This window comes from Microbacterium lacus, from assembly GCF_002812805.1.
In the GTDB taxonomy this organism is placed as follows: Bacteria; Actinomycetota; Actinomycetes; order Actinomycetales; family Microbacteriaceae; genus Microbacterium; species Microbacterium lacus_A.
In genome coordinates this window covers 1-57,197 of sequence record NZ_NMUM01000004.1, presented here as the reverse complement: position 1 = coordinate 57,197, position 57,197 = coordinate 1, and the positions used below count along the sequence as shown (strand labels likewise).

52 protein-coding genes (1 of these 52 running past the window's edge) are annotated in these 57,197 nt (G+C 67.4%); 37 read left to right on the top strand and 15 right to left on the bottom strand.

Annotated elements, in window-relative coordinates:
* From CGU34_RS00415 to CGU34_RS00395, 5 genes are all read right to left on the bottom strand, one after another.
* Window positions 1-1,394, bottom strand: the 5' portion of a protein-coding gene (locus tag CGU34_RS00415; RefSeq protein WP_100812902.1) for a DNA polymerase Y family protein. Its footprint begins 166 nt before the window's first position; only the first 1,394 of its 1,560 coding nucleotides appear in the window; it begins with the start codon at window positions 1,392-1,394; the stop codon falls past the left edge of the window.
* Complete coding sequence (locus tag CGU34_RS00410; protein WP_100812901.1) at window positions 1,391-2,101, bottom strand: hypothetical protein; 711 nt, start codon at window positions 2,099-2,101, stop codon at window positions 1,391-1,393. Before CGU34_RS00410 ends, CGU34_RS00415 begins: the two co-directional genes overlap by 4 nt.
* Window positions 2,102-2,164: 63 nt before the next feature.
* Window positions 2,165-2,551 carry a DUF1304 domain-containing protein gene (locus CGU34_RS00405; RefSeq protein WP_100812908.1) on the bottom strand — a complete coding sequence of 129 codons (387 nt, stop codon included), beginning with the start codon at window positions 2,549-2,551 and terminating at the stop codon, window positions 2,165-2,167.
* A 170-nt stretch (window positions 2,552-2,721) separates the two neighbouring features.
* Window positions 2,722-3,231: a hypothetical protein gene (locus tag CGU34_RS00400; RefSeq protein ID WP_051513119.1), complete on the bottom strand. Its 510-nt coding sequence runs from the start codon at window positions 3,229-3,231 to the stop codon at window positions 2,722-2,724.
* A 2-nt stretch (window positions 3,232-3,233) separates the two neighbouring features.
* Window positions 3,234-3,647 (bottom strand): DUF4383 domain-containing protein, encoded by a 414-nt coding sequence (locus CGU34_RS00395; RefSeq protein ID WP_036296508.1) that lies wholly within the window; start codon window positions 3,645-3,647, stop codon window positions 3,234-3,236.
* A gap of 156 nt (window positions 3,648-3,803) precedes the next feature.
* On the opposite strand from CGU34_RS00395, the gene CGU34_RS00390 reads away from it, so the two are divergent.
* The 11 genes from CGU34_RS00390 to CGU34_RS00340 all read left to right on the top strand — a co-directional run bounded on the left by CGU34_RS00390 (window position 3,804) and on the right by CGU34_RS00340 (window position 14,545).
* The gene (locus CGU34_RS00390; protein WP_100812900.1) at window positions 3,804-4,616 is read left to right on the top strand and encodes a glycosyltransferase; all 813 of its coding nucleotides are present in this window, start codon (window positions 3,804-3,806) and stop codon (window positions 4,614-4,616) included.
* Window positions 4,617-5,126: 510 nt separating this feature from the next.
* Window positions 5,127-5,558, top strand: coding sequence for a type IV pilus modification PilV family protein (locus CGU34_RS00385; protein WP_100812899.1), 432 nt, complete (start codon window positions 5,127-5,129; stop codon window positions 5,556-5,558).
* A gap of 68 nt (window positions 5,559-5,626) precedes the next feature.
* Entirely contained in the window at window positions 5,627-6,127 is a 501-nt protein-coding gene (locus CGU34_RS00380; protein ID WP_157811170.1) for a hypothetical protein, read from the top strand.
* Window positions 6,118-7,626: a hypothetical protein gene (locus tag CGU34_RS00375; RefSeq protein WP_100812897.1), complete on the top strand. Its 1,509-nt coding sequence runs from the start codon at window positions 6,118-6,120 to the stop codon at window positions 7,624-7,626. Before CGU34_RS00380 ends, CGU34_RS00375 begins: the two co-directional genes overlap by 10 nt.
* 77 nt (window positions 7,627-7,703) lie before the next feature.
* On the top strand, window positions 7,704-8,738 hold the full coding sequence (gene pilM / locus CGU34_RS00370) for a type IV pilus biogenesis protein PilM (RefSeq protein ID WP_051513117.1): 1,035 nt from the start codon (window positions 7,704-7,706) through the stop codon (window positions 8,736-8,738).
* Between the two features lie 647 nt (window positions 8,739-9,385).
* Window positions 9,386-9,751: a type IV pilin protein gene (locus CGU34_RS17480; protein ID WP_100812896.1), complete on the top strand. Its 366-nt coding sequence runs from the start codon at window positions 9,386-9,388 to the stop codon at window positions 9,749-9,751.
* A gap of 123 nt (window positions 9,752-9,874) precedes the next feature.
* On the top strand, window positions 9,875-10,738 hold the full coding sequence (locus CGU34_RS00360; protein ID WP_100812895.1) for a prepilin peptidase: 864 nt from the start codon (window positions 9,875-9,877) through the stop codon (window positions 10,736-10,738).
* A gap of 37 nt (window positions 10,739-10,775) precedes the next feature.
* A complete protein-coding gene (locus CGU34_RS00355; RefSeq protein ID WP_157811168.1) occupies window positions 10,776-11,462 on the top strand; it encodes a PilN domain-containing protein in 687 nt (228 codons plus the stop codon).
* On the top strand, window positions 11,459-12,154 hold the full coding sequence (locus tag CGU34_RS00350) for a hypothetical protein (RefSeq protein ID WP_100812893.1): 696 nt from the start codon (window positions 11,459-11,461) through the stop codon (window positions 12,152-12,154). Before CGU34_RS00355 ends, CGU34_RS00350 begins: the two co-directional genes overlap by 4 nt.
* Window positions 12,155-12,162: 8 nt before the next feature.
* Window positions 12,163-13,305 carry a type IV pilus twitching motility protein PilT gene (locus tag CGU34_RS00345; RefSeq protein ID WP_100812892.1) on the top strand — a complete coding sequence of 381 codons (1,143 nt, stop codon included), beginning with the start codon at window positions 12,163-12,165 and terminating at the stop codon, window positions 13,303-13,305.
* Between the two features lies 1 nt (window position 13,306).
* A complete protein-coding gene (locus tag CGU34_RS00340) occupies window positions 13,307-14,545 on the top strand; it encodes a type II secretion system F family protein (protein WP_036296471.1) in 1,239 nt (412 codons plus the stop codon).
* Window positions 14,546-14,626: 81 nt separating this feature from the next.
* On the opposite strand, the gene CGU34_RS00335 is transcribed toward CGU34_RS00340, so the two are convergent.
* The gene (locus tag CGU34_RS00335; protein WP_232711477.1) at window positions 14,627-16,255 is read right to left on the bottom strand and encodes a GspE/PulE family protein; all 1,629 of its coding nucleotides are present in this window, start codon (window positions 16,253-16,255) and stop codon (window positions 14,627-14,629) included.
* 212 nt (window positions 16,256-16,467) lie between these two features.
* Between CGU34_RS00335 and CGU34_RS00330 the strand changes: the two genes are divergently transcribed.
* Both CGU34_RS00330 and CGU34_RS00325 read left to right on the top strand, forming a co-directional pair.
* Window positions 16,468-17,523 carry a YihY/virulence factor BrkB family protein gene (locus CGU34_RS00330; RefSeq protein WP_100812891.1) on the top strand — a complete coding sequence of 352 codons (1,056 nt, stop codon included), beginning with the start codon at window positions 16,468-16,470 and terminating at the stop codon, window positions 17,521-17,523.
* On the top strand, window positions 17,520-18,239 hold the full coding sequence (locus CGU34_RS00325) for an NAD(P)H-hydrate epimerase (RefSeq protein ID WP_100812890.1): 720 nt from the start codon (window positions 17,520-17,522) through the stop codon (window positions 18,237-18,239). The genes CGU34_RS00330 and CGU34_RS00325 overlap by 4 nt, the downstream gene beginning before the upstream one ends.
* Window positions 18,240-18,292: 53 nt before the next feature.
* Here the strand turns inward: CGU34_RS00325 and CGU34_RS00320 are convergent, their stop codons facing one another.
* Both CGU34_RS00320 and glgP read right to left on the bottom strand, forming a co-directional pair.
* On the bottom strand, window positions 18,293-19,027 hold the full coding sequence (locus tag CGU34_RS00320) for a glutamine amidotransferase (protein ID WP_100812889.1): 735 nt from the start codon (window positions 19,025-19,027) through the stop codon (window positions 18,293-18,295).
* 3 nt (window positions 19,028-19,030) lie between these two features.
* The gene (glgP, locus tag CGU34_RS00315; RefSeq protein ID WP_100812907.1) at window positions 19,031-21,550 is read right to left on the bottom strand and encodes an alpha-glucan family phosphorylase; all 2,520 of its coding nucleotides are present in this window, start codon (window positions 21,548-21,550) and stop codon (window positions 19,031-19,033) included.
* A 93-nt stretch (window positions 21,551-21,643) separates the two neighbouring features.
* Here glgP and CGU34_RS00310 point away from each other — a divergent pair, with 93 nt between their 5' ends.
* Window positions 21,644-21,859, top strand: a complete 216-nt coding sequence (locus tag CGU34_RS00310) for a hypothetical protein (RefSeq protein ID WP_036296464.1) — start codon at window positions 21,644-21,646, stop codon at window positions 21,857-21,859.
* Window positions 21,792-22,490, top strand: a complete 699-nt coding sequence (locus CGU34_RS00305) for a CYTH domain-containing protein (protein ID WP_100812888.1) — start codon at window positions 21,792-21,794, stop codon at window positions 22,488-22,490. Before CGU34_RS00310 ends, CGU34_RS00305 begins: the two co-directional genes overlap by 68 nt.
* A 160-nt stretch (window positions 22,491-22,650) precedes the next feature.
* Here CGU34_RS00305 and lpdA read toward each other — a convergent pair whose 3' ends face one another.
* Window positions 22,651-24,051: a dihydrolipoyl dehydrogenase gene (gene lpdA, locus CGU34_RS00300; protein WP_100812887.1), complete on the bottom strand. Its 1,401-nt coding sequence runs from the start codon at window positions 24,049-24,051 to the stop codon at window positions 22,651-22,653.
* 63 nt (window positions 24,052-24,114) lie between these two features.
* On the bottom strand, window positions 24,115-24,699 hold the full coding sequence (locus CGU34_RS00295) for a copper resistance CopC family protein (RefSeq protein ID WP_081766172.1): 585 nt from the start codon (window positions 24,697-24,699) through the stop codon (window positions 24,115-24,117).
* Window positions 24,700-24,852: 153 nt separating this feature from the next.
* Here CGU34_RS00295 and CGU34_RS00290 point away from each other — a divergent pair, with 153 nt between their 5' ends.
* From CGU34_RS00290 to CGU34_RS00280, 3 genes are all read left to right on the top strand, one after another.
* The gene (locus CGU34_RS00290; protein WP_036296485.1) at window positions 24,853-25,311 is read left to right on the top strand and encodes an FHA domain-containing protein; all 459 of its coding nucleotides are present in this window, start codon (window positions 24,853-24,855) and stop codon (window positions 25,309-25,311) included.
* On the top strand, window positions 25,311-26,003 hold the full coding sequence (gene ftsR / locus CGU34_RS00285; RefSeq protein WP_036296462.1) for a transcriptional regulator FtsR: 693 nt from the start codon (window positions 25,311-25,313) through the stop codon (window positions 26,001-26,003). Before CGU34_RS00290 ends, ftsR begins: the two co-directional genes overlap by 1 nt.
* A 127-nt stretch (window positions 26,004-26,130) precedes the next feature.
* On the top strand, window positions 26,131-26,676 hold the full coding sequence (locus CGU34_RS00280) for a MerR family transcriptional regulator (RefSeq protein ID WP_036296483.1): 546 nt from the start codon (window positions 26,131-26,133) through the stop codon (window positions 26,674-26,676).
* Window positions 26,677-26,888: 212 nt separating this feature from the next.
* Here CGU34_RS00280 and CGU34_RS00275 read toward each other — a convergent pair whose 3' ends face one another.
* On the bottom strand, window positions 26,889-27,698 hold the full coding sequence (locus CGU34_RS00275) for a ParA family protein (RefSeq protein ID WP_036296460.1): 810 nt from the start codon (window positions 27,696-27,698) through the stop codon (window positions 26,889-26,891).
* 70 nt (window positions 27,699-27,768) lie between these two features.
* Here CGU34_RS00275 and CGU34_RS00270 point away from each other — a divergent pair, with 70 nt between their 5' ends.
* From CGU34_RS00270 to CGU34_RS00260, 3 genes are read left to right on the top strand one after another with little or no spacing between them, the layout of a single operon-like run.
* On the top strand, window positions 27,769-31,176 hold the full coding sequence (locus CGU34_RS00270; protein ID WP_100812886.1) for a pyruvate carboxylase: 3,408 nt from the start codon (window positions 27,769-27,771) through the stop codon (window positions 31,174-31,176).
* 44 nt (window positions 31,177-31,220) lie between these two features.
* Window positions 31,221-32,960 (top strand): MinD/ParA family ATP-binding protein, encoded by a 1,740-nt coding sequence (locus tag CGU34_RS00265; protein WP_036296457.1) that lies wholly within the window; start codon window positions 31,221-31,223, stop codon window positions 32,958-32,960.
* A 6-nt stretch (window positions 32,961-32,966) separates the two neighbouring features.
* A complete protein-coding gene (locus tag CGU34_RS00260) occupies window positions 32,967-33,458 on the top strand; it encodes a peptide deformylase (RefSeq protein ID WP_036296455.1) in 492 nt (163 codons plus the stop codon).
* Window positions 33,459-33,568: 110 nt separating this feature from the next.
* Here the strand turns inward: CGU34_RS00260 and CGU34_RS00255 are convergent, their stop codons facing one another.
* Entirely contained in the window at window positions 33,569-35,398 is a 1,830-nt protein-coding gene (locus CGU34_RS00255) for an AMP-dependent synthetase/ligase (RefSeq protein ID WP_036296454.1), read from the bottom strand.
* A 162-nt stretch (window positions 35,399-35,560) separates the two neighbouring features.
* Between CGU34_RS00255 and CGU34_RS00250 the strand changes: the two genes are divergently transcribed.
* The 4 genes from CGU34_RS00250 to CGU34_RS00235 all read left to right on the top strand — a co-directional run bounded on the left by CGU34_RS00250 (window position 35,561) and on the right by CGU34_RS00235 (window position 39,738).
* Complete coding sequence (locus CGU34_RS00250; RefSeq protein ID WP_036296452.1) at window positions 35,561-36,517, top strand: ROK family glucokinase; 957 nt, start codon at window positions 35,561-35,563, stop codon at window positions 36,515-36,517.
* A gap of 3 nt (window positions 36,518-36,520) precedes the next feature.
* The gene (locus CGU34_RS00245; RefSeq protein WP_036296450.1) at window positions 36,521-37,207 is read left to right on the top strand and encodes a lysophospholipid acyltransferase family protein; all 687 of its coding nucleotides are present in this window, start codon (window positions 36,521-36,523) and stop codon (window positions 37,205-37,207) included.
* Window positions 37,208-37,302: 95 nt separating this feature from the next.
* On the top strand, window positions 37,303-38,640 hold the full coding sequence (locus CGU34_RS00240) for a class II 3-deoxy-7-phosphoheptulonate synthase (protein WP_036296448.1): 1,338 nt from the start codon (window positions 37,303-37,305) through the stop codon (window positions 38,638-38,640).
* Window positions 38,641-38,940: 300 nt separating this feature from the next.
* Window positions 38,941-39,738 carry a hypothetical protein gene (locus CGU34_RS00235; RefSeq protein WP_051513104.1) on the top strand — a complete coding sequence of 266 codons (798 nt, stop codon included), beginning with the start codon at window positions 38,941-38,943 and terminating at the stop codon, window positions 39,736-39,738.
* A gap of 88 nt (window positions 39,739-39,826) precedes the next feature.
* Here the strand turns inward: CGU34_RS00235 and pknB are convergent, their stop codons facing one another.
* Window positions 39,827-41,764 carry a Stk1 family PASTA domain-containing Ser/Thr kinase gene (gene pknB, locus CGU34_RS00230; RefSeq protein ID WP_036296447.1) on the bottom strand — a complete coding sequence of 646 codons (1,938 nt, stop codon included), beginning with the start codon at window positions 41,762-41,764 and terminating at the stop codon, window positions 39,827-39,829.
* A 70-nt stretch (window positions 41,765-41,834) separates the two neighbouring features.
* On the bottom strand, window positions 41,835-42,968 hold the full coding sequence (locus CGU34_RS00225) for a LysM peptidoglycan-binding domain-containing protein (protein WP_051513114.1): 1,134 nt from the start codon (window positions 42,966-42,968) through the stop codon (window positions 41,835-41,837).
* Between the two features lie 248 nt (window positions 42,969-43,216).
* Here CGU34_RS00225 and CGU34_RS00220 point away from each other — a divergent pair, with 248 nt between their 5' ends.
* Window positions 43,217-43,567 carry an Rv2175c family DNA-binding protein gene (locus tag CGU34_RS00220; protein WP_036296443.1) on the top strand — a complete coding sequence of 117 codons (351 nt, stop codon included), beginning with the start codon at window positions 43,217-43,219 and terminating at the stop codon, window positions 43,565-43,567.
* An 85-nt stretch (window positions 43,568-43,652) separates the two neighbouring features.
* On the opposite strand, the gene CGU34_RS00215 is transcribed toward CGU34_RS00220, so the two are convergent.
* On the bottom strand, window positions 43,653-44,726 hold the full coding sequence (locus CGU34_RS00215; RefSeq protein ID WP_051513102.1) for a polyprenyl synthetase family protein: 1,074 nt from the start codon (window positions 44,724-44,726) through the stop codon (window positions 43,653-43,655).
* A gap of 68 nt (window positions 44,727-44,794) precedes the next feature.
* Here CGU34_RS00215 and CGU34_RS00210 point away from each other — a divergent pair, with 68 nt between their 5' ends.
* From CGU34_RS00210 to CGU34_RS00160, 11 genes are all read left to right on the top strand, one after another.
* A complete protein-coding gene (locus tag CGU34_RS00210; protein WP_036296441.1) occupies window positions 44,795-45,166 on the top strand; it encodes a DUF3040 domain-containing protein in 372 nt (123 codons plus the stop codon).
* A 300-nt stretch (window positions 45,167-45,466) separates the two neighbouring features.
* The gene (mraZ, locus tag CGU34_RS00205; RefSeq protein WP_036296439.1) at window positions 45,467-45,898 is read left to right on the top strand and encodes a division/cell wall cluster transcriptional repressor MraZ; all 432 of its coding nucleotides are present in this window, start codon (window positions 45,467-45,469) and stop codon (window positions 45,896-45,898) included.
* Window positions 45,899-45,999: 101 nt separating this feature from the next.
* Window positions 46,000-46,950 carry a 16S rRNA (cytosine(1402)-N(4))-methyltransferase RsmH gene (gene rsmH / locus CGU34_RS00200; RefSeq protein ID WP_051513100.1) on the top strand — a complete coding sequence of 317 codons (951 nt, stop codon included), beginning with the start codon at window positions 46,000-46,002 and terminating at the stop codon, window positions 46,948-46,950.
* Entirely contained in the window at window positions 46,947-47,531 is a 585-nt protein-coding gene (locus tag CGU34_RS00195; RefSeq protein ID WP_100812885.1) for a hypothetical protein, read from the top strand. Before rsmH ends, CGU34_RS00195 begins: the two co-directional genes overlap by 4 nt.
* Before the next feature lie 57 nt (window positions 47,532-47,588).
* A complete protein-coding gene (locus CGU34_RS00190; RefSeq protein ID WP_100812884.1) occupies window positions 47,589-49,373 on the top strand; it encodes a peptidoglycan D,D-transpeptidase FtsI family protein in 1,785 nt (594 codons plus the stop codon).
* A gap of 66 nt (window positions 49,374-49,439) precedes the next feature.
* Window positions 49,440-50,852 (top strand): UDP-N-acetylmuramoyl-tripeptide--D-alanyl-D-alanine ligase, encoded by a 1,413-nt coding sequence (locus CGU34_RS00185; protein ID WP_100812883.1) that lies wholly within the window; start codon window positions 49,440-49,442, stop codon window positions 50,850-50,852.
* The gene (gene mraY / locus CGU34_RS00180) at window positions 50,849-51,958 is read left to right on the top strand and encodes a phospho-N-acetylmuramoyl-pentapeptide-transferase (protein WP_036296431.1); all 1,110 of its coding nucleotides are present in this window, start codon (window positions 50,849-50,851) and stop codon (window positions 51,956-51,958) included. Before CGU34_RS00185 ends, mraY begins: the two co-directional genes overlap by 4 nt.
* The gene (murD, locus tag CGU34_RS00175; RefSeq protein WP_081766171.1) at window positions 51,955-53,577 is read left to right on the top strand and encodes a UDP-N-acetylmuramoyl-L-alanine--D-glutamate ligase; all 1,623 of its coding nucleotides are present in this window, start codon (window positions 51,955-51,957) and stop codon (window positions 53,575-53,577) included. Before mraY ends, murD begins: the two co-directional genes overlap by 4 nt.
* Window positions 53,528-54,796: a putative lipid II flippase FtsW gene (gene ftsW / locus CGU34_RS00170; RefSeq protein WP_081766170.1), complete on the top strand. Its 1,269-nt coding sequence runs from the start codon at window positions 53,528-53,530 to the stop codon at window positions 54,794-54,796. The genes murD and ftsW overlap by 50 nt, the downstream gene beginning before the upstream one ends.
* Window positions 54,793-55,866 carry a UDP-N-acetylglucosamine--N-acetylmuramyl-(pentapeptide) pyrophosphoryl-undecaprenol N-acetylglucosamine transferase gene (locus CGU34_RS00165; RefSeq protein ID WP_036296429.1) on the top strand — a complete coding sequence of 358 codons (1,074 nt, stop codon included), beginning with the start codon at window positions 54,793-54,795 and terminating at the stop codon, window positions 55,864-55,866. The genes ftsW and CGU34_RS00165 overlap by 4 nt, the downstream gene beginning before the upstream one ends.
* Window positions 55,867-55,983: 117 nt before the next feature.
* Window positions 55,984-57,189 (top strand): IS30 family transposase, encoded by a 1,206-nt coding sequence (locus CGU34_RS00160; protein WP_440344722.1) that lies wholly within the window; start codon window positions 55,984-55,986, stop codon window positions 57,187-57,189.
* Window positions 57,190-57,197 lie beyond the last annotated feature (8 nt).

The following is a 57,197-nucleotide window of genomic DNA, read 5'->3' as shown; positions in this document are numbered from 1 at the left end:
TGCCGCCCGTCGAGCCCCAACTGCGCCGGTGGCGCACTGAGCAGACCACGCCCGTCGATACTCACCGACCGCCCCTCTCGGTCGGTCACCGCGGCGCCCTGTCCCGCAGGGAACACGGTCGAGGGCAGGGGTGCGGGCAGATGCCCGGGCCACGGTTGCGCACGCGAACGGGGGACGGTTGCCCGATCGCCCCACGGCACGAGCGTCTGGCGCTCCGACAGCCAGCGGCCCCCGCCGAGTGTGGGCGTCGTGACACCGCGATGCCCGAGCATCGCCTGCACACGCGACAGGGCATGATGCACGCGCTCTTCGGCGCCCTGACCGAACAGTCCGGGTTCGTGATGGGACGCGGCATCCACAGCCTGCGGAATCAGCCGCACCAGCGCGACCCCGCTTTTCAGGTCGTTGCCGATGGCCGATTCGAGTTGCCAGCGCACCCGGTCGACGACATCGGGGGCGTCGAAGCACGTCGGATGCAGCCACACCCGCTCCGAGAACCCACCGCGCTCGTCGGTCAGCTCGACCCGCAGCTCGGTGCAGACGAGGGAGACCTGTGTCAGGTTGTCGATGAATTCGTCGGCGGTTGTGCGCACCCCGAAGCCGATCTGATCGACGAGCTCGAGGGGCGGCTCGAATGCGATCTGCCGCTCGAGCTCGGGGGGAGGGGTGCGCGCGATGACCGCGCGCGGATCACGCCCCCCGGCGAGGGCGTGCAGACGGATGCCTCGTTCCCCGAACCGTCCGCGTACCTTCTCGACGTCCAGCTCGGCGAATTCACCGAGCGTCCGTACGCCCAGTCGGGCGAGCAGACCGATCAGTTCCTCGTCCTCGAGCGTCGTGATCGACTGGCCCGACAGGAACGCCGCGGTATCACCCGACGGGACCACGAGGATGCCCCCGGGGCCCGTGCGCCGAGCCGCCTGTTCGGCGGTGAAGGGGCCGTCCGCGACGCCGGCACGCGTGTCGGGGATGCCGAGGTCGTCGAGAGACTCGCGCAGCACCCGAGCCGCGTCTTCTTCGCCCCCGTAGTACCGCGCCGGACCCCGCGCCCGCAGCGCACAGAGCCCGGGTCGGATGATCTGCACGCCGGGGGCCCGGGCCTCGATCGCCTCGACAATCGGCAGGAACCCGCGGTGATCGCGCGCGGCGTCGTCTGCGACGACCTGCAAAGCGGGGCAGCGTGCCTGGGCATCACGTCTTCGCTGACCCCGTCGCACACCCTCGGCCCGCGCGGCGGCGGAGCACGCGATCACCCTATTTGCGCGCATGATCGCGACCGGCTCGCCCGCGAGGGTGCCCGTTCCTCCCGCGAGGGTGCCCGTTTCCCGGGCGAGCGCAACGATCGGCCAATCGGGGATCCACAGCACCAGGCTGCGCACGACGTCCACGCTCACCCCGCCGCTCGGATGCGGATGGGCGGGGCAAGGGTCGTGTCGCGCGCCGGGGTGCGAACATCGAGCGAGCCATCGGGACCGGGCAGCAGCATCCGTACGCTCCGTGGCACGGGCGAGCGGCGACTGCTCGCGGTGACGGTGACCTCGCGGCCCTCGAGGTATCCGTGTCCCGCGTCCAGCCCGCTCCAGTGTGGGTCGCTGACGCTCAGCAGGGCATCGGCCCCGGGCCAGTCGCCCATGACGAGCAAAACGGTGCCGCGGTCGCGCAGCCGGGCACTCAACCGCGCGACATCGCCGTCGCGTGCGCGGCCCTGTGGGCGCACGGCCACGATCGGCAGCACCTCAGCCACGGCCGCGGCGACCGCCAACCATCGCGGCCCCGGTTCGGGGATGAGCACGAGACGCTCGAGATCCACACCGAACGACGCCGCGGCCTCGGCGCCCAGGGTGGGCATGCCGATCGCCGCGCACCACGATCCCGCTTGCGACGCGGAGGCGATGAGGGCCAGCAGCAGGCTGGGGGAGGCCGAAACCGCATACGAGGACCCCGGACGGAGCCCGCCCTCGGGCAGCAGGGGCGCCAGCAACGGATGCACCGGCAACGGCGGAGCCTCGACCCGCGGGGCTTGTGCGCGGTCGAGCTGCGCCCGCAGGCGTCTCAGTTCGTCCGCGGGTGAAGCCGCAGTGTGGGGGAGTGGCGTGGCCATCCCGTCATGCTAGAACAAAGGTTCGACACTGGCCAGGCCGGCTGTTGGATAAGTGTACGAAACTCAGAGAAACAGTCCCGCGATCATCAGCACGACCGCGATCAGGGGCGCCGCGCCCTGCACGGCGGCGGCGCGTGCCTTCGCGGGCGACGACAGCACCAACACCAGGCTTGCGGCGAGCATCGATCCCGTGCCGACGAGCACGAGGGTTGCCCCGACGGGCAGGTTTCCCGCAGCGACAAGGACGATTCCGACCCCGGTCGCGATCGCGAGGAACAGATTGTAGAAGCCCTGGTTGAACGCCAACTCACGCGTCTGCCGTGCCTGCTCGGGGGTCGTGCCGAACGTCGCCCGTGCCCGGGGTGTCGTCCAGATGATCGACTCGAGCACGAAGATGTAGACGTGGATGAGGGCTGCGAGGCCCGCGAAGACCAATCCGGCAATGACCAGTCCGGCAATGACCATGGTGCGCTCCTTTGGTGGCCGGCGTCCTGCGCCAACACCCCATCATCGCGCTCGGGTAGGCCCCGTGTCTCGCCGCGAACGGTCGCGACTCACCGTGTCCGCAAGAGGCACGCGGTGAGTCGCGACCGTTCGCGAAGATCGACGAGAGGACAGGCTCAGTGCCCGTGGTGGCCCGTCATCTCGCCGTGTGGCACGGCGTAGTCGCCGGCGTTGGTCTGCGCGAGCGCCGGAGTCGTCAATCCCGACACCAGTAGTGCTCCCGCCACGACGCCGATCAGTGCGCGTCCCGCGGGGACGGCAGAGCGGGCGGATGCCTCGGCATCCGTGCTCCCCTCACCCAGCCCCCGTGCAGCCCGGCGCAACGTCACGGCGGCCGCGCCAGCGATCGCCACGAGCATGATGCTCGAGCTCACGAGCGGCATCCACGCCATCAGGTCGAACAGGGCGAGGACAAGTCCACCGAGGGTCGCAATGACCCCCACGGCGAGGGTCGTGCGCACCAGAGGCATCCGTCCGAGGCGCAACGCGACGATTCCCCACACCAGCTCGGCGACACCCAGCGCCGTGAGCGGCAGAAGCACACCGAGCGGTGAGCCCGCCGCCACGGCGATGTGGATGAGGCCCGCCCCCCAGGCAAAGAGGGCGGGCCACATGCGAATCGACATGATCAGGCGAGCGCCGAACGGTTCGACACGCCGCGCTCTGCACCGAGCCCGACACCGAGGAGCACGATCGCGCTCGCGAGGTGGAGGAAGTGATCGGCGGTGTTCAGCGCGAGGATGTTCGCGGCCGTGCCGACCAGGAAGAAGCCGACGATTCCGAGCAGCAGGTAGACCGCACCGATCGTGGTGTTGACGCCCTTGGCCGCGCGGACCGAGGACAGCCCGGCGATCAGCAGGGCGGCACCGATCAGAAGGTGTGCGATGTTGTGGAGCGGGTTTACCTCGAAGATGCCGAGGAGCAGTCCGCCGTCGGTCGCGATGAATCCGACGCCGCCGGTCACGGCGAAGCCGAGCAGGCCGACCAGGACATAGACGGCGCCGAAGATGATGGCGACCAGGCGGTTGGGTGATGTGCGCATGAGCGCCTCCGTTCTGCACGGTGATTCCGTGTCGTTGGGTGTTTCGGAGGCTAACGCTCATTGGATTGAAAGCTGAGGGGATTGCGTTCGACCGTGAGACCCGACAATATGTGCGCCCTGACGGCCCGATTCCACCCCGCGGAGTAGGTTGACATCGTGTCGCTCGCTCCCCGTGTCGCCGTTGTGATCCCGTGTCGCGACGACGCGGAGTTTCTCGAGGCGTGCCTGGTGGCCCTCGCCGCGCAGGATCGTCCCGCCGATCGTGTGATCGTGATCGACAACGGATCGACGGATGCTTCCGCGGCTGTCGCCCGCGCGCACGGTGCCGAGGTGTTCGTGGAAGATGTCGTGGGCATCTGGCCGACGGCGGCGCGCGGCTATGACGAAGCCGTGCTGGATTGCGACATCATCGCCCGGGTGGACGCGGATTCGCGGCCGCACCCGGACTGGATCTCACGGATCGTCCGGGCGTTCGTGGCCGATCCTGCGCTCGGTGCCCTGACGGGTTCGGCGGAGTTTTACGGGGCGGGTCCGGTCGTGCGGTATCTCGGGGCGAAGTGGTACATCGGCGGCATGTACTTCTGGGTTACGCCGTGGCTCGGGCATCCGCCGGTCTTCGGCTCGAACTTCGCGATGCGCAGTGCGCTGTGGGTGCGGGTGCGCGACGAGGTCGACCGTGCAAACGCCGCCATTCACGATGATCTGGACCTGTCGATCCACCTGCGCCGTGCGGACGGCGTTCGATACGACCCGACGCTGCGGATGCCTGTCTCCGCGCGCCCGTTCGCGACGCACGGTGCCCTGTGGCGACGTGTCGGGCGCGTGATTCCGACGTTCGCCGCGAGTTGGCCCGTTGGTGCGGCCTGGCGACGCGAGCGTCCGACCCTCGAGCGGCAGGACACCCGGGGCGAGAATCGGGCCGAGGTTCTCGACGAGGGTGACGAGTGGGCTCCGGGCTTCGGTCGTTGAGCTCCCGCGAACCTCAGGTTCGGCTCAGGATCGCGCTATTCCTGAAGACTTTCTCGGCCAAGCGGCGAAGAGGATATCGAGCATGAACAGGGATTTCTTTTCTCCTCCCGCACACATCTTCTCCACAGTCGCACAATCCTGGCTTGACTTGAACATGAGAACTGTCTCATGATCTTGAACGGGGAAGGGATCGCTTGACGGTCCCACACACCTGGCTTTGGGGGCCGGGGGTATCTGGGGATTTTTCTGGAGCTCCTTCCGTCGTTGAAGTCGAGTCGTAGGAAATTCCACTGGGGGAAACGGGCATGCGTGCATCCATTGATCGCGCCGTCGGCTGGGGCCAACGGGGTGCGGTCGTCGTGACGGCGGGGAGCCGTTTCGACACGCACGTCGGCTCGCGTACCGCAGTCGGATAAGACCGATCCGCGCGCTGCGCGGGTTGGACAAGACGTCTGGCGAAAGCCGGACGGCTGGGGAAATGCAAGCTCGCACTGGGGAGGGTGAGCGCACATGGGGATGATGCGAGATGGCTGGTGGGGACCGGCCAAGACTGAAGCGGGCTTTAGCCTCGTCGAGGTCGTCATCGCGATGTTGCTGCTGATGGTGATCTCCTTGGCGGTTCTTCCGCTGATGATCACCGCCACGCAGTCGAGCGTGAGTAACCGGGAGATGGCGAAGGCGAATGCCTACGCCAGCTCCACCGTCGCGGCGCTGCGGGCGCAGTTCCCCGATTCCACGACGGCGACGTCGTGCGGATCGGTGAGAGCTGTCACCGGGGAAGCTGACGCCGAGACCGGCCTCACCTCGACGATCACCTTTCCGGGTGGGTGTCCGGCGCAGTACCCGGGAACGGTGACCGTTCAGGTCTCCGTCGCCCGTACCACTGCGCCGGGCACACCGCTCGGAACGGTCTCCACGCGAATCCTGGTGGGCAAAGCATGACGCCCCGGGGAACGAGACTTTTCGGCACGACGGGGCAGAGCTCCGGTGTCCGGGGCGATGAGGCGGGAATGTCTCTCGTTGAACTCATCATCTACGGCGCGATCACCGCGCTCCTGCTCAGTGTCCTCGCGACACTCTTCGCCTCGAGCCTGAGCGCCGAGGCCCAGACGCGTGACCGCGATACCGCGACGGGACGTGCGCAGGTGGTGATGAGTTCGCTGCAGTCGAGCATCCGCAACGCCAGCGACATGCGGGTGGATGGCAATGTCGTCCGTGCCGTTGTCGCGACCGGCACGAGCGGATGGTCGTGTGAGGCGTGGGCGCTGCAGGGCGACCGTTTGCTGTACCGCACGTCGAGCTCGGCGATCGGGTTGCCCGACGCATCCGGTGCCGGTTGGTCGACCCTCGCGAGCGGGGTGTCCGCGGCGAAGGCCGGCTCGTCGTTCTCGATGTCGGGACGCACGCTCGGCGTGTCGCTCACCGTGAAGGCGGGCGCGACGACCGTGCCCGCGGCAGGCAAGGTGCTGGCGCAGGCGAAGCAGAGCGGAACGGCGAAAAAATGCTGGTGAATCGTTCGCGCTCCGCCGGCGAGCAGCGCCGAGCCGCCGACGACACCGGATCCGCAATCGTCTCGGTGTTGATCGTCATGATTCTGCTGAGCCTGATGGGCTTGACCGCCGCCGCGATCGTCACGAACACGACCGGCTCGGTCGTGCAGACGCGCGGCAGCGTACAGGCGAAGGCCGCAGCGGATGCCGGCATCACCGCGGCACTCGCGCAAGCACGTCGTACGAGCGAATTCTGCTCGCTGTCGCTTTCCGGCTCGCAGCCCAGCTACACGGTGACGAGTTCGTGCGCGTCCAACCAGGTCACCTTCACATCGACCGGCCGCGGTACGGACGGCGGCACGACGAAGACGCAGGCCGTCTACGCCTATACGCCCGCGAAGGACGTGGGCATGGGCGCCGATCTCACGTTCTTCAACAGCGCCACCTTCACGTATGAGGTGAAGACGGTCAGCCCGGGCAACGCGCTCACCATCAACATCCCGAAGGGCGACTTCACCTGCCAGGTACCGATCGCGGCATCCATTCGTGTGCAGGGTTCGTTCATCACGAAGGGCTCGTGTGACGTCGCGGGATCGGTGACGGCCGGCGGTTCGGTCGAGATGACGAACGGCAGCGACACGGTCCGCGGCAATCTGAGCGCCGCCGGAACCGACAAGAGTCTTGTGCGCGGTTCGGTCGGCGGGGCGCTGACGGTCGGCGGATCGCTCGAATTCGGCTGGGAACAGAAGATCATCGGCGGCAATGTGCAGGCCACGGGCGACGTCAAGCTCGGCAGCCAGCGGCTTTCGAAGGCACTGACGTTTCCCGCGGGAAAGAAGTTCGAGCAAGACCAGGGGGTCGTCAGTGGCACGATCTCGCGTCCCGCCGCGGTGGCAGCTCCGGCGGCCCCGTCGTTCGACGCCTGGTTCGACTATGCATATAAGTCCTCAGACTGGCCGGGCTACTCGATCATCACGCTGACCGCTTCCGGCACAGGTCCGGGCACGTGCAATTATTTCAACGCACACCCGGCAACGGGATGGACGAGCCTGTCGTCGCTCACGACACCCACCGTGTTGGATGCGCGCGCCTGCTCGAACCTCAGCGCGAACAGCGGCACCGATCCCGTGGTCACGCTGAAGACCGACCTGGTGATGCTGGCGAAGAGCTACGACCTGACGATGCTCACGATGACCGCCTCGTCGGGCACGAAACCGAAGGTGCGGGTCATCGTCGAAGACACGACGAAGGACGCCAAGCCCTCGTGCACGAACGGCGCGGGCAGCATCAACATCAACGGCACCTCGATGGCGTCGGGCATCACGGCGCTCGCCTACACACCCTGCACGGTCGACGTGCACGGCATCGGCGGTCGCGACAAGTGGAACGGCAGCCTCTACTCGGGCGCGTTCTCGTACGGCGGCCTGGTCACGTTCTCGAGTGCACCGATCTCGCTGCCCGGAATCACGGGTGGTCTGCCGGTGCTCGGCGATCTGGATTCACAGCGAGACATCCGTTAGCGGATGAGAACGGCGCCACACGGCGCACCGGCGATGGGGGTCGTCGGACGAAGAGAAAGTGATCTGGGGGAGTAATCATGGCGAAGACAGTCATCGGGTTGGAAATCACGGAAGAGAGCGTTCGCGCGGTCGAGGTGACCGCGGGGCGCCGTCCGGTGCTCGTCGCGAGCGGCGAGGTCGCGCTGCCCGCGGGCGCCGCGAAGGATTCCGAAGTGCTCGATCCGGATGCGGTGGCCCTGGCCTTGCGCCAACTGTGGACGCGCGCGGGCTTCCAGAGCCGCCGCGTGGTGCTGGGTATCGGCAGCCGGCGCGTGCTCGTGCGCGAGTTCACGACGCAGGCCCTGCGCCCGGATCTGCTGAAGCAGTCCTTGCCGTTCCAGGTGCAGGATCTGTTGCCCGTTCCGGCCGAGCAGGCCGTGCTCGACTTCCTGCCCATCGCCGAGGTGGACGGACAGGTCAGCGGGTTGCTCGTCGCCGCCGTCTCCGAGACGGTCGAGGTTCTTCTGAAGACGCTCGAAAAGGCGAAGCTGCGTGCGGATGCTGTCGATTTCGCGCCGTTCGGATTGGCTCGAGCCGCGGGATCCTTCGCGGCGCCGGGTGAGACCGTCGCCATGGTCCACGTCGGTGACCACACGAGCTACGTCGTGATCGTCCGCGACGGAGTACCGCTGTTCGTCCGCATCCTGCCCATCGACCTGCCGACCGCGGCCAGCATGAGCCGCGAAGAGGGCGCCGATGTGGACGCCGCTCTCGCCGAGATGCTCGAGACGGTTCCCGCGGGCGCACGCGTGCGCCTGGGTGCCGGATCGGATGGGCACCCGCACCCTCCGATTCCCCTCGCCGCCGCGGACCTTGCCGCTCGTGTGCGCAGCACCCTGTCTTTTCACGCGGGTCGTGCCGATGCGCCCGCCGTCGACCGTGTGCTGCTCAGCGGCGCCGGTGCGGCGTCTGAGGGCGTCATCGACGCGCTCGACACCGCGCTCGACGTCGATGTCGTGCTCGTCTCGGCTGGAGACGTGATCACCTCCGAGCTCGTGCATCTGCCGGAGGGTGACGCGGGTCGCGACTTCGTGAGCACGCTCGGCCTCGTCCTCGGCGCGGAGGCTGCATGAGGACGTTCCCCCATAAGTTCACGCGGCGCGCGGGGATCATCATGATCGTCGCCGTTGCGCTCGCCGCCGGCATCACGGTGGTTGTTCCGCTCGTCGTTCGCGCGATGGGCTGAGAGAAAAGAATTCGGTCGCCCGGACATCCCCCCACCCCCCTTGTCTGCAAGTGACCGAATGGCCGCCCCCGGGTTTCGATACGTCGATTCCCGGGGGCGGATTCCTGCATGAGATGAGCGCGTTCTCATTTTAAGAATGAGATGAGTCTCATTTGGCGGTGTTCGCGTGAGTGAGTCTGCGGATTCTCATGTTCATTTCGGGTGGCGCCGAAGCCATATTCTCGTGAATATGATGAATTGCTTGGCGCACTGATTAGTGGCATTTATCAGGTATTTAGCGGTGTTGGGTATGGCTTTTCGTGTGCGTACTTGAGCGGATCTTGAGGGTGTTGAGCCGTTCTTGAGCCAATGCTTATCCACAGATCGACGCTCTTCGCTTGACACGCATATGAGAGTTCCCTCATGATTCTGAACGGGGGATGGATGCATTCAGTTGCATTCGCCAAATGAGGCCGGGGCGGGCAGGGACCTGACGGAGGGACCGCCCGCCTCGACCGGGCCCATCACAAATCACATTCATTGGGGAGAATCAACATGCGTGCAACCGTCCAGAACTACATTCGTGCCGAGCGTGAGCGTCGCGAAGAGAACGGCGAGAAGGGGTTCTCGCTCATCGAACTCATCATCGTCGTCGTGATCCTCGGCATCCTCGCCGCGATCGCCATCCCGACGTTCATCAGCATCCAGGCGACGGCCGAAACGAACGCCCTCAAGGCTTCCGCGGCGAACGGTGCTTCCGTCGCAGCTGCCGCGTTCGCGAACGGTGCCAGCCCGGACTTCGACAGCCTGAACACCGATGGCGTGACTGTCTCGCTGAAGTCGGGCACGACGCTCAGCGCCTTCTGCGTCCAGGCAGTGAAGACCGGCGTCACCACGCAGACCTCGGGACCGGACTGCTAAGCAGCCAGACGCCATTGGGGGTGCGGGGCGTCACGGACGCGCCGCACCCCCTACCACTTCGAGGATGTGGGGGGACATGCCTCGTTCTACTTCTGCAGGCGTTCGCGCCTCGCGTGACGCATCGTGACCGCGTTCGCACAGACGGCGCTCACACCGGCCGCGCTCGGCCTGATCGTCGCCTTCGCGGGTGTATTCGGTCTCGTCATCGGTTCGTTCCTGAACGTCGTCGTCTACCGGGTGCCCGCGGGCATTCCGCTGACGCGCGAGAGCCGCTGCCCGAACTGTGATGCACCCGTGCGGCCCTGGCAGAACGTGCCGGTCCTGTCGTGGGTCGGCCTGCGGGGCGCCTGCGCCTCTTGTTCGGCAAAGATCTCGCCGCGGTATCCCGTGGTCGAGGCCACAACAGGCGCGATCTTCGCGGGCGTCGCGTGGTTCTTCGCAACCGGCTACCTCTCCACGTCCGAGGGCTCCACGAGCACGGCGGCCACGGTCGTCGTCGCGCTCGCCTTCCTCTACTTCGCCGCTGTCAGCGTCGTGCTCTCGCTCATCGATCTCGACACGCGGCGCCTGCCGAACGTGATCGTGCTGCCGAGCTACGTCGTGTCGCTCGTGGTGCTCGCTCTGGCCTGCATCCTCGGCGCCGACTGGTCCGCTCTCCTGCGATCGATCCTGGCCATGGCGGCGCTGTTCGCCTTCTACGCCATCCTGCGGGCGATCCGCCCCGACGGGATGGGCGGGGGCGACGTCAAGCTCGCCGGACTGATCGGCATCCAGCTCGGATGGCTCGGCTGGGGCAGCGTCGTGGTCGGAGCGTTCGCCGCGTTCGTCCTCGGCGGCATCTTCGGCGTGGCTCTCCTGCTCGCCCGGCGTGCCGGACGACGCACCGCCATCCCGTTCGGGCCCTGGATGCTCGTCGGCGCTTGGGTCGGAATCATCGCGGGCGAGCCCATCGCCCGCTGGTACCTGGGACTTCTCGTCGGCGCCTGAGCGTCGACGATCGATACAGAAAAGGAAGGGGCGGATGATGGCACACACTGAGCCGTTGCAGCGCTCACTACCCGCTAGCCCACCCGCGCCATCGATCATCGTGCCGCGTGTCAATCTGCTCCCGCGAGCCGAGTCGCAGCGCCGCGAGCGCGATGTCCTCGTTCGTCGGTGGGCGGTCGGCCTGTTGGCCGTCATCGCCGTCGTCGCCATTGCCTCGGCCGGAGCCTTCTGGCTCAAGTGGAGCGCCGAGCAGCGTCTGGCCGCCGACCAGCTGCGCTCGAGCGAACTCCTCACCGAACTCGCGAGCCTGTCCGACGTCAGCCGGGCACTGTCGCTCCGCACCGACCTCGAGGGATTCCGCGCCGACGCGATGGTGTCGGATGTCTCGTGGACGACGCTCTTCTCCGATCTGTCTGCCGCTCTGCCCGCCGGAGTTGCCGTGACCGGGTTCGATCTGACGGCCGGCGCCGCCCCGACAGCCGATGACCCCGAGGCCGAGCTGGCGCTCGGTGGGACACTCGAGCTGCGCAGCTCCACGCCGATCGACATCGCCCCGACCGTCCGGTCGCTCCGTGAGCTGCCGGGGGTGGCACTGATGGACCCGCTCGAGGTGACCTCGGAGCTCATCGGTGGCGGTGACCAGCGGATCTACATCTACCGCCTGCGCGCGGCGTTCGATCAGACGCTCTACACGGGCGCGTTCGCCGAGGAGGCGCTCGGATGAACATCTCGAAGCAGTTCGTCACCCTGATCGGGGCGGTGCTCGCCGTCGGCATTCTCGCGGCGGGAGTCTTTCTCATCGCGCTGCCCCTCGCCGGTCAGGCGTCGGCGACGACGACCGACGCCGACATGGTGGCCCAGACGAACCTGGGCTACGAGACGCAGATCGCCGGTCTCCGTGAGAGCGAGGCGGACCTCGCCGAGATCGAGGCATCCGTCGCCGAACTCCAACGCGAAATCCCTGCCGAGCCGCACCTCGACGACATCTTCGAGATCGTCGCCACGGCCGCCAACACCGCGGGCGTCAGCATCGTCACCGCGTCGATCGGCGACACCACGGCGTGGACGCCGCGTGCTGCGCTCACATCCGACTCCCTCGTGTTCACCGATGGGGCCTCCGATTCATCCGACCCGGCCGTGACGGATGGCGCCACCGAAACAGGCGACGCCACTACCGACGAAACACCGACGGATGGCTCAGTGACGGATGGCGCCACCCCACCCACCGAGCCGAAGGTCCAGATCGGCTTCACCGTCACGCTCATCTCCCCGAGCCCGGCGCAGGCACAGCTGTTCATCGACGCACTCGGCGACGGCAACCGCTTGGTCTCGATCGTGCACTCGACACTCAGCCCGAACACCACCGCCTACGACCTGACGGTCAACGCCACCGCGTTCGTCCGCACCGAGAACTGAGGCCCGTCATGCGAGACACCACCGCTCTCGATGCCGTGCTCGCGACCGCCGCGGCGGCACGAGCATCCGATGTGCACCTGACCGCGGGGCGGCGGGCCCTCATGCGCGTCGACGGCGATCTCGTGCCGATCGCCGGGTGCCTCGATCCGCTCTCGACCGAGTGGGTCGAGCGTGCCCTGCTCTCAATCATGTCGCCGGCGCACGCCGAGGACTTCGCGACGCACGGCGAGGTCGACCTCTCTTATGCATCCGACGGGCTCGGACGCTTCCGCGTCAACGTGTTCCGCCAGCTGGGCGAGGTCGCGGCCGCGCTCCGCTTCATCGACACACGTGTGCTCTCACTCGACGAACTCGGTGCCCCCGCGATCGCTCGTGACCTGGCGCTCAAACCCCGCGGCCTCGTCTTGGTCACGGGACCGACGGGGTCGGGCAAGTCGACGACGCTCACGGCGATGGTCGACATCATCAACCGGACGCTGCCCGCTCACGTGATCACGATCGAAGACCCCATCGAGTTCCAGCACGAGAGCCGCAAGGCCCTGATCCATCAGCGCGAGATCGGCTCAGACACGGCGTCGTTCGCCGAGGCGCTGCGCCGCGTGCTGCGACAGGATCCGGATGTGATCCTGATCGGCGAGCTGCGCGATGCCGTGTCGATCTCGACGGCGCTCTCCGCCGCTGAGACCGGCCATCTCGTCCTGTCGACCCTGCACACGCAGAGCGCCGCGAAGAGCATCAATCGCATCATCGACGTCTTCCCCTCGCACCAGCAGGACCAGGTGCGAACACAGCTCGGCGACTCGCTCCAGGGCATCATCAGCCAGACCCTGCTGCCACTGGCCCAGAACACGGGTCGAACGATCGCGACAGAAGTGCTCATCAACACCCCGGCCGTGGCCAACCTCATCCGCGAGGGCCAGACGGCGCAGATCTACTCGGCCATGCAATCGGGGTCGGCGCTCGGCATGCACACGTTCGACCAGGACCTGCGGCGTCTGGTCGAAGAGGGCACAATCGCGGAGAACATCGCCCGCGCCAATGCCGCCGACCCGAACAGTCTCGACGGGGTGCGGGTGCGCCCGCGCGACCTCGACGCCGAAGCGTGGATGACACACGCCGGTGAGCGTCACCTGGCCGGATGGGGGAACTGACATGGCACTGCTCCAGGAATACAGCTATCGGGCCGTCGACAACTCCGGCGGTGCGATCGTCAAGGGCACGCTCGAGGCCGTGAGCGAGAACGCCGTCGTCTCAAAGCTGCGTGTGCAGGGACTAACACCCGTCTCGGTCGTTCCCGTGTCGAAGACCGGGCTGAACCGGGATGTCTCGCTGCCCGGCATGCGCAAACGGGTGAAGGTGGCGGAGCTCGCCGTGATGGCGAAACAGATGGCCGGCCTCATCAACGCGGGCCTGCCGCTCATGCGAACGCTCGGCATCCTGATCGAGCAGACCGAGGGCAAGCAGTTGCAGAGTGCCCTCATCGCGGTGCACGCCGACGTCGAGTCCGGTGCGTCGCTCTCGATCGCTCTGGCGAGGCATCCGGATGTCTTCCCGCCCCTGATGGTGAGCCTCGTGCGCGTCGGCGAGACGGGCGGATTCCTCGGTCAGGCGCTCACCTCGATCGCCGAGACCTACGGCAAAGAGGCCGAGCTGCAGAACAAGATCCGGACGGCCACGACCTACCCGCTCGTCGTGCTCGTCATCGCGGTCCTCGGTGTTCTGGTGATGGTGACGTTCATCGTCCCGATCTTCGAGAGCATGTTCACGGGGATCGGTTCGGCCCTGCCGCTGCCGACACAGATCCTCGTCACGCTCTCGCACAACATGATGTGGATCCTTCCGCTGCTAGTCGTGCTCGCGCTCGCCGGGTGGGTGTGGTGGACACGCAACCGCCGAACCGACCGCGTCCGTCGCTTCATCGATCCGCTGAAGCTGAGACTGCCGGTGTTCGGCCCTCTGGCGACCAAGATCGCCGTGGCCCGCTTCACACGCAACCTCGCGATGATGCTGCAGGCGGGGGTTCCGCTCGTCCAGGCGCTGTCGATCGTCGGGCAGGCCTCGAACAACATCGTGATCGAGCAGGCCGTCCACGACATCCAGGACTCGATCCGGCAGGGACGCTCGTTCGCGGCGCCCCTCGCGAAGGCCGCGGTGTTCCCGTCGATGGTGGCGCAGATGGTGTCGGTCGGGGAGGAGTCGGGCACCCTGTCCGAGATGCTCTCAAGCATCGCCGACCTCTACGAGAACGAGGTCGAGACGGCTACCGATCAGCTCACGGCGACGATCGAACCCGTGCTGATCGTCGGCATCGGCATTTTGATCGGCGGAATGGTGATTTCGCTCTACCTGCCGATCTTCTCGCTGTACGGCGAGCTCAGCCAGACCGCCTGATCGAAAACAGGAGATCCGTCCGAAACAGGACGGATGGGCTGATTTTGTCCTGTTCTCGCCGAATCTCCTGTTCTCGGCAAGTCAGATGGAGACGCGCAGAACCTCTTCGATCGTGGTCAGGCCCTGCGTGACCTTGCTCCAACCGTCCTCGCGCAGCGAGACCATGCCGGCGGCGAGCGCCGCCTGACGCATCTCGGTGCCCGTTGCACGCGCGACGACCAGTTCTTCGAGCCGGTCGTCGATCGTCATGACCTCATGCAGCGCGATGCGGCCGCGGTAGCCCGTTCCGGAACAAATGGGGCATCCGGCGGCGCGATACACCTGCGGAGGATCGGATGGATCGTGCGGGAAGCCGAGGGACCTCAGCAGCTCGCTCGTTTCGGTGACGGGAGTCCGGCACTGGATGCAGAGGCGCCGGGCGAGACGCTGCGCGACGACGGCGGTGAGGGCCGTCGCAACGAGGAACGGTTCGCAGCCGATCTCGACCAGCCGGGGAAGCGCGCTCGGCGCATCGTTCGTATGGAGTGTCGAGAGAACCATGTGGCCCGTCAGCGAGGCCTCGATCGAGATGACGGCCGTCTCGTGGTCGCGGATTTCGCCCACCAGCACGATGTCGGGGTCACTCCGCAGGATCGAACGAAGTGCGGCGCCGAAGGTCAGCCCGGCGCGGTTGTTGACCTGCACCTGGTTGATGCCCGCGATTCGGTACTCCACGGGGTCCTCGACGGTGATGGCGTTCACGCGCGGGTTCGCGACGTCGCGGAGGGCCGTGTAGAGCGTCGTGGACTTTCCCGATCCTGTGGGGCCTGTCACCAGCACCATGCCGTGCGGGCGATGGATGGCCTTCGCAAACCGCTCCAGGTTGCCCGGCGACATCTGCAGGTCGGTCATCGCCATCGACTGACCCGTGTTGTCGAGGATGCGCATCACGATCTTCTCGCCCCAGACCGTGGGCAGGGTCGCCACGCGCAGGTCGATCTGGCGTCCCTCGTGGTGCACCGATAGGCGCCCGTCCTGCGGTCGCCGGCGCTCGGCGATGTCGACGGAGGACATGATCTTCAAGCGCGAGATGATCCCGTCCTGGATGGCGCGGTCGGCTCGCTGCATCTCATGAAGCACACCGTCGATGCGGAAGCGCACGGTCAGCTGATGCTCGCCGGGTTCGACGTGGATGTCGCTGGCCCGGTCATTGATGGCCTGGGCGATCAGCAGGTTCACGAATCGCACGACCGGCGCGTCGGCATCCTGATCATCGAGGGACGCCGTGAACGAGATCGTCGCGCTCTCGTTGGTCTCGCCGATCTGTTCGGAGAGGTCGCTCAGCTCTTCGTCGGAGCGGAGGTAGCGCTCGAACGCACGCTGGAGCGCGTCCGCGGCGACCACGACCGGCTCGACGCGCAGATCGGTCACACTCGTGACGTCATCGATCGCGATGATGTCGGTCGGATCGACCATGCCGAGGAGGAGTCGGTCGCCGGTGTGTTCGAGGGGCAGGATGCGGTAGCGGCGGCTGAGTGTTCCGGGAACGAGCGCGATCGTGTGCGGATCGATGACGACGGCCGAGATGTCGACGGCACGATGGCCGGTGTGGGTCGCGACGGCCTCAGCCAGCTGCCACTCCGAGACGAGCCCCCGATCGACCAGGTGGCGTTCGAGCTCGGAGGTATCGCCGAACTGCTCGAGCGCGGTCGCCATAACCCCGGCGCTCACCGCCCCCGATTGCACCAACGTCTGATAAATACCGCGCACGTGTGTACACCTCTCCTGCCGCGCTCCATCCTAGGGGCGAGGGTGCGCGCGTCCCGGTGCGCGCGACGCCATTGCCACCGCGGCGTCCGGGATCGGTCGGTCGGATGAGTGTGAGCGGATGTCTCGGCTGTCAAGACGCTGCACGGTGGCGTGTGCGCGATTAGCCTGACCTGATGGCCGACACCGAAGCATCCGCGCAGGCGCCCCGACCACCCATCGCCCGGATCATCGCGTGGGCATTGCAGCGCAAGCCCATCCGCGCATTCCTTCTCTACTCCGAGCACCGCGGACCGATGCTCGCCGACAGCATCACCTACCGCCTGCTGTTCGCGGTCTTCGCGGCCGTCCTGCTCGGGTTCTCGATCGCGGCGCTGTGGCTCTCGGGCGATGCGGTCGCGTGGCAAGCGCTTCTGAACGCGGTCAACTCGGTCATCCCCGGTCTCGTCGGCGAGGACGGGCTGGTCGATCCATCCGACATCCAAGCTCCTGCCGGCCTGAGTCTGACGGGTGTGCTGTCGTCGATCGGTCTGATCGGTGCGGCGATCGGTTCCGTGGGTCAGGTGCGTTCGGCGCTGCGCTCGCTCGCCGATCAGCCCAACGAAGACATCTTCATCGTCTGGGCGCTGCTGCGGAACCTCGCCGTGGCGGTCGGTGTGGGCGTTGCCCTCGTGGTCGCTGCGGGCGTGACATTCTTCGGCACTGCCCTGGTCGATGTCGTCGGTGGATGGTTCGGTGTGCCGGCCGATCATCCGCTGTCCTCCTGGGGAACGTGGCTGCTGTCGGCGGTCGTCGTCTTCGTGCTCGACACGCTGGTCATCGCCGTCATGTTCATCGTGCTGTCCGGCGTCAAGGCGCCGAAGCGAGCACTCTGGACCGGCGCGCTGATCGGCGGATTCGGGCTCGTCGTGCTCCAGCAGTTGTCAGGCCTGTTCGTCGGGGGAGCGCGCGCCAACCCGCTGCTCGCTTCGTTCGCGGCGCTCATCGCCCTGCTGCTCTGGTTCAACCTCTCGAGTCAGGTCATTCTGATTTCTGCGGCCTACGTCTTGACCGGCATCGAGGATGATCGAGATCGCGTGCGCTCGCGATACGGCGCCCCCACCTTTCTCGCGCGGCGCGTCCGGCGCTCGGAGATCGCATTGGAGGCGGCGAAAGCAGAGCTGGACCGAGCCCGCGAAGACGAAAAGAAAGAGCGCGAAACGGCGCTCGCCGAACCGAAGGGAAAAAAATGAGCGACATCGGCGTCCTCACACCCGCCTACTCGGCCCTAGCGGTCCGTGCCGCGGAGCAGCCCTTATTGGAGGCGGGTGAGCCCCTCATGGCCCGAGCCGCCGCGGCCACAGACGCGTGCGTTCACGACCTGCTCGAGGCATCCGTTGAACCCGCGGGGCCGGTCCTGGTGCTCGCAGGCACGGGCAACAACGGCGGGGACGCGCTCTTCGCGGCGGCCTCGCTCGCGGCCTCGGGCGTGCGCGTGGATCTGCTGCTGACGTCCGACCGCGCGCACAGTGAGGGGCTGGGTGCCGCCCGCCGCGCCGGTACACGGTGCGTCGGTCTCGACGACGTGCGCGCCGGCGCCGCCGGCTATCGCGTGATCGTCGACGGAATTCTGGGGATCGGTACCTCGGCCACGCCTGCTTTGCGCGGCATTGCTCGCGCCGCCGTCGAGACGCTGATTCCCGCGGTCCGATCGGGCGCCCCCGACCGGCCGCGCGTCGTCGCGGTCGACCTGCCGAGCGGGCTGCACCCCGACGACGGTTCGGCGGACGATGCCGTCCTCCCGGCCGATGTCACCGTGACCTTCGGCGCCCTGAAGGCCGGCCTCGTCCGGGGACGCGGGCCCGAGTTCGCGGGCGCGATCCGGCTCGTCGACCTAGGGCTCGGCCCGGCCCTCGCGCGCGTGCGGCCCGAGCTCGAGACATCCGTGCCCGTCCGCCTCGTGGCCTGACCGCTCGCGGGCCTCAGCGCTCAGCCGCCGTCGTAGCGCTCGGCTTTTCTTGTTCAGTCGCGCGCGTAGCGCTCGACGAAGGTCCGGAGCATCCGTGACGGATGCGACACCGGCGCCGTGCGCACGGCCGCCAGGGTCAGCTCGAGTTCGTGCGCGGCGAAGTATCCGTGGCCCGCGTATGCGTGGATGCGCGTCGTGATGCCGTCGACGTCGAGTTCGGGATGGAACTGCGTTGCGTAGACGTTTTGTCCGACGCGGAAGGCTTGGACGGGACATCCGGCCGAGGATGCCAGGTGCACGGCGTGTGCGGGCAGTCGCGACACCGCCTCTTTGTGTCCGACGAACGCCCCGAACTCTGTCGGTAACCCCGCGAAGAGCGGGTCGCGCGCGCCCTCATCGGTGAGTGTGACCGGCACGACGCTGATCGGCTCACCGAACGTTCTGTCGATCACCGCGCCCTCGTGCGCGCCCAGTGTGCCGATGCCGTAGCAGGCCCCGAAGAACGGGAAGTCGGCCGGAACGACCCGGTCGAGCAGCGTCGCGAATTCCGCCTCGACGCGTTGCTGCACCGGCGATTTCGCTTCGGGCGCGTCCGAAGCGTTGAACGGGCCGCCGCCGACGATGATGCCCGACAGAGAGTCGAGATCCAGAGCGGGCATCGGCCCGGCCTCCAGCCGCACCCGGATCAGATCGCGCTCGTCGAGCCCGGCGGCGCGCAGCATCGCGGCGTACTCCTCGTCCGCGGGCAGGTCCTCGGCCCGCGTGGCGAGCAGCACAAACGGTCGCACGGATTACGAGGCGTACGTGACGAGGCCGAGCTCGACATCCGAGACGAGCTGCGGATGCGTCGGCACGACCCGCACCGTGTAGCCGAACGGACCCGTCACGGCCAGCGGCACGGTGCCCGTGAATATTGTCAGCCCGTCGACCGCGTCGCCGGACGGCGTGAGCGGCACGATCGAGCGCTCGCCCGTGATGGCGTCCTCGGCATCCGTCGTGCCGCACACGAGTTGCACGGCGACATCCGCGGCGGAAAGCCCATCGAGTGCAACCGCGGCGCGCACCTCGAGCACGTCACCCGCCGCCGCCTGCTGGGCGATGCCCGACCCGTCCACGCTCGCGATGTGCACTGACGGCCATGCGGCCCGCACGTGTTCCGTGTACGCCGCGAGCTCACGCGCCAGCGCGAAGTCATCGGCGCGCAGCTCGGTGGCATGCTCGGACGCCGGGGTGTACAGGCGGGCGACGTATTCCCGCACCATCCGGTCGCTCGTCGCCTTCTGTCCGAGCACCTTCATCGTGTGCCGCACCATCCCGAGCCATTCGCTCGGCACACCGTCCGTGCGGTCGAAGAACTTCGGCACCAGCTGGTGCTCGATCAGGTCGTAGAGAGCGGATGCCTCGGCATCGTCTCGCTCGTCGTCCGATCCCGCCGTATCGGCCGTGGGGATCGCCCAGCCGTTCTGCCCGTCGAACCACTCGTCCCACCATCCGTCGAGGATCGACAGGTTGAGCGCTCCGTTGAGCGCCGCCTTCATACCGGACGTTCCGGATGCCTCGAGCGGCCGGATCGGGTTGTTCAGCCACACGTCGCAGCCCGGGAAGAGCGTCTTGGCGAGCGAGATGTCGTAGTCGGGCAGGAAGACGATCCGCCCACGCACCTTCGGGTCGCGGCTGAAACGCACGAGCTCCTGGATCATCTGCTTGCCCGAGTCATCCGCGGGGTGTGACTTTCCGGCGACGATGATCTGCACCGGATGCTCGGGGTCGGTCAGGATCCGCGTCAACCGCTCGGGATCCCGCAGCATGAGGGTCAGACGCTTGTAGGTCGGCACGCGACGCGCGAACCCGATCGTGAGTGCCTCGGGATCGAGCACGCCGGCGAGGCCGGTGCGGCTGCGCGCCTCGTCGACCAGCTCGCCCTTCATCGTCGAGCGGGTGTCCCAGAGCTCACGGTCTGAGACGCGCGCGACATCCGTCCAGTCATGGGTCTCGACGTGGGCGTCGCCGAAGGCCCGCTCGCTCAGGCCCTTGAGGGCGGGGTGCAGCCAGGTCGGCGGGTGGACGCCGTTCGTGATCGAGGTGATGGGAACCTCGTCGGTGTCGACGCCCGGCCACAGCTGACCGAACATTCCGCGACTCACCTCGCCGTGCAGCAGTGAGACGCCATTCGCGTGCTGCCCGAGGTGCAGGCCGAGCACGGCCATGTTGAACACGCTCGGGTCGCCGCCCGGCCAGCTCTCGAGCCCGAGCGCGAGGGCGCGCTGCGGATCGATGCCGCTGACGACACCGGCGGTCAGGTAGTCGGCGATCAGATCCTTCGGGAATCGGTCGATTCCGGCGGGAACGGGAGTGTGCGTCGTGAACACCGTCGACGCGCGCACCTGCGCCAGGGCCTCGTCGAACGTCAGGCCATCGTGGGTGATGAGCTCGGACATCCGCTCGATGCCCTGCAGTCCCGCGTGGCCCTCGTTCGTGTGATAAACATCGGCCTCGGGCCGGCTGGTGACACGGCACCAGGCGCGCAGGGCGCGAACGCCGCCGATTCCGAGCAGTGCCTCTTGTAGCAAGCGATGCTCGCCACCACCGCCGTAGAGACGGTCGGTGACCCGACGCATCTCTTCCGTGTTCGAGGGCGTCTCGGAGTCGAGCAGCAGGAGAGGCACGCGTCCGATGTCGGCGACCCAGATGCGCGCGTGCAGCACGCGACCGCCGGTGATGTCGAGCGACACCTCGACCGGGGTACCGGCTTCGTCGCGCAGCAGCGTCAGGCCGAGGCCGTGGGGGTCGAGCAGCGGATAGCTCTCGCGCTGCCAGCCGTCGTCGCCGATCGATTGGCGGAAGTACCCCGCGCGGTAGAACAGCCCGATGCCGGTCAGTGGCACGCCGAGGTCCGAGCAGCTCTTGAGGTGATCGCCGGCCAGGATGCCGAGGCCACCCGAGTACTGGGGGAGCGAACCATCGACCCCGAACTCGGGGGAGAAGTACGCGATGTGCTCGGGCTTCGGGCCCTGGACGCGCTGGAACCACCGCGGCTGCGTCAGATACGCCTCGAGGCGATCGGCCTCTTCCGTGACGCGGTCGACGAAGGCGTCATCGCGGGCGAGGGCGTCCAGGCGCTCCTGCCCCAGCGCCCCGAGCATCCGGGCCGGGTTCTCTCCGACCTTCGCCCAGACCGCGGGATCCATGGACTCGAAGAGGGCGTGCGTGGCGCGACTCCACGACCAACGCCAGTTGGCGGCGAGCGTGTCGAGTGCCGCGATGCTTTCGGCGAGGACGGGTCGGACCGTGAACGTGCGAATGGCCTTCATGCGACTGATCATAGGCGTCTCATCTGACGTGATCCGACCGCGGCGAACGGGGTCCTGTCGTACCCGCGGGGTAGGGTCGAAGAAGGAGGAATTATGTCTATTGCACGACTTTCCGGAGGGCCCCTCGACGGCCAGGTGGTACCCCTCGAAGATGCCGACGACGACTCGCTCGTCCTGCCCTACAGCGAAGGTCAGATCGTCTACCGCCGTCAGGGCGAGCTCGAGCAGACCGGCGAATCGGATGGCCCCACGCAGGCCACGTTCGTTTACGTCGAAGAGACGCAAGAGATCAGGCCGAGCGACGAGTGAGCCGACGCGCTCGATCGAGGTCGAGCGCAAATACGACGTGAGCGAGGCCACCCGGTTGCCGGATCTGGCCTCGCTTCCGGGTGTGGCCGGTGTCTGGCCGCCCGAGTTGCGGCCGCTGGATGCGATCTATTTCGACACGGCAGAGCTCTCTCTCTCCCGTCGTGCTGTCGCGGTGCGTCGCCGGACGGGTGGTCCTGATGAGGGGTGGCACGTCAAGTCCAGCGCCGCCGATGGTCGCCACGAGTGGGGATGGCCGCTGGGCGAGGCGCTGCCGTCCGATCCGCTCACGGTTGCTGTGCCCACCGATGTTCGCTCGTCGGTGACCGAATGGTGCGGCGAAGAAGAACTACGCCCCATCGCGCGCGTTCGGAACCAACGGCACGCGATCCTGCTTCAGGATGCCTCGGGCGCCGTCATCGCCGAGTTCGTCGACGACCACGTCCAGGCCACAGACCTCCAGACGGGTGCCGCGACGAACTGGCGCGAATGGGAGGTCGAGCTCGGCCCCGCCGCGCCCGCGGATGAGCGTGGCCGCGCCGAGTTCTTCGCGGCGGTCGATGCCGCCGTCGCCGCCGTCGGGGGAGTGCCCGCGGCATCCGGTTCGAAGCTGCAGCGCGCCCTCGGTCGCTGACGAGCGGACTGTGCGCAACGTCCGGTCGTTGAGCGAGGAGCGTAGCGACGAGTCGAAACGCATTGACTATGCGCGTCTGTTGGTTTCGACTCGCTGCGCTCGCTCAACCTGAGCCGCAAAGGACTCAACGCGCTCTTCGCGCGCATTGAGTCCTTTCGGCTCACATGTTGATCATGTGACCGGCGAGGCCGTGGAAGGCTTCCTGCACGGCTTCCGACAGGGTCGGGTGCGTGTGAACGTTGCGTGCCGCCTCGAGAGCCGTGAGGTCCCACTTCTGCGCCAGCGTGAGCTCGGGGAGCAGTTCGGACACGTCGGGGCCGATCAGGTGACCGCCGAGAAGCTCGAGGTGCTCGGCGTCGGCGATCAGCTTGACGAATCCGATGGGCTCGCCGAGGCCGTTGGCCTTGCCGTTCGCCGAGAACGGGAACTTCGCGACCTTGATCTCGTGACCGGCGTCGCGAGCCTGCTGCTCGGTCAGGCCGAACGACGCGACCTGCGGCGAGCAGAACGTCGCACGCGGCATCATGCGATAGTCGCCGAGCGCCATCGTCTCGGCCTTGCCGATCGTCTCGGCAGCGACCACGCCCTGAGCCTCGGCGACGTGCGCGAGCTGCAGCTTCGCCGTCACGTCACCGATTGCGTAGATGTGGGGGACGTTCGTGTGCATGAAGTCGTCGATCTCGATCGCACCGCGATCGGTCAGCTTCACGCCCGTGTTCTCGAGTCCGTAGCCCTCGACGTTGGCCGCGAACCCGATCGACATCATGACCTTGTCAGAGTCGATGGACTGCGTCTCGCCGCCGCTATTGGGGGTGTAGGTCACGGTCACGTGATCGCCGTGGTCGGTGACCGACTCGACCTTGGTGGACGTCAGGATGTCGACGCCGTACTTCTTGTACTGGCGGGCGATCTCTTTCGAGACATCCGCGTCCTCGTTCGGGAGCGCCCGGTCGAGGAACTCGATGATCGTCACCTTGACGCCGAAGTTCGTCATGATGAAGGCGAACTCCATGCCGATCGCGCCGGCACCGACGATCACGATGGACTTCGGCAGGCCGCGCGTCATGATCTGCTCTTCGTACGTCACGACGTTCTCGCTCAGCTCGACGCCGGGGAGGAGGCGGACCTTCGCGCCCGTGGAGATGATCGCGTTGTCGAACGTCAGGCGCTCGGATTGACCGTCGGCCTTGGCTACGTCGATCGTGTTCGCGTCGACGAACGAACCCTTGCCCTCGTACTCGATGACCTTGTTCTTCTTCATCAAGAAGTGGATGCCCTTGACGTGCGTGTCGGCGACCTTGCGGCTGCGGTCCCACGCGGTGCCGAAGTCGAAGTGCACGTCACCCGAAATGCCGAACTGCTCGGCCTGGTGGGTGAACACGTGGGCGAGGTCGGCGTTGCGCAGGAGCGCCTTCGAGGGGATGCACCCGACGTTCAGGCACACACCGCCCCAGTACTTCTGCTCGATGATGGCTACCGAAAGACCGAGCTGAGCGCTTCGCACGGCCGCGACATATCCGCCGGGGCCAGCACCGAGAATGACGACGTCGTAGTGAGGCATACCTTCAAGCCTAGACCCCGCGCGAGGGTCCCGTGCCGGGCTCAAAACCCGTTCCGGTACCGTTCAAACTCCGCCGTTGCGGCCCCGTGCCCGTGCCATCAGGATGGCCACGACAGCGCCGCCGAGACCGACCACGACGATGCCGACGACGATCCAGATCGGGGTGAGATCGAAGCCCCCGGCATCCGTTGCATCTTCCCCTTCGGCGTCGGTCGTCGTGGGAATATCGGCGGGCACGGATGTCTCGCCGACCGAGAACGTCAGCTCACCCGAAATGGGGTGACCGTCGCTGGAGACGATGCGCCAGACGACCCTGTAGGTGCCGCGCTCGTCGGTGCCGGACAACTCCTGGATCACGCCGTTCCGATCGAGGATCGGGTCGCCCTGCTGGACCTCGGCACCCGAAGGATCGATCACGAGGACTTCGGTCGCGCCCTCGCCCTCGAGGGGATTAGCGCTGAAGCGCAGGTCGATCGCGCTCGGGCCTGTCTCGACGATCTCGCCGTCGTCGGGGGTGCTACCGATCAACTCGTCGTGCGCGAAGGCGGCGGAAGGCGCGGCGACGAAGAACGCGCACAACGCAACCAGCAACACGGCGAGGCCGGGACGTCGAATGGCGGACGGGCGTCGACGCGGCTGAGACTTCACCCTTCGAGACTAATCGAGGGTCCCTGGGCGCCGGCCGGGGTGCGGGCGAGACTGCATGGAGAAGGCGTGGCCCGTCGCGCGTGGATCCGATCGGCTAGTCTGGACCGCGAGGAGGACAGCGTGTCAGAACAGCAAGACCAGGCGCCCCCGGCCATGCGCCGCGAGGCAGAGCCGGCGCATTCCACGCCCGATACGACCCAGACGTTCGGACACGATTCCGACCTCTCGTTCGTCCCGTTCGGTTCCGAGCTCTCGCAAGCCGAACTGGACGCCATTTCGGCTCTCCCCGCGCGAGCGGCATTGCTGCTCGTCCGGTCGGGCCCGACGGCCGGTGCGCGATATCTGCTCGATTCTGAGGTCGCCACCGTGGGTCGCCACCCCGAGGCAGACATCTTCTTCGATGACGTGACCGTCTCTCGTCGCCACGCCGAAATCACGCGACGTCCCGAAGGATTCGAGCTCGTCGATCAGCGCTCGCTGAACGGCAGCTATGTCGATGGGGAGCGCGTTGATCGCGCCCTGCTCGTCAACGGTGCCGAAGTGCGGATCGGAAAGTTCCGTCTGACCTTCTTCATCTCTCCGGTCGATCTGCCGTTGCCGGCGGACGGCTGATGCCCGCGGCTCTTTCTCGAAACTCCGCGGCAGGCGCGGGACTGCTCAGTATCGGGCAGGTGCTGGCTCGGCTCACGCCGGAGTTTCCCTCCCTCACGACATCGAAGCTTCGCTTCTTGGAAGTTCAGGGCATCGTCACGCCGACCCGCACCGAGTCCGGGTACCGCAAGTTTTCTCCCGCGGACGTCGACCGACTTCGGCTGGCACTCCAGTTGCAGCGCGACCATTACCTGCCCCTGGGCGTCATCCGCGAATATCTCAGTGACCTCGATGCGGGCCGCGACCCGAGTCACCCGGGTCAGCAGCCGCCCCCCACGATCCACCCGCAGGGGCGCCGGTACCGCCGGGACGAACTGTTGCGCGCTGCCGGCGCGACGCCACAACTCTTCAACGAGGCCGTGTCGTCGGGCATCCTTCCGGCCGCGGAGTCGTTCGGCGATCAGAGCGTCTCGTTGTTGCGAGCGATCGTTTCGCTCGACAGCCACGGCATCGAACCCCGTCACCTCCGAACGATCCGACAGAGCGCCGAGCGTGACGTCTCGTTGATCGAGCAGGCGCTGGCCCCGCTCACCCACCGCACCGACGCGCCCTCGCGTGCACGAGCGAACGAAGTGGGTCCCGAGCTCGCACGACGCCTCGATGAGGTGCGCGCCATCTTCGTGCGATCCGCGCTCACCCGGTTGCTTCCGTGACGGCTTCGACGTTCGCGACGGGTCGTCCGGCGTGTCGCGGCGGATGTCGTTGCTCGGTGACGGCGGGTGTCCTAGCGTGGGGGATGAGCCGCGAATCTGCGTCTCGGAACCCGGCGAGGAGGACGCGATGAACGCTGGCGAACTCGCCGACGAGAAGCGTTTCGACTCGGATCTGCTCTTCACGGACGGCCTTCCGGCGATGGACGACGAGGTCGGCTACAAGGGCGCGGTAGCCGCCCGGGCTGCGGGAATCACGTACCGGCAGCTCGACTACTGGGCCCGCACCGAACTGGTCGAGCCGACCGTTCGTGGCGCAAGCGGTTCCGGATCGCAGCGACTTTACGGATTCCGCGACATTCTGGTGCTCAAGCTCGTGAAGCGCCTTCTCGACACCGGGATCTCTCTGCAGCAGATTCGCACTGCGGTCGATCAGCTCCGCGCCGCGGGTATCCGCGACCTTGCGGGCACGACGCTGATGAGCGATGGAGCATCCGTCTATCTCTGCACGTCCAACGACGAGGTCATCGACCTGGTCAGCCGCGGCCAGGGTGTCTTCGGCATCGCCGTCGGCAAGGTGCTGCGCGAGGTGGAGTCGACGCTCGTCGAGTTCGGCCCGCAGACGGTCGACACGATCGACGAGCTCGCCGCTCGCCGCTCGGCCCGCACGGCCTGACCAACGCACCGGTCTGCAGGCGAGGGCGCCTCGCCATGTGACGGTGACCCGCTGCCGCCGGACAGACGATGTCCCACTTTCGCTCGGTATGAGGGCGAGTTACCGGCGGAAAATGGGACGCAAGAGCGAAAAAGTGGGACACACAGAGGGCAGACGAGGACTTTGGGTCGGCGGATCGCCCTGGCCAGCTTCTGCTGCGCGGTGCGTCGAACTCAGATGCGGGCGTCGCCCGGGACGGGGATGCGGCCGGTGCGCATGACGCGGTCGAGCAGCGCGTCGAAGTCCGCCGCGAGTTCTTGGGCGGAATCGCCGGGCCAGATGTGCAGCGGCTTTGCCGCGCCCTGCGCCTGCTGCAGCGACGTGCGCTCGGGCAGCTGGGGGGACAGGACGAGGGGGCCGAACATGTCGCGCAGCTCCTTGATGCGGAACTGGTGCTCGATCGACTGCGGGCGCACCCGGTTGACGACGATGCCGAGGGGCTGCAGTCGCGGTGAGAGACCGCGACGGATCTCTTCGATCGCACGCAGCGCGCGATCAGCGGCGGCGACCGAGAACAGGCCCGGTTCGGAGACGACGATGACCCGGTCGCTGGCCGCCCACGCGGTTCGCGTCAGGGCGTTCAGCGAGGGGGCGCAATCGACGAGGACGAGGTCGTAGTCGGCCTCGATCGTCGCAAGCGCCTCTTCGAGCTTCCAGACGTCGCGCACGCTCGGGTGCGGACCGTCGAAGTTGATGGCCGAGGGGCTGCCGATGAGCACATCGATCGTGCCGGGGTGGACCTTTGCCCACCCGCTCGACGTGATCGCCTGGCGGACGACCTTTTCTTTCGGGTTTCCGAGTACGTCGGCGACGTTGAGTCGGCCGGCCACCTGGATATCCATGCCGGTCGAGACATCCGACTGCGGGTCGAGGTCGACGACGAGGGTTCGGACGCCCCGAGCAAATGCCGCGGAGGCAAGCCCGAGCGTCACGGTGGTCTTTCCGACCCCGCCCTTGAGGGAACTGACGCTGAGTACGTGCACAATCGTCTACGTTACCGTCCCCTAGGCTGTGGAACACACTCAGGTCGACGCGCCGAAGCTGTGAGGTGTCATGTTCCGCAAGATCCTTGTCGCAAATCGTGGTGAGATCGCCATCCGCGCTTTTCGGGCCGCCTATGAAGTGGGCGCTCGCACGGTTGCTGTCTATCCCTACGAGGATCGCAACTCGCTCCACCGGCTGAAGGCCGATGAGGCCTACGAGATCGGCGAGCGCGGTCACCCGGTGCGGGCCTATCTCGACGTCGACGAGATCATCCGCGTCGCCCTCGAGAGTGGATGCGACGCGATCTATCCCGGCTACGGATTCCTGTCCGAGAATCCGGACCTTGCCGAGCGCGCCAGCGCCAACGGCATCGCGTTCATCGGACCGCCCGCGCGGGTGCTCGAGATGGCCGGCAACAAGGTCACGGCCAAGCATCACGCGATCGCCGCCGGGGTGCCCGTGCTCGCGTCGACCGAGGCGTCCGCGGACGTCGATGAGCTGCTCGCGCAGGCCGACGGCATCGGTTTTCCGCTCTTCGCCAAGGCGGTCGCCGGCGGCGGGGGACGCGGGATGCGCCGAGTCGAGAGCAAGGGCGAGCTCGCTCCCGCCCTGGCCGAGGCGATGCGCGAGGCCGACAGCGCGTTCGGCGACCCGCGCATGTTCCTCGAGCAGGCGGTCGTCCGCCCGCGTCACATCGAGGTGCAGATCCTCGCCGACGCGGAGGGGCACACCGTCCATCTGTTCGAACGCGACTGCTCTGTGCAGCGACGGCACCAGAAGGTCATCGAGATCGCGCCCGCGCCGAACCTCGACGACGAGCTGCGCCAGCAACTCCACAGGGATGCCGTGGCCTTCGCCGAGTCGATCGGCTACGTCAACGCCGGTACGGTCGAGTTTCTCGTGGACACCGAGGGGGAGCGCGCCGGAAAGCACGTCTTCATCGAGATGAACCCGCGCATCCAGGTCGAGCACACGGTCACCGAAGAGGTGACGGATGTCGATCTCGTCCAGTCGCAGATGCGCATCGCCGCGGGCGAGACGCTCGCCGAGCTCGGCCTCGAGCAGCAGGACATTCGCCTGCGGGGCGCGGCGCTGCAGTGCCGCATCACGACCGAGGACCCGACGCAGGGATTCCGCCCCGACACGGGCAAGATCACGACGTACCGTTCTCCTGGTGGCGCCGGCATTCGCCTCGACGGCGGAACGACCGCGGCCGGTTCGCAGGTCAGCCCTCACTTCGACTCGATGCTTGCGAAGCTCACGTGCCGTGGGCGCGACTTCCCGGCCGCGGTCGCCCGGGCGCGACGTGCCCTGGCAGAGTTCCGCATCCGTGGCGTCTCGACGAACATTCCCTTCCTGCAAGCCGTGCTCGATGACCCGTCGTTCGTTGCGGGAGACATCGCGACGTCGTTCATCGACGAGCGTCCCCAGCTGCTGCGGGGACGGGAGTCGAAGGACCGCGGGACGCGCCTGCTGAACTGGCTCGTCGATGTGACGGTCAACAAGCCGAACGGCGAAAATCCGCTCTCGATCGACCCGGCGATGAAGCTGCCGAAGGTCGACCTGAGTGCGCCCGCACCGGACGGTGGACGCCAGCGCCTGCTCGAACTCGGGCCCACCGGGTTCGCTCGCGCGCTCCGCGAGCAGAAGCCGCTCGCCGTGACCGACACGACCTTCCGCGACGCGCACCAGTCGCTGCTGGCGACCCGTGTCCGCACGCGTGACCTTGTCGCGGTCGCCCCCTACGTGGCGCGCCTGACGCCCGACCTGTTCTCGGTCGAGGCGTGGGGCGGGGCCACCTACGACGTCGCGCTGCGCTTCCTCGGGGAGGACCCCTGGGAGCGCCTGGAGCGTCTGCGCGAGGCGCTGCCCAACATCCCCATTCAGATGCTGCTGCGCGGCCGCAACACGGTGGGCTACACGCCGTACCCGATCGAGGTGACCGATGCGTTCGTGCGCGAGGCAGCCGCGACGGGTGTCGACATCTTCCGCATTTTCGATGCGCTCAACGATGTTGCGCAGATGCGCCCCGCGATCGATGCCGTGCTGGCGACGGGTTCGACGGTCGCCGAAGTGGCCGTCTGTTACACGGGCGACCTGCTGAACCCGAAGGAAGACCTGTACACGCTCGACTACTACCTGCGTCTCGCCGAGCAGATCGTCGATGCGGGTGCCCATGTGCTGGCGATCAAGGACATGGCCGGGCTTCTGCGTCCCGAGGCCGCATCGCGGCTCGTGTCGGCCCTGCGTGAGCGCTTCGACCTGCCGGTCCACGTGCACACACACGACACACCGGGTGGACAGCTCGCGACGCTCCTCGCCGCGAGTGCGGCGGGCGCGGACGCGGTGGATGCGGCATCCGCACCCATGGCGGGAACCACCAGCCAGCCGTCCCTCTCGTCTCTCGTAGCCGCCCTCGCCCACACCGAGCGCGACACGGGGCTCGACCTCGACGCCGTCGCGGACCTCGAGCCCTACTGGGAGGCCGTGCGGCACCTGTATGCCCCGTTCGAGTCCGGTCTGCCGGGCCCCACGGGCCGGGTCTACCGTCACGAGATTCCGGGAGGGCAACTGTCGAACCTGCGTCAGCAGGCGATCGCGCTCGGATTGGCGGATGACTTCGAGCTGATCGAGGACATGTACGCGGCGGCCAACGGCATCCTCGGACGCATTCCGAAGGTGACCCCGTCGTCGAAGGTCGTCGGCGACCTCGCCCTGCACCTCGCGGCCGTCAAGGCCGACCCCGCCGACTTCGAAGCGAATCCGCAGAACTACGACATCCCGGATTCCGTCGTCGGATTCATGGCGGGCGAGCTGGGAGATCTGCCGGGCGGATGGCCCGAACCATTCCGCACAGCCGTGCTGGCCGGGCGCACCGTGAAGATCGAGGTTGAACCGTTGGCTCCGGCCGACTCCGAAGCGCTCGCGGGCGATGCCGTCGCGCGCCGCGAAGCGCTCAACAGACTGCTGTTCCCGGTGCCGACTCGGCAGTTCGCTCAGGTCCGCGAGGTCTTCGGGGATGTGTCGCTGCTGGACACCTCCGACTACCTCTACGGTCTCGTGCCGGGCGAGGAGCACGCGGTCGAGATCCAGCGGGGCGTGCGGCTGCTGGTCGGGCTCGAGGCGATCGGCGAGGCCGACGACAAGGGCATGCGCACGGTCATGACGACGCTGAACGGTCAACTGCGTCCCGTTTTCGTGCGGGACCGGAGCATTGCCGTCGAGGCTCGACAAGCCGAGAAGGCTGACACGACGAAGCCCGGTCAGATCGCTGCGCCATTCTCCGGAGTGGTCACGCTCAAGACATCCGTCGGTGACGCGATCCACGCGGGGGAGGCGGTCGCCTCGATCGAGGCGATGAAGATGGAAGCGGCGATCACGTCGCCCGTCGACGGCGTGATCGAGCGCCTCGCGATCGGCGCGACCCAGCAGGTCGAGGCTGGTGACCTTTTGGTCGTGGTGCGTCCGGCGCACTAATCTGGGGCAAGTCCCACCCCCCAACTGCAAGGTCCGGAGTTCCAGTGACGCCTCACGGCAAAGATCCGAGCGCCGACGACGACCCGGACAACGGGATCCTCGACGACGTACCCTCGGTCGAGACGTCGGGCATCGGTCTGATGGGCATGCAGACGGCACATGTCAACATCGCTCTTCCCTCAGAAGAGGAGGATGACGACGACGACGTCGTCGAGGGCGACATCGCCTTCGAGGGCGGATTCGTCACGATCGAGCTGCCCGCAATGGCTGCCGCCGAGGGTGACGATCTCGCCGAAGACGGTGACGCCGACGCGAATGAGGGTGCGGCGATCGAGGCCACCGCGGCCGACGAAGAATCCACCGGCGACGACGAATCCACTGCAGACGATCTCTCCGGCGCGGAGGTTGTTGTCGAAGAGCTGGCATCTGAAGAGCGTGCAACCCAGGACCTCGCGCCCGAAGATCTCGCTACCGAGAGCCTCGCGTCTGCAGATCTCGCGGTTGCCGATACCTACGTCGAAGACGCCGAAACAGATGACGTTCCTGTGGATGAGGTGGAGCTGACCGGCTTCGAGCCGACCGGGTTCGAACCGACCCCCGCGGCGTCAGAACCCGTAGCGTCGGAAACCCACGCGTCGGATGCCGATGACGTGGACGATGAGTATCTCGAAGCACCGGTTGACGACGCACCGGACGAGAAGGAGACGACGATGAACGATGAGACCGATCGGGCTGCACAGCCCGCCGAGCGGCGCGAGGTCGCTCGCGCCACGCAGGCCGAGGCGCCCGTGCTGGTCTCACGGAGGATCGGCGACCTCGCGGATGTCGCCGAGCGTGAGACATCCGATCTGCTGACCGCCGACCGCCTGCTCGACCCGGCGCAGGTCACGCGACCCGAGCCCGAGGGCGTTTGGCAGCACCTGCTGTATTCGGTGTCCGGCGGCAAACTGAACATCGGTGACAGCAAGCGCGCCCGCGCGCGCAAGGCGATGGATCGCCGGATCGCGGCCCCCCTGCCCGGCGGCGGGGCACGCTTCGTCGCGATCGTTTCGCGCAAGGGCGGTGTCGGGAAGACGACCATCACCACGCTGCTCGGACAGGCCCTCGCCGACGCGCGCGACGACCGCGTCATCGCTGTCGACGCCAACCCCGATCGGGGTACGCTCGCCGAGCGGATCGCGCGAAGGAGTGGGCGAACGGTCCGCGATCTGGTGCGCGAGCGCGAAAACCTCCGCGGATACAACGACGTCTCGGCCATCGTCGCCCGCGACGAGACCCGCCTCGACGTGCTCGCATCCGATACCGATCCGCGAATCGCCGAGGCTTTCAGCGGCGACGAGTATCGCGCGGTCGCCGAAGTCGCGGCCCACTACTACTCGGTCGTGCTGACCGATACGGGCACCGGCATCGTGCACTCGGTTATGGGCGCCACACTCGAGCGCGCCGACCGGCTGGTCGTCGTCGCGGGTCAGAGCATCGACGAAGCGCGACTGGCATCCGAGACGCTCACGTGGCTCGAGGCGAACGGCTACGAGGATCACGTGCGGAGCGCGATCGTCGTGCTCAACATGTCATCGCCCGGAACCCCGCCCGTGCGCCAAGACGAGCTCGAGGCGCACTTCCGTACCCGCGTGCGCGATGTGCTCCGTGTTCCGTATGACCCGCAGCTCGCTACCGGAGGCGCCATCGTCTTCCGCGACCTGCAGCCCGCGACCCGGGCGGCGGCTCGTGAGCTCGCCGCGAAGGTCGTCGAGGGCCTCCAGTCCGTGTCGACGGCGGCCTGACGCACTATGGCTGTGCGTGACATCCGTCTCTTCGGCGATCCCGTGCTGAAGTCGCGCTCGAGCGAGATCGGCGAAATCGACGAAAGCGTGCGCGCGCTCGTCCGAGACCTGCTCGACACGGTCGAGCCGCCGGGGCGTGCCGGGGTCGCTGCCCCGCAGATCGGCGTGGGTCTGCGCGCCTTCAGCTACAACATCGACGGTGATATCGGATATGTCTTGAACCCCGTTCTCGTCGAGGTTCGCGGCGAGCCGGAGCCGGTGGACGAGGGATGCCTCTCGGTTCCGGGACTGTGGCATCCGGCGCTGCGGTACCCGTGGGCGCGCGTGGAGGGTATCGACGTCGACGGCGAGCCCGTCGTGCTCGAGGGCGAGGGGCTGCTCGCCCAGGCACTCCAGCACGAGACCGACCACCTCGACGGCACGCTGTACCTCGATCGACTCACCCCGGAGCGTCGCCGATTGGCGATGCGCGAGGTGCGCGAGTCATCCTGGTTCTAGGCAGTCGTCTCGACGGTTCAGTGACCGTGAGGCCGTCGTTTCGACTCGCCTGCGGCTCGCTCAACGACCGGGGGATCGTTCGTTGAGCGAGCGCAGCGAGTCGAAATGCGCTACGGCATCGTGAGATTCGTCGTTGCGACCGGCTCGCGGTAGAGCTCGGCGATGTCGTCCGCAAAATCTCCGACGATGACGTTGCGCTTGATCGACATCTTCGGCGTGAGGTGCCCGCTTGCCTCGGTCCACTCGCTCTCGAGGATCGTGAACTTGCGGATCGACTCTGCACGAGACACATGGGTGTTGGCCGTATCGATCGCCCGCTGCACCTCAGCACGCACGGCATCATGCTGAGCAGCTTCGGCAAGGGTCATCGTGCCGTGGCCGTTGTTCGCGAGCCATGTCGGCAGCATCTCGGAATCGAGCGTGACGAGGGCCGCGATGAAGGGCTTCTGGTCGCCGACGACGACGACCTGTCCGACGATCGGGTTGGCGCGGATCGGGTCCTCGAGCGCGGCGGGAGCGACGTTCTTGCCTCCCGCGGTCACGATAATCTCTTTCTTACGTCCTGTGATCGTCAGGAAGCCCTCGTCATCGAACGTTCCGATGTCGCCGGTCGTGAACCACTCACCGTCGAACGCCGCGGCGGTCGCCTCGGGGTTGCGCCAGTACTCCTTGAACACGTTGATGCCGCGCACCTCGACCTCGCCGTCCTCGGCGAGGCGGACTCCGACGCCGGGCAGGACGGGGCCGACGGTGCCGATCTTCGACTTGGTCGCGAGGTTCACGGTCGCCGGGGCGGTGGTCTCGGTCAGGCCGTAGCCCTCGAGGATCACGATGCCGAGGCTGTGGAAGAAGTGGCCGAGTCGCGGTCCGAGGGGGGCCGAACCGGAGACGGCGTACTGGATGCGTCCACCCATGGCAGCCCGCAGCTTGCTGTAGACGAGCCGGTCGAACAGCGCGAACTTGATCTTCAGCCCGAGCGGGATCTTCTTCCCGTCCTGCAGGAGCTTCGAGTGCTCGATCGCTGCGTCCGCGGCGGCCCGGAAGATCTTGCCCTTGCCACCTGCCTCGGCCTTCTGCTCGGACGAGTTGTAGACCTTTTCGAAGACGCGCGGAACCGCGAGCAAGAACGTCGGCTTGAACGATCCGAGCGCGGGGAGGAGCTGCTTCGTGTCGGGCTGGTGACCCGTCTTCACACCCGCGTGCACATCGAGGATGGAGATGAAACGCGCGAAAACGTGCGCCGTGGTGATGAAGAGGAGCGTCGACGCGCCGGGCGTCTGCACGACCTCTTTCAGCGCGACGGCCGAGTTACGCGACAACTCGACGAAGTTGCTGTGCGTGAGCACGCATCCCTTCGGCCGTCCCGTTGAGCCCGAGGTGTAGATGAGGGTCGCGATGTCCGACCCCTGCGCGATACCGCGGCGGCGTTCGATCTCGGAGTCGGGGACCGATGCGCCCAGCTCAGTCAGCTTGTCGATCGCCCCGAGGGCGAGTTGCCAGACCTCGCGGATCAGGGGAAGGTCGCCGCGGACCTCGTCGAGACGAGCGGCATGGTCGGCAGCTTCAACGATGCAGACCACGGCACCCGAGTCCTCGAGGATCCACTGGATCTGGTGAGGAGAACTCGTCTCGTAGATCGGAACCATGACGGCGCCCGCGTAGAACAACGCGAAGTCGACCAGGGTCCACTCGTACGTCGTGCGTGCGAGGAATCCGACCTTGTCGCCGGGTTCGATCCCGGACGCGGCGAATCCCTTGGCGAGGGCGATCACCTGACGGCGGAACTCCGCCGCGGTGATGTCTCGCCACCCCTCGCCCTGCGGCACGGCGAAGAGCGCGAGATCGGGCGTTGCCGCGACGCGATCTTCGAGCAGGTGGGTCACATTGGCTTTCGGGTCCGCGGGAACAATTGCGGGGACCTCGAATTGGACGGCACTCATTATCGGCAGCTCCTTTGGCACCGGGGTGTTGTCGGCTTCAGGCTGAGTCTACCCTCTGGTGATACTCGGTCTCAGGGATTCGAGACCCGGTTCGCGGGCGTGTGCGCGGCTAGACTGCACGAGGCCGTCCGTGGCCGCACGAGGTCGCGAAGGGGTGTGGGAGTGCTTTCGATCGGCATCGACATCGGCGGAACCAAGATCGCCGGGGGAGTGGTCGATGGATCGGGCGCGATCACGCGCGCGCTCCGCGTCGACACCCCCGAGAGCCCGCGCGACATCGAGGTGGCCGTAGCCGCGATGATCCGCGAGTTGCGTTCCGACTCCGCCATCAGAGCGGTCGGCGTGGCAGCCGCGGGATTCATGAATCGCGAACGCACGATCATGCGCTTCTCGCCGAACATCGCGTGGCGTGACGAACCCCTGCGCGATCGGATCGCCGAGCTCGCGGGGGTCCCGATCGTGCTCGAGAACGACGCGGATGCCGCCGGTTGGGCCGAGTATCGCTTCGGCGCCGGTCGCGGTCGCGGTTCGGTGGCGATGATCACTCTCGGGACGGGCGTCGGTGGCGCGATCATCACGGACGGTGAGCTATCGCGCGGCGGCTTGGGGATCGGCGGCGAGCTGGGACATGCGCGCCTCATCCCGAACGGGTTGCCCTGCGGGTGCGGCCGGAGCGGATGCCTCGAGCAGTACGCATCCGGACATGCCTTGCGCCGTATCGCCGGCGAGATCGCCGAGTCCGAGGCATCCGGAATCGGGGCGGCCCTCGCCGCGCGTCGGGGCGCCGATGGGCAGATCCCCGGAGCGGCGATCGCCGACCTCGTGCGCGTCGACGACCCGGGGGCTCTGGAAGCCGTGCATCGCGTCGCCGTCTCGCTCGGCGAGGCGTGTGGCAGTTTCGCCGCCATTCTCGATCCCGAGATCTTCGTGATCGGCGGGGGAGTATCGATGCTCGGCGAACGGCTCCTCGGGCCCGTGCGCGAGGCATTCCGTTCGGCCCTGCCCGCTGCCAACCACCGGACGCTCGCCGAGTTCGCGATCGCCGAGCTGACCAACGATGCGGGCGTGATCGGGGTCGCCGACCTCGCTCGCCGTGCAGACAACCGGGACGGTGAGTGAGCGGTGTTCTACTGGCTGATGAAGTACATCGTGATCGGGCCGCTCCTGAAGGCGATCTTCCGCCCCTGGATCGTCGGGCGTCGCAACATCCCGGTCGAGGGCGGTGCGATCCTCGCGAGCAACCACCTGTCCTTCGCCGACTCGGTGTTCCTACCGCTCATGATCGACCGGCAGATGTCATTCCTGGCCAAGAGCGACTACTTCACGGGACGTGGCATCCGCGGCTGGGCGACGCGGGTGTTCTTCAAGGCCACGGGTCAGATTCCGATCGATCGCTCGGGCGGCAAGGCATCCGAAGCATCCCTGAACACCGGGCTCTCGGTGCTTGCGAACGACGATCTCCTCGGCATCTATCCCGAGGGCACACGCAGTCCCGACGGGCGGCTGTACCGCGGCCGCACCGGTATCGCGCGCATGGCTCTCGAGGCGCGCGTGCCCGTCATTCCCGTCGTGATGGTCGACACCGACACGATCATGCCGATCGGAAAACGGATGCCGCGTATCGGCCGTGTTGGCGTGGTCATCGGCGAACCGCTCGACTTCTCCCGCTTTGCGGGGCTCGAGGGCGATCGCTACGTGCTGCGGTCCGTCACGGACGAGATCATGGTCGCGCTTCAGCGGCTGGGCGAGCAGTACTACGAGGACGTCTACGCCTCGACGGTCAAGGACCGCCTCGCCGCCCGACGCTGAGCGTCGCTCCCGCGCACGGTGACGCGGATCCCGCAGCGGTCCGGGGCAGGTTGCCGCGGCATCCTGAGCGTGTGCCACACGGATAGACTGAGCGGATGCTTCAGCAGCTTGACCCCCTCGATCACTGGCGGACCCTGCCCATCAAACAGCAGCCGCAGTGGCGCGACGCCGATGCCGTCGCCGCTGTCTCGGCCGAGATCGCAACGCTTCCGCCGCTCGTCTTCGCGGGAGAGGTCGACATCCTGCGCGACCGCCTCGCGCGTGCCGCCTCCGGCAATGCGTTCTTGCTGCAGGGCGGTGACTGCGCCGAGACCTTCGCGGGTGCGACGGCCGAGCAGATCCGCAACCGCATCAAGACGGTGCTGCAGATGGCGGTCGTGCTGACCTACGGCGCGTCGATGCCGGTCGTGAAGATGGGTCGCATGGCGGGTCAGTTCGCCAAGCCGCGCTCGAGCGACACCGAGACGCGCGGCGAGGTCACGCTCCCGGCCTACCGCGGGGACATCGTCAACGGGTACGACTTCACGGAGGCATCCCGTCAGCCGGACCCGGCACGCCTGCTCAAGGGCTACCACACGGCCGCCTCGACGCTGAACCTCATCCGTGCATTCACGCAGGGTGGTTTCGCCGACCTGCGCGAGGTGCACAGCTGGAACAAGGGCTTCGCCGAGAACCCGGCCAACCAGCGCTACGAGCGCATCGCGGGCGAGATCGACCGCGCGATCAAGTTCATGGAGGCCGCGGGCGCCGACTTCGACGACCTGCGCCGCGTCGAGTTCTACACGGGCCACGAGGGCTTGCTCATGGACTACGAGCGCCCCATGACGCGTATCGACTCGCGCACCGGAACGCCGTACAACACCTCGGCGCACTTCGTGTGGATCGGCGAGCGCACGCGCGACCTCGACGGCGCGCACATCGATTACTTCTCGAAGATCCGCAACCCGATCGGTGTGAAGCTCGGGCCCACGACGTCCCCCGAGACCGTGCTCGAGCTGATCGACAAGCTCGATCCCGAGCGCGAGCCCGGACGCCTGACGTTCATCACCCGCATGGGTGCAGGCAAGATCCGCGACGCCCTGCCGCCGCTGCTCGAGGCCGTCCGCGATTCGGGCGCCACCCCGCTGTGGGTCACGGACCCGATGCACGGCAACGGCATCACGACGCCGACCGGCTACAAGACGCGTCGCTTCGATGACGTCGTGGACGAGGTGCGCGGATTCTTCGACGCCCACCGCGCCGTCGGCACGTTCCCGGGTGGCATCCACGTCGAGCTCACGGGCGACGACGTGACCGAGTGCCTGGGCGGCTCCGAGATGATCGACGAGGCGACCCTGGCCACGCGTTACGAGAGCCTGTGCGACCCGCGCCTGAACCACATGCAGAGCCTCGAGCTCGCCTTCCTCGTGGCCGAGGAGCTCGAGAAGCGCTGACCCCTGGTCCCCGCGGCGCGCGAAACTTCGCTTGTGTCACGTTTTTGGGCACATTTTGTGACATAGCTGAAGTCTCGCGCGCGATGGCGCCCGCGTTGTGGAGAACTTGGGAGCGCAAGCGGGCAGGTCGGCCATTCTCAGGAGATGCTGCGCCCACGTTCGCTTCCGGAAGGCCTCGCGCGTGGGCCATTCTCGTACGCTGAAGCCGTGCTCGCCGAGGTACCGAGAAGTCGGCTGCGGGCGAGCGATCTTCTTCGACCCCACCGCGGACTATACGTCCCAGCAAGAAGCTCACGCGATGTGCTTGAGCGGAGCGAGCATCTGCGCCCCCTCCTCGGGACCGATCAGCTGTTCAGCCACCTCACGGCGGCTCGGATCTGGGGGATGCCGCTGCCCTCGCGCGAGCTTGAGGATGAACCGTTGCACGTGCTCTCGATCGCCGATTCGGCACCGATGCGACGTGAAGGTGTCGTCGGCTGGGAGACCGAGGACGCGGACGTCCCGCATGGCATGCAGGACAAGATTCCCCTTGTCGCTCCCGCCGAGGTCTGGACGCAACTCGCGGTACCTGGTTCCCTCGGGCGGGATCCCCTCACCGGGCACCGGCGGAGTCTGTCTGCAGATTGGCTGGTCGCCGTCGGGGACTACCTCGTGAGCGGGCCGCGAAGCTACGGCAGGCGGTATCCGCTCTGCACGATGGCTGATCTTCGAGCGGCGCTCGCCCGCCACCGGAGCAAGCGCGGGGCGAAGGCTCTCACGCTCGCGATCGGTCAGATTCGCCGCCCGGTGGATTCGTCGCAAGAGACATTCCTGCGCCTGGGGCTCGTGGCGCACGGGCTGCCCGAACCAGAGGTACAGTTCCCCGTGATGACCGTCGAGGGTCTCCGCCACGCGGATCTCGGATATCGCGAGGCGCGCGTGCTTCTGGAGTACCAGGGCGATCATCACCGGCTCGACCGCAGTCAGTGGCTCGAGGATCTGCGGCGTGTGCAGTTGTTCCAGGACGCCGGGTTTCGCCCCATCCTCGTCGGTGCCAACGACCTCGGCCCCGGTCTGCCCGCACTGGCTGCCCGCGTCCGCCGAGCCCTCAGCGTCTGACCCGAAGCGCGAGACTTCAGCTATGTCACGTTTCTGGCTCAGGAAAGAGACATAGGTGAAGTCTCGCGCGCTGTCGTTCGGTAGGGTGTCAGCCGGAGGCTGTGATCTGCAGGTAGACCGAGGTGCCGAGCGGGCGCTCAGCGCCCGTCGCGGGGTCGGTGCCCGTTACCCGCGTGAGCGCGTTGGGGAAGGCGTTCCAGAATGGCGCGAAGTCGACTGTGAAGCCCGCATCCTCGAGTGTTTCGCGCGCTTCGTCGCGGGTCAGATCGCGAACGTCGGGGATCGGGTACGGCTGCGGGCCCTTCGAGACGACGAGCGTTGCGGTATCGCCCGGGCGCCAGTTGCGACCGTCCGGTTGACCGCGGATCGCGATGACGTCGCCCGAGTCGATGTCATCCGAGAACTCTTCTTCGCGCGTCCCCGAGACCTGCAGGTTGACACCCTGCAGAGCGGATGTCGCGGCCTCCACGCTCAGACCCTCCACGGGTGGAACCGGCCCGAGCGAGACGGTCAAAGTGATCGTGCTGCCCTCCAGCACCGTGCCGCCATTCGAGACGTCGAACGGGTCCCCGGTCACGGGCTGCGCAAGAGCGGCGAGAACCGTTCCGGATGCGGCATCCGTGAACTCGTTGACGCTTTCGCCCACCTCGATGTTGACGCTGCTCAGCGTCGTACGCACGACGTCCTCGGGCTGGCCCGCGAGCGCCGACAGGTCGTGCGGCTGGGGTCCGAGCGACAGGACGACCGAAACGGTCGCATCCTTATCGACCCGCTCGCCGGGTCCGGGATCGGTGTACAACACGAGTCCCGCATCGACATCGAGGCTGTGTTCACCCTCGCCCTGAAGAGCTACGAGCGTGTCTTGCAGTAATCGCGCGGAGGCATCCTCGAATGTCTGACCCGCGACATCCGGAACCGCCACCAGCGAGCCGGGACCCGAGCCGAACCACCACCCGGCACCGCCCGCGAGTCCCGCGAGCAGAATCACCAGGACCGCGAACCAGGCGCCCCGCGCGCGACGCCGACCGGCGCGGCGACGCAGCAGCGTGCCGTTGTCGACATCCGGTGTGATGGTCGTCGTGAGGGCCGCAGCCGAAGGCATGACCTTCGTGAGCTCGCCCGAATTGCTGTCGTCGTGGATTCCGATCGCAACGGTCGCCCGCGTCGGGGCGGGTGCGACGCCGAGGTCGCGCTCGATCTCGCGCAGGCGATCGAGCATGACGGATGCGTCGTCCGGACGGTCATCCGGATTCTTCTCCGTCGCCCACAGCACGAGTTCGTCGAGCGGCTCGGGGATCTGCGGATTCTTCGCGCTCGGCCTCGGCACCGTGTCGGTCGCGTGGCGGTACGCGATCTGCATCGGCTGTTCGCCCTTGTAGGGCTGCTCGCCGACGAGCATCTCGTACAGCATGATGCCGAGCGCGTAGATGTCGCTGCGGGCGTCGGCCTGACCCCGGGTGACGAGTTCGGGTGCGAGGTACGCGATCGTGCCCATCAGCATCTGGCCGGTCGCGGTGTTCGCGGTCGTCGCGCGTGCGAGACCGAAGTCGCCGATCTTGATGCGGCCGTCCTCGGCCAGCAGGATGTTCTCGGGTTTGACGTCCCGGTGCACGATGCCGGCGCGGTGCGCGGCGGCGAGGCCCGACAGCGTCGCGTCCATGATCGTGATCGTCTGCGCGACCGTGAGCTTCTTCTGCTCCTTCAGCAGTTCGCGCAGCGTGATGCCCGGCAGGTACTCCATCACGAGGTAGGCGATGCCCTCGTCCTGGCCCTGATCGAAGACGTTGACGACGTTCGGGTCGGCCAGTCGAGCTGCCGCGCGGGCCTCTTGGATGAAGCGGGTTTGGAACACCGCGTCGTCGCTCAGGTGCCCGTGCATGACCTTCAGCGCGATGCGTCGCTCGAGCCGCAGGTCGGTGGCCACGTATACGGTTGCCATGCCGCCGCGGGCGATCCGCGCGCGGACGCGGTACCGAGAGTCGACAAGCCGCCCGATCAGGGGGTCGGCTTGCTGGCTCGTACTCACGAATGAAGTCTACGGAAGCTACGGCCCGTGCCCCGGGAGCGCCTCACCCTCGGGGCGAGGCGGAACTGTGTCATCCGAGTGCGGCGATCCACTGGTAGGCAGCGCCCTCCCAGGCGGCGTAGCGGTCAGGGAATGCGGAGCGTTGCACGGCCTGCGCGGCCTGCGAGAAGCCCATGCCCTCCCAGCCCGAAATGTCGAGCAGTCCGCGCGTGCGGCTGCCGTTCGGGTCGGACGGGCCGCCGTAGAAGACACGGATGGAACGGGATGCGTCGCGAATCTCATCGGGGGAGCCCCAGCCGGTGCTCGGTCGCTGCTGGTAGAGGCCGAGCGAGTCGCGGTCACCCCAATCGAGGTTGCGAATCCAGGATTCGACCATCGCAGTGGCGAGGGCGATCGCGATTCCGCGGTCTGAGACGCCGAGTTCGCGGCCGACCTGGATGATCAGGCGTGCGTTCTCGATCTGCTCCGCGTCGAGCCCGTCGACGGATGCCGCGACCGCCGGTGTCGCCGGTGTCGCCGCGGCGGCGGGTGCCGCACCGGTGCCGGGTACGGTGATGGCCTGGCCGGGGTAGATGATCGAGCCCGAGCCGAGGCCGTTCGCCTCGAATACGGCGGCGAGCGTCACGCCGTACTTCTTCGCGATGCCCGACAGTGTGTCGCCGCGGGCGACGGTGTGCGCGGTCTGCGGTGCCGCGGGTGCGGGCGCCGGTGCCGGGGCGGCGACGGGCGCGACCGCGGCGGCGGTCGTGACGCCCGGAACGTTCAGGGTCTGGCCGGGGTAGATCACCGAGCTCCAGCCGAGCCCGTTCGCGTCGAACAGGGTCTGCAGGCTGATGCCGTGTCTCTGAGCGATGCCGGTGAGAGTATCGCCGGCGACGACCGTATGCGACATCATCGTGGGCGCGGAGGGGGTGGGCGCAACCTGTGCTGCGGCCGGTGCGGTCAGGTTCAGGACCTGACCCGGGCGGATGACCGAAGACCAGTCGAGGCCGTTCCACGCGAGGACATCGGCGGGGCGGAGGCCGTGTGCGGTCGCGACAGACCAGACGCTTTCGCCCGCGGCGACGACGTGCGTCGTCACCGAAGGGGTAGCGGGCACACCCCGCCAGTGCGGACGCGGTTCACGTTCGCTGGTCATCGGCGCAGCCTCGGGCGGCGTGGCGACGAGCGTCGCCGCCAGCGTGCCGATCAGGGCGGCGGGCACGGTGAAGTGCGCACGGTTCGGACGAACGAGCGTCTTGAGTGACTTGCGCACGGATGTTTCCCCTCGATCAAACTCCTGAAACGCTGTCACGGCTGTCAACGAAAGTCAACAGAAGTGATATGTGGGGAAGATGTTGCTGATGTGACTGAAGAGGTGACGGACGCTCCTGGCCGAGTGAACGAGTCAGCCCCTACATTCAACCGGGAGCCCTCATGAAGTCACCCCCTCGGTCGTGACACACTGTCTGAGTGAGTGAGACACCCGCCTGGGCCTCCACCATCGAGTGGTTGCCCCTTCCCGCCGTCGCCCAGTTGATGGGCGAAACGCCCGGCCGCGTCCGGCGCCTACTCGATGACCACCATCTCGTCGCGATGCGCGTCGACGGTGCACTGAAGATCCCCGCGGACTTCCTGGTCGATGATCGGCCCCTGTCCTCGCTGCGCGGCACGATCATCGTGCTTCTCGATCGGGGCTTCTCGACCGACGAGGTCGTCGAGTGGCTGTTCGAGACCGAAGAGACCATGGGCGAGGCACCGATCGCGGTGCTCCGCGCTGGCCGCAAGAGCGAAGTCCGCCGCATCGCCCAGTCTTTGGGTTGACCCCGTCGCTCGGCTGAGCGCGCGATCGCCGGCCCCGGGTGACGTCTCCGCCACGCGGTTACTTACCCCGCCATGCGGTGAACGACTACGCCACGCGGTGAACGGCCGCGCGAGCGAGATCGCGGAGCGCACCGACCGAGGCGTTGTCGAGCGGAGCGCCCGAGAGGGCGCGGTCCGCTTCGCGCGTGTACGACGCGATGAGATCCTCGACCCGGTCAAGGGCTCCGCTGTCGCGGATGGTGTCCTGAAGCATCCGGACCTGGGTGTCCTCGAGGTCGGGATCGCCGAGCAATTCGTCGAGCGTGCGGCGGACGGATGCAGGGAGTTCCTGCCGCGCGAAGGCGATGAGTGCGGTGCGCTTGCCCTCACGCAGGTCATCCCCGCTCGGCTTGCCGGTTGCAGCCGAGTCGCCGAATACCCCGAGGACGTCGTCGCGCAGTTGAAAGGCCATCCCGATCGGGTGGCCGAAGTCGCGGAGCGCCTCCTGTTGCTCGGTGCTCCCGCCGCCGATCGCCGCGCCGATGAGGAGGGGCTGCTGGACCGAGTAGCGTGCGGACTTGAACGAGGCCACGTGGAGCGCCCGGCCGAGTTGCTCGGCGTCAGGGGCGGGCACGGTCTCCGCCGCGATGTCGAGGTACTGCCCGACCGTCACGTCGCGCCGCATCTCCGCGTAGCGGCGGCGTGCCGCTCGTGCGCGATCGGCGGGCGCATCGGCTATCCCCTCCTCGAAGAGGTCGTCGCTCCACGCGACAAGCAGGTCACCGGCGAGGATCGCGGAGGATCGACCGTACGCGGCGGCGTCGCCGGTCCATCCGCCGGCAAGATGGGCGCCCTCGAACGCGCGGTGCGTCGCGGGGTGTCCGCGACGCGTGTCGGAGTTGTCGATGATGTCGTCGTGCACGAGTGCTGCGGCATGGAAAACCTCGAGCGCCGCGGCCGCAGCGACGATCTCGTCGGTGCCCGTGGCATCCGTCACCGATCGCCATCCCCAGTAGCAGAAGGCTGCACGCAAACGCTTTCCGCCCTGCAGTGTCGCCGCGGAGAGCTCGAGAATCGGACGGGCGAGCGGACCGGCGTCTGCCGCCTCGTCGACGCGAGCCGAGACAAATCTCTCCAGTCGCTGTGAAACCGCTTGGATGGCGTCTGGGGAACCCTGCACGGGCCTAGCCTAGTAACCGGCGCCGCGAGTAGACTGAGGCGCAATCTTTAGAACCCAACGGGGGACCGATGCCACTCTCTGAACAGGAGCAGCGCCTTCTCGATGAGATGGAGCGCCACCTTCTGCGCAACGACGCCGATGTCGTCAGCTCGGACCGCGAGGGCCGCGCCATCAACTACCGCAATGTCACTCTGGGTGCGATCATCGTGCTCGTCGGAATCGGTGCGCTCGTGGCGGGTGTCGCCACACAGCTGATCGTCGTCGGAATCCTCGGCTTCGTCGCGATGCTCGGGGGCGTTGTCCTCGCTCTCACACCGACACGGGTCGACATCACGCGGATGCCCGCCCCGGGAAGCCCGAGTGCTCCGCGCCGCGCAACCCAGGTCAGTTTCATGGATCGTATGAACGATCGATGGGATCGGCGCCAGGACGGCCACTAGTCCTCCACCTCTCTCCACTCTTCGGGGTCGACCTTCGGGTCGGCCCCTTTTTTTGTGCGCGCTTTCGCATTCGGGTCCGAACTTCCGCGTCATTCCACGAACATCCGAGAGGAATGACGTGTCCTCGAGTGGTCCAGCGGGGGCCTTTCTCGACGATCGGGGGACCTTGTTCCTCTCGGATGTTCGGTCGTGCGGACGCTCTCACTCGTATTAGTGGTGCAAAAACGTAGGAAAGTGGAGGGAAGTGGAGTAACGTGGGGCCATACCTGAGGCGGGCCGGGCGAAGGGGGGTACACGTCGATGCTTCTCGGCACCTACACCCCCAAGCTCGACGACAAAGGACGCGTGATCCTCCCCGCGAAGTTCCGCGAAGACCTCGCCGGTGGCGTCGTCATCACCCGCGGTCAAGACCGCTGTCTCTTCGTCTTCAGCTCCGCCGAGTTCGAGCGTGTGCACGAGCGCATCCGCGAGGCGCCGCTCAGCAACAAGCAGGCTCGAGACTTTCTGCGCATGTTCCTCTCGGGCGCGAGCGCCGAGATGCCCGACTCGCAGAACCGCATCACGGTTCCCACGCACCTGCGCGCCTACGCCGGTCTGGAGAAGGAACTCGTTGTCACGGGTGTCGGCGCTCACGCCGAGATCTGGAACGCGGATGCCTGGAACTCCTACGCCGCCGCCAATGAGGAGTCGTACTCCGATCTGGAGCAGGAGGTGATCCCGGGCCTCTTCTGACGCCCCCTGGTCCTGACTCCCAGCCGCCACGCCCTGACACACTTCCCCGGTGCCAGGTCGGAGCGGATGGGGATCAGGACCCGGGGTCCGGCCCCCTCATCATGGAAACCCGAGACCGCCACACCCCTGTTCTGCTCGAGCGCTGCATCGAGCTGCTCGCCCCCGCCCTGCAGCGCCCCGGCGCCGTGCTGGTCGATGCGACCCTCGGAATGGGTGGGCACTCCGAAGCTTTCCTCGAGCGCTTTCCCGACATTCGCCTGATCGGACTCGACCGCGACACGGACGCGCTCCGGCTCGCCGGCGAACGGCTTGCCCGCTTCGGCGACCGCGTGAGCCTGGTGCACACGGTCTACGACGGCATCGCCGAAGCCGCAGCATCCGTCGGCTATAACCGGGTCGATGCGATCCTCTTCGATCTCGGCGTCTCGTCGCTGCAGCTTGACGAGTCCGACCGAGGTTTCGCGTACTCCCGGGATGCGCCGCTCGACATGCGGATGGATCAGACGGATGGCCCCACCGCCGCAGACGTCATCGCGACCTACCCCGAGGGAGCGCTTCGGGCGATCTTCGAGCGGTACGGCGAAGAGAAGCTCGCCGCCCGCTACGCACGCTTCATCGTCGCGGCCCGCGACAAAGCGCCGATCCTGCGCTCGGGTGAGCTCGTCGAGGTGCTCGTCGCCGCGACACCGGCCGCCGCCCAGCGCGCCGGGCACCCCGCGAAGCGCGTCTTCCAGGCCCTCCGGATCGAGGTCAACGAAGAACTCGTCGCCGTGGAGCGTGCCATTCCCGCGGCCCTCGAGCTTCTTGCTGTGAAGGGCCGCATCGTCGTGCTGGCCTATCAGTCGCTCGAAGACCGCATCGTCAAACGTGCCTTCGCCGATGCCTCGGCGTCGACGGCACCCTCGGGTCTGCCCGTCGAGCTTCCCGAGCACGCACCGAAGTTCCGTCTGCTCGTCAAGGGTGCGGAGCTCGCACCCGAGGACGAGCGCGAACGCAACCCGCGCGCCACCCCCGTCCGACTCCGCGCCGCAGAGAGAGCGAGGGCCGCATGAGCCTCGCAACCACCGCCCTTCCCCTCGTTCCGGGCACGGCGACGCGTCCTGAACGCAATCGCCTGCGTGCCGTTGAGGCTGCCCCCGCGCGCCGCCGCCGACCGCGGCTGGCGTATGCCATCATCGCGCTGAGCGGCGCTGTCGCCATCGCGGCGGCGCAGATGGGAATCTCGATCGCGATGACCCAGGGCGTCTACGAAGAGCAGGCACTGACCCAGCAGGTGAAAGCGCTGCAGCACGAGAGTCAGTCGCTGAACCAGCAGCTCGTCGGGTTGAGTTCGCCTCAATACCTGGCCGCGAACGCTTCTGCGCTGGGCATGGTCATCAACGAGGCCCCCTCATACCTCCGCCTCTCCGACGGCGCGATCCTCGGCAGCGGTGCAGCCGCGCCGTGGCAGTCGACCGTCGATGCGATCGGACGCGGAAGCGTGGCGAACTCGCTCGTTGCGACGGCGCCTCTCGTCACCGCCCCCGACGCGACGATCGAGGGTCTGCCCGAGGACCCGGTCGCACCGACCGACGCGGTCGTCACCAGTCCACCCGCTCTTTCCGAGGGGCTGCCCGCCCCCCAGACCCGCTGACACCGAGACTGACACCGAGAATTCCGGAATCGACATACGAAACGCGGCGACCCACATATGACTACACGCACCACACGTTCCCCCCGCCGCCGCACCGTGGTCGCCCTTGCGGTCGTCCTCTCGATCCTCGGGGTGTTCGTCGTGCGTCTGGTCGACATCCAGGTCGTCAACGCGGACGACCACCGTGCCGACTCGGCCGGCGTCGGGATGGTGGCGAGCAACAAGCTCGAGGCAGCGCGTGGCACGATCGTCGATGAAACCGGGGCGGTGCTCGCGGGCAACACGATGCTGTACGACGCGCAGGTCGACCCGCAGAACATCCTCAACCAGGAGTTCAGCGATGGCCGCACCGTGGAGCAGGTCTGGCCCGAACAGGCGGCGCAGATCGCTGCGATCACCGGTCAGACTCCCGAAGAGGTGCAGCAGATTGTCGCGGATGCGCTCGCTGCCAACGCCGACTCGCAGTGGGCGCAGATCGCGACGAAGCTCAGCACCGACCAGTATCAGGCCCTCGTCGCCCTCGACCTGCCGTTCCTGACCACGTCCGAGCATCCGTCTCGTACCTATCCCGATGGGGCCGTCGGCGGCAATCTCCTGGGATTCGTCGGGTCCGACGGCGAAGCGCTCGCGGGTCTGGAGCTCTCCGAAGATGACTGCCTGTCAGGTGTGGACGGTGCGCAGTCGTACGAGCGGGGAAAGGATGGCGTGGTCATCCCGGGCACCCTCGATGAGACGCCCGCCGAGGACGGCGGAACGTTGCAGCTGACGATCAACCGTGACCTGCAGTGGTACCTGCAACAGATGGTGGCCGAAGAGGTCCAGAACCAGCAGGCGAACTACGGCACCGCATTCGTCCTCGAGGTCGAAACGGGCAAGATCCGCGCGGCCGCCGAGTACCCGACGGTCGACCCCAACGATGTCAACGCGTCCGCCGAGAGCGATCGCAGCAGCCGCATCTTCACGTACGAGTTCGAGCCCGGCTCGACCTTCAAGCCCGTGACGGCCGCGACGATCATCGATTCCGCGGGGGTCACGCCGCTCACCCCGACGCTTCCGGCATCGGGCCGCGAGACGCTCCCGGGCGACATCACGGTCAACGACGTCTTCTCGCACCCGTCGTACAACTACACGATGACGGGCGCGCTCGTCGACTCCTCGAACGTGGCTCTGTCCAAGTTCGGCACACTGGTGTCGGACGACGTGCGTCACGACTACCTGGAGCGTTTCGGTGTCGGCGAGAAGACCGAGGTCGACTTTCCCGGCGAGCGCACGGGCATCCTGCACGACGCTCCCTGGGACCAGGCATCCCACTACACGACCACCTTCGGCCAGTCCTTCACGGTCACCGTCCCGCAGGTCGCCAGCGTCTATCAGACGATCGCGAACGACGGCGTACGGATGCCTCTGAGCCTCGTTGAGTCGTGCACCACGGCCTCGGGAGAGGTCATCGAGCCCGACCTCGGGGAGCCCGAACAGGTCATCTCGTCCGAGACCGCGGCCGACGTCACGCTCATGCTCGAGAACGTGTTCCAGCAGGTCACGAACCACAAAGTGCTCGCGATCGATGGCTACCGGATGGCGACCAAGTCGGGTACGGCAGAGAAGGCGAACGAAGACGGCAGCGGGTACAAGCAGGGCATCTTCTACACGACGCTGGCCGGTTTCGCGCCGGCGGACGACCCGAAGTACGTGGTGATCTTCACGCTCGACGAGCCGAAGAAGAATAGGATGTCTTCGGCCAATGCCGCCGGTTTCCAGAAGGCGATGACCCAGGTCTTGAAGACCTATCGGGTACTTCCGTCCAGCACGCCGGGGCCCGAGATCCTGCCCAAGTACCAGTAATCCTGCCCACGCACCGATATTGTCGCGCGGGCGCCGCCCACAGCCCACTGTCCAGGGAGAGTGTCCATGATCGCGCTGACGTATGCCGAGATCGCCCGAGTCACCGGGGGCGATCTGCGTACGGCCGGATCTGACACCCCCGAGTCGGTCGTCGAGGGAACGGTCGAGACCGACTCCCGACTGATCGAGCCGGGGGGCATCTTCGCCGCCAAGCCCGGTGCCGAGACCGACGGGCACCTGTTCGTCGGCACGGCGCAGGACCGCGGGGCCGTGCTGGCCCTCGTCGAACACTCGGTCGACATCCCGATGACGCAGGTCGTCGTGCCGAGCGTCGTCGGTGCCCTGGCGGATCTGGCCCGACACGTCGTCGCGTCGGTCCGCGAGCGCGGCGATCTCACGGTCGTCGGCATCACGGGATCGAACGGTAAGACGACCACCAAGAACCTGGTCGCCCGCATTCTGCGCGACGAGGGCGAGACCGTCTGGCCCCACGCATCCTTCAACAATGAGGTCGGTGCCCCCCTGACGATGCTGCGCGTGACCGACAGCACGCGGTATCTCGTGTGTGAGTTCGGTGCGAGCGCGCCGGGCGAGATCGCCCGCCTCGCGGGGCTCGTCACGCCCGACATCGGCGTCGTGCTGATGGTCGGCATGGCGCACGCCGGAGGGTTCGGCGGCATCGAGGCGACCGTCGCCGCCAAGTCCGAGCTGGTCCAGGCGGTGCGAGCGGGGGGCACGGCCGTGCTGAACGCCGACGATCCGCGCGTTGCCGGGATGGCGACGATCGCCCGCGACCGCGAGGTCGACGTCGTGTGGTTCGGACGCGGGGCGAACGCCGACGTATGGGCCGACGACATCCAGGTGTCCGCCGACGGCACGACGTGTGACGTGAGTGCCGGGGGAGTCACGGTACCGCTGCGACTGCGCGTTCTCGGCGAGCACTTCGTCCCCAACGCCCTCGCCGCGATCGCGGTCGCGACGCGTATCGGGGTGCCGCTGCGCACGTGCGTCGAGCGGCTCGAGACGGTCGAACTCGCGGAGCGCTGGCGGATGCAGCCGCTCGGCAACGACCGCGTGCGCATCATCAACGATGCCTACAACGCCAGCCCGGATTCGATGTCCGCCGCTCTGCGGACCCTCGCGCAGATCACCGGCCCGGGCCAGCGCACGGTCGCCGTGCTCGGTGCGATGAGCGAGCTCGGCGAGTACGCCGACGACGAGCACGACCGCGTCGGGCTCCTGGCGGTGCGGCTGGGGATCCAACGGATCGTCGTCGTCGGCACCGAGGCGCGGCGCATGTTCCTCGAGGCCATCGCGCAGGGCTCGTGGGACGGCGAGGCCGTCTTCTTCCCGGACGCGGATGCCGCCTACGACTATCTGTCGGGGGAGTTGCGCGACGGCGACCGCGTGCTGGTGAAGTCGTCCAACGCGGCGGGGCTCCGGCACCTCGGCGATCGTCTGGGAGAATCGTTCTCGTGAGATCCCTTCTGACGGCGGCAGCGATCTCTCTGGCGTTCACGCTCTTTCTCACGCCCGTCTTCATCCGGCTGTTCCGCAAGTGGGGCTGGGGCCAGGTCATCCGCACGCCCGAGGCGATCGAGAACCCGAGCCACGGGCAGAAGCGCGGCACCCCCACGATGGGCGGCCTGATCTTCATCGTCGGCACCATCGTCGGGTATCTGATCGGCGGGTTCACGGGCGGCAACCCTCCGACGATCTCGGGTCTGCTCGTCATCTGGATGATGATCGGGTTCGGCGCGGTCGGTTTCATCGACGACTACATGAAGGTCCGCAGCCAGCGCAGCCTCGGGCTGTCGGGGTGGCGCAAGATCGTCGGCCAGGTACTGGTCGCGGTGCCCTTCGGCATCGTCGCCCTCAACTTCCCGAACGCGTGGGACCAGACTCCGGCGTCGGCGTATGTCTCGCTGTTCCGGGACATCCCGGTGCTGTCGTTCATGGCGTTGGGTCCGGTGATCGGCTGGATCCTGTACCTCACGTGGCTCTCGCTGATCGGCGTCGCGACGTCGAACAGCGTCAACGTGTCGGACGGGCTGGACGGTCTCGCCGCGGGCGCGGGGATCTTCGTCGTCGGTGCGTACAGCCTGATCGCCTTCTGGCAGTTCCAACAGGTCTGCACCGGCGAGGGGCCGACCCCGGCCGTCCTGGCGGCCTGTTACGACACGCCGAACTCGTTCGATCTGGCCATCGTCTCGGCCTCCTTCGTGGGCGCGCTCGTCGGCTTCCTGTGGTGGAACGCGCCGACCGCGAAGCTCTTCATGGGCGACGTCGGGTCCATGTCGATCGGTGGCGTCATCGCCGCGATGGCCATCCTGACGCGCACCGAGTTGCTCGTCGTGCTGGTCGCCGGCGTCTACGTCATCGCGTCGGGTTCGGTCATTCTGCAGCGCGCGTACTTCAAGGCGACGCGTGGCAAGCGGCTGTTCCTGATGAGCCCGCTGCACCACCACCTCGAGATGCGCGGCTGGTCCGAGGTCACGATCGTCGTGCGCATGTGGATCATCGCCGGGATGCTCGCCGTGTCGGGCATCGGCCTGTTCTACGTCGAGTGGCTGACGCGGGCATGAGCGCCCCGCTCGCCGAGCTCACCAGCTGGAACGCCGACTGGAAGGGCCTTCGGGTCGTCGTCCTGGGCCTCGCCCAGACCGGATTCTCGGTCGCCGACACCCTCACCGAGCTCGGCGCGGAGGTCCTCGTCGCGACCGAGTCGGCGGCCGAGGAGTACGCCAGCCTGCTACCGGTGATCGGGGCCGAGCTGCACGTGGGTCCGCTCGGCGCCGTGCCCGACCGCATCGTCGAGTTCGCGCCCGACGTGATCGTGGCGTCGCCCGGGTTCGCGCCGGGACACCCCGTCGTGCGGTGGGCCCTCGAGACATCCGTCCCGCTCTGGGGCGACATCGAACTCGCGTGGCGGGTGCGCGACAAGGTTGCGCGGCCGGACGGCTCGCCCGCCGACTGGATCCTGATCACCGGGACGAACGGCAAGACCACGACGACCCGACTGGCCGCGACGATGCTCGTCGAGGGCGGTCTGCGCGCCGCGCCCTGCGGAAACATCGGGGTGCCCGTACTCGACGCGATCCGCGACCCCGCCGGGTTCGACGCGCTCGTCGTCGAACTCTCGAGTCACCAGCTCTGGTATTTGTCCCTGGCCGAGCCGGAGGGACAGCCTTTCCCGCTCGCGTCGGTGTGCCTGAACCTCGCCGACGACCACCTTGAGTGGCACGGATCCTTCGACGCGTATCGCCGGGCGAAGGGCGTCGTCTACCGCAACACCCGCGTCGCCTGCGTCTACAACAAGGCCGATATCGCGACGCGAGAGATGGTCGAGGACGCCGAGGTCGTCGAGGGTGCACGGGCGATCGGGTTCGACCTGGGCGTGCCGGGACCGAGCGACGTCGGCATCGTCGACGGCATCCTCGTCGACCGGGCCTTCCTCGACGAGCGCCGATCGAGCGCTCTCGAGCTCACGACCCTCGAACGTCTCGCGACGGTCGGATTGATCGCGCCGCACATCGTCGCCAACATCCTGGCAGCGGCGGCCCTCGCGCGCGCCGCGGGAGTCGAGCCGGCCGCCATCCGTGACGCGCTGGACACGTTCCGTCTCGACCCGCATCGGATCGAGGTCATCGCGCACCATGCCGGTGTGACCTGGGTGGACGATTCGAAGGCGACGAACCCGCACGCCGCGGCATCCTCACTCTCGGCCTATCCCGGAGCGATCTGGGTCGTCGGGGGTCTGCTGAAGGGCGTCGACATCGGGCCGCTCGTCGCGGGGCGGGGGAGCGCGGTCAAGGCGGCGATCGTGATCGGACGTCTGCGCGATGACGTGGTCGCGGCATTCGCGCGACACGCCCCGGACGTGCCCGTGTTCGAGGTGGAGCACGGTGAGACTGAAGAGGTCATGAGGCGTGTCGTCCAGCGGGCGGCGGGTATCGCGACGTCGGGAGACGTCGTGCTCCTCGCTCCGGCTTCGGCATCCTTCGACCAGTTCAGCGGGTACGCCGAGCGGGGCACGCGCTTCGCGGACGCGGTTCGCGAGCACGTCGGGGGACTCGATTCCGCGCATGACGACACGGAATCCGAACGGGACAGCACGAATCCCGACCGGGACGAAGCGCAGGCAGGGGAGACGGATGGCGACTCGGACGCCGACACGCCCCCCGCGGGCGGCGCAACAGCCTGACGACGCGCCCCCACCCCGAGGACTCGCGGCGCGGGTTTCGCTCGGACGCGTATTCGCTCCCGTACCGAGCGAGTTCCTCCTCATCGCATCGACCGCTCTGCTGCTGACCGGCTTCGGGCTGGTCATGGTGCTATCGGCCACGACCGCGTCCGCGACAGCCGAGGGTCAGAGCCCCTTCGAATCGCTGATCAAACAGGGTGTGTTCGCCGTCATCGGCATCCCCCTGATGTTCGTGGCATCGCGCTTCCCGGTCAGGTTCTGGAAGAAGATCGCCTGGCCCTTGCTCGGATTCGCGACGCTCTTCCAACTGCTCGTCTTCGTTCCCGGACTCGGCGTCGAGATCCTCGGAAACCGCAACTGGATTTCCATCGGAGGGCAGACCGTCCAGCCATCCGAGTTCCTCAAGCTCTCGCTCGCCCTCTGGGTCGCGTACGTCCTCTACCGCAAACAGACCCTCTTGGGTCTCTGGCGCCACGTCTTCATCCCGCTCGTCCCGGTCTCGGCGGCGGTCATCGCGACCGTCATGGCGGGGCACGACCTGGGAACAGCGATGATCCTGGTGCTGATCGTGCTCGGTGGACTGTTCTTCTCGGGAGTGCGGCTGCGCATCTTCCTCTTGCCGCTCATCGGTGCAGCGGCCTACGTGGCCTACATGGCGGTCGCGAGCCCCAACCGCATGCGCCGCATCATGAGCTTCATGAACGAGGACTGCGACTACTTCAACGACTGCTACCAGGCCATGCACGGCGTGTTCGGTTTGGCCGGCGGCGGGATCTTCGGGCTGGGTCTCGGCAACTCCAAAGAGAAGTACGGGTGGCTGCCCGCCCGCGCCAACGACTACATCTTCGCGATCGTAGGTGAAGAGGTCGGTCTCATCGGTTGCATCGTGATCCTCGGGCTCTTCACGCTGTTCGCGGTCGGTGCTTTCCACGTCATCCGCAAGACCGACGACCCGTTCATCCGGATCGCTTCGGGCGGCATCACGATCTGGATCGTCGGGCAGGCGCTCATCAACATCGGTGTCGTGCTGCGCATCTTCCCCGTTCTCGGTGTGCCCTTGCCGTTCATGTCGCAGGGCGGAACGGCTCTGCTCTCGGTGCTGATGGCCTGCGGTGTCTTGCTGTCGTTCGCTCGGACACTGCCGACGTCGGCTCCGACCGTCCGCACCGGCATCCGTGGCGGGGCGACCGCGGCCCGTCGAGGTAAAGTCTCGGCGTGACGACCTATCTTCTGGCCGGCGGGGGAACCGCGGGCCATGTCAATCCGCTGTTGGCGGTCGCGGACGGACTACGTGCCCGGGATCCCGAGGCGCGGATTCTGGTGCTGGGCACGAAGGAGGGGCTCGAGGCGCGCCTCGTGCCCGACCGCGGCTACGAGTTGCTGACGATCGAACGTCTGCCGTTCCCGCGCCGGCCCGATCGTGCGGCCATCGGCTTTCCGGCCCGCTTTCGGAGGGCGGTCGGACACGTGCGGCGGGTCATCCGCGATCGGGATGTTTCGGTCGTTGTCGGGTTCGGAGGCTACGCGTCGGCTCCGGCCTACGTCGCGGCGCGCCGCTCGGGCACGCCCTTCGTCGTGCACGAGGCGAACGCGCGCCCGGGTCTGGCGAACGTGCTCGGCGCACGAAGCGCGTCGGGAGTCGGCGTCGCCTTCGCCGGGACACCGCTGCGGCGCTCCCGCGTCGTCGGGATGCCGCTGCGTCGCGAGATCGTCGACCTCGACCGGTCGGCACTGCGTGACGAGGCCGCGGCGCACTTCGGCCTCGACCCCGCACGTCCGACCCTGCTGGTGTTCGGCGGGTCGCTCGGTGCGCTGAGGCTGAACGAGGCGTTCGCGGGTTCGTACGCCGATGTGCTCGCCGCGGGGTATCAGCTCGTGCACGTGACGGGAGAGCGGTCGGACTGGTCCGACCCGGGTGTGCCCGGGTATGTCGTGAAGAAGTACGAGGACCGGATGGATCTCGCCTTCGCGCTGGCCGATGTCATCGTCTCGCGGGCCGGCGCCGCGACGGTCAGCGAGATCAGCGCCCTCGGCATCCCCGCCGTCTACGTTCCCTACGCGGTCGGCAACGGCGAGCAGCGCCTGAACGCGGCGTCTGCGGTTGCCGCGGGTGCGGCCGTGCTGATCGACGACGCGTCGTTCACGGCCGACCGGGTGCGCGCGGAGGTGGTTCCGCTGTTGGGCGATGCCGCCCGACTCGACGCGATGCGTGCGGCCGCGGCATCCGTCGGCTCGCGCCGAGGCACGGAAGACCTGATCGCTCTGATCGACGAGGCCCTCGCGCGCTGAGTCCGCGCCCTGGGGCTCGAACTGTCACAGAACGCTCGATCCGAGCGGGCGGTTTCAGGTTCTTAGCGCAACGCCTTCATGGAGGAGGGTGTTGTGTCGAGGAAGGTTCCGTGGGCGATGCGCGCGGAGGCGGTTCGCGGCCTGATTGCTGGTCGCTCGGCGCTCGAGTTCGCGCCGACGCTGGGTGTCAGCATGAGCGTGGTGAAGTTGTGGGCCAGGCTCGCGGGCGTGGAACTGATGATGGGTCGAGGCGGTGGTGCGCGGCCGATGCCGATGGATGCCGTGATCGGTGAGGGTGGTGATCGCGAGTATCGGCGCCTCACGCTGGCGGACCGATCGCTTATCCAGGCGGGTCTGGCGATGCGTCCGCCGCTGTCGGTTCGACGGATCGCGGCGGAGCTCGGGGTGTCGGCCTCGACGGTCTCTCGCGAGATCCGCGCGCACCAGGTGCAGCACTGGGAGACGCGTCATTATGACGCGCGTATCGCGCATTATCGGGCGTTAGCGGCGCGGCCGCGGTCTCGGCCGGGAAAGCTGGAACAGCCCGCGGTGCGAGCGGCGGTCGTGTCACGCTTGAACGACAAGTACTCGCCGCAACAGGTCGCGGGCGAGTTGAAGCTGCTGTTTCCCGATAACCCGGAGATGCACGTGTCGCACGAGACGATCTACCAGGCGCTCTACGTGCAAGGCAAGGGCGCGTTACGACACGAGCTGACGGTTGAGAAGGCGTTGCGGTCCGGACGAACAACACGGGTCCCGCAGTCGAAGCTGCCGCGCCGGTCCAGTCGCCCCTGGCTGGACGGGGCACGACTGACCGATCGTCCCGCTGAAGTCGAGGACCGGGCGGTGCCAGGGCATTGGGAAGGCGATCTCGTCGTTGGGCCCGGCAACTCCGGGATCGTGACACTTGTCGAACGCAAGCACAGGTTCACGCTCTTGGGCCGGCTGCCGGGGCAGCGCGACAGCAAGACCGTCACCGACGTGCTTGCCAGCATGATCGCGGAACTCCCCGCGACGCTGACTCGCACGATCACGTGGGACCAAGGCGCAGAGATGGCCGAGCACGCCGCGTTCACGATCGCCAGCGACTGCAAGGTGTTCTTCTGCGACCCCCACTCGCCCTGGCAGCGAGGCACGAACGAGAACACGAACGGCCTGATCCGTGACTTCTACCCCAAGGGCACGAACTTCAACGAGGTCACCGACGACGACCTTGCCGAGACACAGCGGCTGCTGAACATCCGACCACGCCGCACCTTGGGCTACCGGAAACCAGCTGACATGATCAACGAACTGATCAACGGTGTTGCACTAGCCACCTGAAACCGCCG

Bases quoted from the DNA above. Each gene is read 5' to 3' on its own strand.
- CGU34_RS00210 (WP_036296441.1), top strand. From the start codon at position 44,795: ATGCCACTCTCTGAACAGGAGCAGCGCCTTCTCGATGAGATGGAGCGC.
- CGU34_RS00380 (WP_157811170.1), top strand. From the start codon at position 5,627: ATGTCTCTCGTTGAACTCATCATCTACGGCGCGATCACCGCGCTCCTG.
- CGU34_RS00410 (WP_100812901.1), bottom strand. From the start codon at position 2,101: ATGGCCACGCCACTCCCCCACACTGCGGCTTCACCCGCGGACGAACTG.
- CGU34_RS00340 (WP_036296471.1), top strand. From the start codon at position 13,307: ATGGCACTGCTCCAGGAATACAGCTATCGGGCCGTCGACAACTCCGGC.
- CGU34_RS00270 (WP_100812886.1), top strand. From the start codon at position 27,769: ATGTTCCGCAAGATCCTTGTCGCAAATCGTGGTGAGATCGCCATCCGC.
- murD (WP_081766171.1), top strand. From the start codon at position 51,955: ATGAGCGCCCCGCTCGCCGAGCTCACCAGCTGGAACGCCGACTGGAAG.
- CGU34_RS17480 (WP_100812896.1), top strand. From the start codon at position 9,386: ATGCGTGCAACCGTCCAGAACTACATTCGTGCCGAGCGTGAGCGTCGC.
- mraZ (WP_036296439.1), top strand. From the start codon at position 45,467: ATGCTTCTCGGCACCTACACCCCCAAGCTCGACGACAAAGGACGCGTG.
- CGU34_RS00345 (WP_100812892.1), top strand. From the start codon at position 12,163: ATGCGAGACACCACCGCTCTCGATGCCGTGCTCGCGACCGCCGCGGCG.
- lpdA (WP_100812887.1), bottom strand. From the start codon at position 24,051: ATGCCTCACTACGACGTCGTCATTCTCGGTGCTGGCCCCGGCGGATAT.
- CGU34_RS00280 (WP_036296483.1), top strand. From the start codon at position 26,131: ATGAACGCTGGCGAACTCGCCGACGAGAAGCGTTTCGACTCGGATCTG.
- ftsW (WP_081766170.1), top strand. From the start codon at position 53,528: ATGGCGACTCGGACGCCGACACGCCCCCCGCGGGCGGCGCAACAGCCT.
- CGU34_RS00325 (WP_100812890.1), top strand. From the start codon at position 17,520: ATGAGCGACATCGGCGTCCTCACACCCGCCTACTCGGCCCTAGCGGTC.
- CGU34_RS00240 (WP_036296448.1), top strand. From the start codon at position 37,303: ATGCTTCAGCAGCTTGACCCCCTCGATCACTGGCGGACCCTGCCCATC.
- CGU34_RS00375 (WP_100812897.1), top strand. From the start codon at position 6,118: ATGCTGGTGAATCGTTCGCGCTCCGCCGGCGAGCAGCGCCGAGCCGCC.
- CGU34_RS00185 (WP_100812883.1), top strand. From the start codon at position 49,440: ATGATCGCGCTGACGTATGCCGAGATCGCCCGAGTCACCGGGGGCGAT.
- CGU34_RS00305 (WP_100812888.1), top strand. From the start codon at position 21,792: ATGGCCCCACGCAGGCCACGTTCGTTTACGTCGAAGAGACGCAAGAGA.
- ftsR (WP_036296462.1), top strand. From the start codon at position 25,311: ATGCCCGCGGCTCTTTCTCGAAACTCCGCGGCAGGCGCGGGACTGCTC.
- glgP (WP_100812907.1), bottom strand. From the start codon at position 21,550: ATGAAGGCCATTCGCACGTTCACGGTCCGACCCGTCCTCGCCGAAAGC.
- CGU34_RS00310 (WP_036296464.1), top strand. From the start codon at position 21,644: ATGTCTATTGCACGACTTTCCGGAGGGCCCCTCGACGGCCAGGTGGTA.
- CGU34_RS00350 (WP_100812893.1), top strand. From the start codon at position 11,459: ATGAACATCTCGAAGCAGTTCGTCACCCTGATCGGGGCGGTGCTCGCC.
- CGU34_RS00400 (WP_051513119.1), bottom strand. From the start codon at position 3,231: ATGTCGATTCGCATGTGGCCCGCCCTCTTTGCCTGGGGGGCGGGCCTC.
- CGU34_RS00255 (WP_036296454.1), bottom strand. From the start codon at position 35,398: ATGAGTGCCGTCCAATTCGAGGTCCCCGCAATTGTTCCCGCGGACCCG.
- CGU34_RS00190 (WP_100812884.1), top strand. From the start codon at position 47,589: ATGACTACACGCACCACACGTTCCCCCCGCCGCCGCACCGTGGTCGCC.
- CGU34_RS00395 (WP_036296508.1), bottom strand. From the start codon at position 3,647: ATGCGCACATCACCCAACCGCCTGGTCGCCATCATCTTCGGCGCCGTC.
- CGU34_RS00290 (WP_036296485.1), top strand. From the start codon at position 24,853: ATGCGCCGCGAGGCAGAGCCGGCGCATTCCACGCCCGATACGACCCAG.
- CGU34_RS00160 (WP_440344722.1), top strand. From the start codon at position 55,984: ATGCGCGCGGAGGCGGTTCGCGGCCTGATTGCTGGTCGCTCGGCGCTC.
- CGU34_RS00330 (WP_100812891.1), top strand. From the start codon at position 16,468: ATGGCCGACACCGAAGCATCCGCGCAGGCGCCCCGACCACCCATCGCC.
- CGU34_RS00355 (WP_157811168.1), top strand. From the start codon at position 10,776: ATGGCACACACTGAGCCGTTGCAGCGCTCACTACCCGCTAGCCCACCC.
- rsmH (WP_051513100.1), top strand. From the start codon at position 46,000: ATGGAAACCCGAGACCGCCACACCCCTGTTCTGCTCGAGCGCTGCATC.
- pilM (WP_051513117.1), top strand. From the start codon at position 7,704: ATGGCGAAGACAGTCATCGGGTTGGAAATCACGGAAGAGAGCGTTCGC.
- CGU34_RS00385 (WP_100812899.1), top strand. From the start codon at position 5,127: ATGGGGATGATGCGAGATGGCTGGTGGGGACCGGCCAAGACTGAAGCG.
- CGU34_RS00260 (WP_036296455.1), top strand. From the start codon at position 32,967: ATGGCTGTGCGTGACATCCGTCTCTTCGGCGATCCCGTGCTGAAGTCG.
- CGU34_RS00195 (WP_100812885.1), top strand. From the start codon at position 46,947: ATGAGCCTCGCAACCACCGCCCTTCCCCTCGTTCCGGGCACGGCGACG.